At 52.1% G+C, this 57,671-nt stretch carries 52 protein-coding genes (1 of these 52 cut by a window edge); 31 read left to right on the top strand and 21 right to left on the bottom strand.

The annotated features are described in order from the left end of the window. Positions 1-1,896, bottom strand: partial view of a macrolide ABC transporter ATP-binding protein/permease MacB gene (gene macB / locus AC07NP_RS02525; RefSeq protein ID WP_494659474.1) — the 5' portion only. 51 nt of this gene lie to the left of the window's left edge; the window shows 1,896 of its 1,947 coding nt (coding positions 1-1,896); it begins with the start codon at positions 1,894-1,896; its stop codon lies beyond the left edge, outside the window. Beyond that, complete coding sequence (gene macA, locus AC07NP_RS02520) at positions 1,893-3,008, bottom strand: macrolide transporter subunit MacA (RefSeq protein WP_203358312.1); 1,116 nt, start codon at positions 3,006-3,008, stop codon at positions 1,893-1,895. The genes macB and macA overlap by 4 nt, the downstream gene beginning before the upstream one ends. Before the next feature lie 162 nt (positions 3,009-3,170). Between macA and AC07NP_RS02515 the strand changes: the two genes are divergently transcribed. Then, complete coding sequence (locus AC07NP_RS02515; protein WP_494659557.1) at positions 3,171-4,121, top strand: VirK/YbjX family protein; 951 nt, start codon at positions 3,171-3,173, stop codon at positions 4,119-4,121. Here AC07NP_RS02515 and AC07NP_RS02510 read toward each other — a convergent pair. Continuing rightward, positions 4,118-5,776, bottom strand: a complete 1,659-nt coding sequence (locus AC07NP_RS02510; protein WP_203358313.1) for an ATP-dependent endonuclease — start codon at positions 5,774-5,776, stop codon at positions 4,118-4,120. The two genes, AC07NP_RS02515 and AC07NP_RS02510, sit on opposite strands and share 4 nt — an antisense overlap. 425 nt (positions 5,777-6,201) lie before the next feature. On the opposite strand from AC07NP_RS02510, the gene aqpZ reads away from it, so the two are divergent. The 8 genes from aqpZ to AC07NP_RS02470 all read left to right on the top strand — a co-directional run bounded on the left by aqpZ (position 6,202) and on the right by AC07NP_RS02470 (position 16,259). Beyond that, a complete protein-coding gene (gene aqpZ, locus AC07NP_RS02505) occupies positions 6,202-6,909 on the top strand; it encodes an aquaporin Z (protein ID WP_494659473.1) in 708 nt (235 codons plus the stop codon). Between the two features lie 184 nt (positions 6,910-7,093). Further along, a complete protein-coding gene (locus AC07NP_RS02500; RefSeq protein WP_494659472.1) occupies positions 7,094-7,993 on the top strand; it encodes a LysO family transporter in 900 nt (299 codons plus the stop codon). 143 nt (positions 7,994-8,136) lie between these two features. Then, entirely contained in the window at positions 8,137-9,789 is a 1,653-nt protein-coding gene (gene hcp, locus AC07NP_RS02495) for a hydroxylamine reductase (protein WP_494659471.1), read from the top strand. Between the two features lie 11 nt (positions 9,790-9,800). After that, positions 9,801-10,769 carry an NADH oxidoreductase gene (gene hcr / locus AC07NP_RS02490; protein ID WP_192611734.1) on the top strand — a complete coding sequence of 323 codons (969 nt, stop codon included), beginning with the start codon at positions 9,801-9,803 and terminating at the stop codon, positions 10,767-10,769. 178 nt (positions 10,770-10,947) lie between these two features. Further along, on the top strand, positions 10,948-12,666 hold the full coding sequence (gene poxB, locus AC07NP_RS02485; protein ID WP_494659470.1) for a ubiquinone-dependent pyruvate dehydrogenase: 1,719 nt from the start codon (positions 10,948-10,950) through the stop codon (positions 12,664-12,666). Between the two features lie 38 nt (positions 12,667-12,704). Beyond that, a complete protein-coding gene (ltaE, locus tag AC07NP_RS02480; protein ID WP_203358319.1) occupies positions 12,705-13,706 on the top strand; it encodes a low-specificity L-threonine aldolase in 1,002 nt (333 codons plus the stop codon). A gap of 10 nt (positions 13,707-13,716) precedes the next feature. Then, the gene (locus tag AC07NP_RS02475; protein ID WP_494659469.1) at positions 13,717-15,147 is read left to right on the top strand and encodes an SDR family oxidoreductase; all 1,431 of its coding nucleotides are present in this window, start codon (positions 13,717-13,719) and stop codon (positions 15,145-15,147) included. Between the two features lie 98 nt (positions 15,148-15,245). Continuing rightward, positions 15,246-16,259, top strand: a complete 1,014-nt coding sequence (locus AC07NP_RS02470) for a 3-beta-hydroxysteroid dehydrogenase (RefSeq protein ID WP_494659468.1) — start codon at positions 15,246-15,248, stop codon at positions 16,257-16,259. Here AC07NP_RS02470 and AC07NP_RS02465 read toward each other — a convergent pair. Together AC07NP_RS02465 and AC07NP_RS02460 are read right to left on the bottom strand one after the other, a co-directional pair. Then, on the bottom strand, positions 16,256-17,086 hold the full coding sequence (locus AC07NP_RS02465; protein ID WP_494659467.1) for an N-acetylmuramoyl-L-alanine amidase: 831 nt from the start codon (positions 17,084-17,086) through the stop codon (positions 16,256-16,258). The two genes, AC07NP_RS02470 and AC07NP_RS02465, sit on opposite strands and share 4 nt — an antisense overlap. Then, positions 17,083-17,406 carry a heavy metal-binding domain-containing protein gene (locus AC07NP_RS02460; protein WP_001160726.1) on the bottom strand — a complete coding sequence of 108 codons (324 nt, stop codon included), beginning with the start codon at positions 17,404-17,406 and terminating at the stop codon, positions 17,083-17,085. The genes AC07NP_RS02465 and AC07NP_RS02460 overlap by 4 nt, the downstream gene beginning before the upstream one ends. Positions 17,407-17,533: 127 nt before the next feature. Between AC07NP_RS02460 and AC07NP_RS02455 the strand changes: the two genes are divergently transcribed. The 6 genes from AC07NP_RS02455 (at position 17,534) to artJ (ending at position 22,138) form a co-directional block, all read left to right on the top strand. Further along, positions 17,534-18,052 carry a lipoprotein gene (locus AC07NP_RS02455; RefSeq protein ID WP_494659466.1) on the top strand — a complete coding sequence of 173 codons (519 nt, stop codon included), beginning with the start codon at positions 17,534-17,536 and terminating at the stop codon, positions 18,050-18,052. Between the two features lie 306 nt (positions 18,053-18,358). Next, positions 18,359-19,087 carry an arginine ABC transporter ATP-binding protein ArtP gene (gene artP / locus AC07NP_RS02450; RefSeq protein WP_203358324.1) on the top strand — a complete coding sequence of 243 codons (729 nt, stop codon included), beginning with the start codon at positions 18,359-18,361 and terminating at the stop codon, positions 19,085-19,087. Between the two features lie 17 nt (positions 19,088-19,104). Continuing rightward, positions 19,105-19,836: an arginine ABC transporter substrate-binding protein ArtI gene (gene artI, locus AC07NP_RS02445; protein ID WP_192611726.1), complete on the top strand. Its 732-nt coding sequence runs from the start codon at positions 19,105-19,107 to the stop codon at positions 19,834-19,836. Between the two features lie 6 nt (positions 19,837-19,842). Continuing rightward, positions 19,843-20,559 (top strand): arginine ABC transporter permease ArtQ, encoded by a 717-nt coding sequence (gene artQ / locus AC07NP_RS02440; RefSeq protein WP_203358325.1) that lies wholly within the window; start codon positions 19,843-19,845, stop codon positions 20,557-20,559. Further along, positions 20,559-21,227 (top strand): arginine ABC transporter permease ArtM, encoded by a 669-nt coding sequence (gene artM / locus AC07NP_RS02435; protein WP_494659465.1) that lies wholly within the window; start codon positions 20,559-20,561, stop codon positions 21,225-21,227. The genes artQ and artM overlap by 1 nt, the downstream gene beginning before the upstream one ends. 179 nt (positions 21,228-21,406) lie before the next feature. Next, positions 21,407-22,138: an arginine ABC transporter substrate-binding protein ArtJ gene (gene artJ / locus AC07NP_RS02430; protein ID WP_203358326.1), complete on the top strand. Its 732-nt coding sequence runs from the start codon at positions 21,407-21,409 to the stop codon at positions 22,136-22,138. A 153-nt stretch (positions 22,139-22,291) separates the two neighbouring features. Here the strand turns inward: artJ and rlmC are convergent, their stop codons facing one another. The 10 genes from rlmC to AC07NP_RS02380 form a co-directional block, all read right to left on the bottom strand. Then, positions 22,292-23,422, bottom strand: a complete 1,131-nt coding sequence (gene rlmC / locus AC07NP_RS02425; protein ID WP_494659464.1) for a 23S rRNA (uracil(747)-C(5))-methyltransferase RlmC — start codon at positions 23,420-23,422, stop codon at positions 22,292-22,294. A 39-nt stretch (positions 23,423-23,461) separates the two neighbouring features. Further along, entirely contained in the window at positions 23,462-23,959 is a 498-nt protein-coding gene (locus AC07NP_RS02420; RefSeq protein WP_494659556.1) for a YbjO family protein, read from the bottom strand. Positions 23,960-24,009: 50 nt separating this feature from the next. Continuing rightward, positions 24,010-24,855 carry a putrescine ABC transporter permease PotI gene (gene potI / locus AC07NP_RS02415; protein WP_494659463.1) on the bottom strand — a complete coding sequence of 282 codons (846 nt, stop codon included), beginning with the start codon at positions 24,853-24,855 and terminating at the stop codon, positions 24,010-24,012. Then, the gene (gene potH / locus AC07NP_RS02410; RefSeq protein WP_494659462.1) at positions 24,852-25,805 is read right to left on the bottom strand and encodes a putrescine ABC transporter permease PotH; all 954 of its coding nucleotides are present in this window, start codon (positions 25,803-25,805) and stop codon (positions 24,852-24,854) included. Before potH ends, potI begins: the two co-directional genes overlap by 4 nt. Before the next feature lie 9 nt (positions 25,806-25,814). Continuing rightward, positions 25,815-26,948 (bottom strand): putrescine ABC transporter ATP-binding subunit PotG, encoded by a 1,134-nt coding sequence (potG, locus tag AC07NP_RS02405; RefSeq protein WP_494659461.1) that lies wholly within the window; start codon positions 26,946-26,948, stop codon positions 25,815-25,817. 152 nt (positions 26,949-27,100) lie between these two features. Beyond that, positions 27,101-28,213 carry a spermidine/putrescine ABC transporter substrate-binding protein PotF gene (gene potF / locus AC07NP_RS02400; RefSeq protein WP_203358331.1) on the bottom strand — a complete coding sequence of 371 codons (1,113 nt, stop codon included), beginning with the start codon at positions 28,211-28,213 and terminating at the stop codon, positions 27,101-27,103. A 352-nt stretch (positions 28,214-28,565) separates the two neighbouring features. Next, positions 28,566-29,042 (bottom strand): type III secretion system chaperone family protein, encoded by a 477-nt coding sequence (locus tag AC07NP_RS02395; RefSeq protein WP_203358332.1) that lies wholly within the window; start codon positions 29,040-29,042, stop codon positions 28,566-28,568. A gap of 90 nt (positions 29,043-29,132) precedes the next feature. Next, positions 29,133-30,035, bottom strand: a complete 903-nt coding sequence (gene rimK, locus AC07NP_RS02390) for a 30S ribosomal protein S6--L-glutamate ligase (protein ID WP_203358333.1) — start codon at positions 30,033-30,035, stop codon at positions 29,133-29,135. Positions 30,036-30,094: 59 nt separating this feature from the next. Next, positions 30,095-30,817, bottom strand: a complete 723-nt coding sequence (nfsA, locus tag AC07NP_RS02385; protein ID WP_494659460.1) for an oxygen-insensitive NADPH nitroreductase — start codon at positions 30,815-30,817, stop codon at positions 30,095-30,097. Then, complete coding sequence (locus AC07NP_RS02380) at positions 30,801-31,091, bottom strand: YbjC family protein (RefSeq protein WP_494659459.1); 291 nt, start codon at positions 31,089-31,091, stop codon at positions 30,801-30,803. Before AC07NP_RS02380 ends, nfsA begins: the two co-directional genes overlap by 17 nt. A 173-nt stretch (positions 31,092-31,264) precedes the next feature. Here AC07NP_RS02380 and AC07NP_RS02375 point away from each other — a divergent pair, with 173 nt between their 5' ends. Beyond that, positions 31,265-31,528, top strand: coding sequence for a GrxA family glutaredoxin (locus AC07NP_RS02375; protein WP_203358336.1), 264 nt, complete (start codon positions 31,265-31,267; stop codon positions 31,526-31,528). A 29-nt stretch (positions 31,529-31,557) separates the two neighbouring features. Here AC07NP_RS02375 and AC07NP_RS02370 read toward each other — a convergent pair whose 3' ends face one another. Further along, positions 31,558-31,935 (bottom strand): inner membrane protein YbjM, encoded by a 378-nt coding sequence (locus AC07NP_RS02370; protein WP_203358337.1) that lies wholly within the window; start codon positions 31,933-31,935, stop codon positions 31,558-31,560. Positions 31,936-32,206: 271 nt separating this feature from the next. Here AC07NP_RS02370 and AC07NP_RS02365 point away from each other — a divergent pair, with 271 nt between their 5' ends. From AC07NP_RS02365 to AC07NP_RS02355, 3 genes are all read left to right on the top strand, one after another. Then, on the top strand, positions 32,207-33,892 hold the full coding sequence (locus AC07NP_RS02365; protein WP_271444992.1) for an aspartate:alanine antiporter: 1,686 nt from the start codon (positions 32,207-32,209) through the stop codon (positions 33,890-33,892). 460 nt (positions 33,893-34,352) lie between these two features. After that, a complete protein-coding gene (locus AC07NP_RS02360; RefSeq protein WP_494659458.1) occupies positions 34,353-34,577 on the top strand; it encodes a hypothetical protein in 225 nt (74 codons plus the stop codon). Between the two features lie 103 nt (positions 34,578-34,680). Then, on the top strand, positions 34,681-35,481 hold the full coding sequence (locus AC07NP_RS02355; protein ID WP_494659457.1) for an SDR family NAD(P)-dependent oxidoreductase: 801 nt from the start codon (positions 34,681-34,683) through the stop codon (positions 35,479-35,481). A gap of 16 nt (positions 35,482-35,497) precedes the next feature. On the opposite strand, the gene AC07NP_RS02350 is transcribed toward AC07NP_RS02355, so the two are convergent. Beyond that, positions 35,498-36,040 (bottom strand): TetR/AcrR family transcriptional regulator, encoded by a 543-nt coding sequence (locus AC07NP_RS02350; RefSeq protein ID WP_494659456.1) that lies wholly within the window; start codon positions 36,038-36,040, stop codon positions 35,498-35,500. Between the two features lie 86 nt (positions 36,041-36,126). On the opposite strand from AC07NP_RS02350, the gene AC07NP_RS02345 reads away from it, so the two are divergent. Next, positions 36,127-37,335, top strand: a complete 1,209-nt coding sequence (locus AC07NP_RS02345) for an MFS transporter (protein ID WP_494659455.1) — start codon at positions 36,127-36,129, stop codon at positions 37,333-37,335. After that, a complete protein-coding gene (locus tag AC07NP_RS02340) occupies positions 37,335-38,150 on the top strand; it encodes a Cof-type HAD-IIB family hydrolase (protein ID WP_494659454.1) in 816 nt (271 codons plus the stop codon). The genes AC07NP_RS02345 and AC07NP_RS02340 overlap by 1 nt, the downstream gene beginning before the upstream one ends. Positions 38,151-38,224: 74 nt before the next feature. Here AC07NP_RS02340 and AC07NP_RS02335 read toward each other — a convergent pair whose 3' ends face one another. Continuing rightward, entirely contained in the window at positions 38,225-39,457 is a 1,233-nt protein-coding gene (locus AC07NP_RS02335; protein WP_494659453.1) for an MFS transporter, read from the bottom strand. Between the two features lie 306 nt (positions 39,458-39,763). Here AC07NP_RS02335 and ybjG point away from each other — a divergent pair, with 306 nt between their 5' ends. Next, positions 39,764-40,372: an undecaprenyl-diphosphate phosphatase gene (gene ybjG / locus AC07NP_RS02330; RefSeq protein ID WP_494659452.1), complete on the top strand. Its 609-nt coding sequence runs from the start codon at positions 39,764-39,766 to the stop codon at positions 40,370-40,372. Between the two features lie 71 nt (positions 40,373-40,443). Continuing rightward, positions 40,444-41,202 (top strand): DNA-binding transcriptional repressor DeoR, encoded by a 759-nt coding sequence (gene deoR, locus AC07NP_RS02325; RefSeq protein WP_494659451.1) that lies wholly within the window; start codon positions 40,444-40,446, stop codon positions 41,200-41,202. 50 nt (positions 41,203-41,252) lie between these two features. On the opposite strand, the gene dacC is transcribed toward deoR, so the two are convergent. After that, the gene (dacC, locus tag AC07NP_RS02320) at positions 41,253-42,455 is read right to left on the bottom strand and encodes a serine-type D-Ala-D-Ala carboxypeptidase (protein WP_203358355.1); all 1,203 of its coding nucleotides are present in this window, start codon (positions 42,453-42,455) and stop codon (positions 41,253-41,255) included. A 259-nt stretch (positions 42,456-42,714) separates the two neighbouring features. On the opposite strand from dacC, the gene AC07NP_RS02315 reads away from it, so the two are divergent. Further along, positions 42,715-43,341: a glutathione S-transferase family protein gene (locus AC07NP_RS02315; RefSeq protein ID WP_494659450.1), complete on the top strand. Its 627-nt coding sequence runs from the start codon at positions 42,715-42,717 to the stop codon at positions 43,339-43,341. 68 nt (positions 43,342-43,409) lie between these two features. Here AC07NP_RS02315 and AC07NP_RS02310 read toward each other — a convergent pair whose 3' ends face one another. Both AC07NP_RS02310 and bssR read right to left on the bottom strand, forming a co-directional pair. Further along, a complete protein-coding gene (locus AC07NP_RS02310; protein WP_494659449.1) occupies positions 43,410-44,522 on the bottom strand; it encodes a PQQ-dependent sugar dehydrogenase in 1,113 nt (370 codons plus the stop codon). A 102-nt stretch (positions 44,523-44,624) separates the two neighbouring features. After that, positions 44,625-45,008: a biofilm formation regulator BssR gene (gene bssR, locus AC07NP_RS02305; RefSeq protein ID WP_494659448.1), complete on the bottom strand. Its 384-nt coding sequence runs from the start codon at positions 45,006-45,008 to the stop codon at positions 44,625-44,627. A gap of 230 nt (positions 45,009-45,238) precedes the next feature. Between bssR and rimO the strand changes: the two genes are divergently transcribed. From rimO to AC07NP_RS02270, 7 genes are all read left to right on the top strand, one after another. Further along, complete coding sequence (gene rimO / locus AC07NP_RS02300) at positions 45,239-46,564, top strand: 30S ribosomal protein S12 methylthiotransferase RimO (RefSeq protein WP_494659447.1); 1,326 nt, start codon at positions 45,239-45,241, stop codon at positions 46,562-46,564. 357 nt (positions 46,565-46,921) lie between these two features. Further along, complete coding sequence (locus tag AC07NP_RS02295) at positions 46,922-47,590, top strand: hypothetical protein (protein WP_494659446.1); 669 nt, start codon at positions 46,922-46,924, stop codon at positions 47,588-47,590. A 204-nt stretch (positions 47,591-47,794) separates the two neighbouring features. Beyond that, entirely contained in the window at positions 47,795-49,108 is a 1,314-nt protein-coding gene (locus AC07NP_RS02290; RefSeq protein WP_494659445.1) for a murein L,D-transpeptidase catalytic domain-containing protein, read from the top strand. Positions 49,109-49,654: 546 nt separating this feature from the next. Continuing rightward, on the top strand, positions 49,655-51,346 hold the full coding sequence (locus AC07NP_RS02285; RefSeq protein WP_494659444.1) for a dynamin family protein: 1,692 nt from the start codon (positions 49,655-49,657) through the stop codon (positions 51,344-51,346). 21 nt (positions 51,347-51,367) lie between these two features. Continuing rightward, positions 51,368-53,533 (top strand): dynamin family protein, encoded by a 2,166-nt coding sequence (locus tag AC07NP_RS02280; RefSeq protein ID WP_494659443.1) that lies wholly within the window; start codon positions 51,368-51,370, stop codon positions 53,531-53,533. A 1-nt stretch (position 53,534) separates the two neighbouring features. Beyond that, a complete protein-coding gene (locus AC07NP_RS02275; protein WP_494659442.1) occupies positions 53,535-54,752 on the top strand; it encodes a dynamin family protein in 1,218 nt (405 codons plus the stop codon). A gap of 4 nt (positions 54,753-54,756) precedes the next feature. Beyond that, positions 54,757-57,234, top strand: a complete 2,478-nt coding sequence (locus tag AC07NP_RS02270) for a CFI-box-CTERM domain-containing protein (protein WP_494659441.1) — start codon at positions 54,757-54,759, stop codon at positions 57,232-57,234. Positions 57,235-57,671 lie beyond the last annotated feature (437 nt).

The following is a 57,671-nucleotide window of genomic DNA, read 5'->3' as shown; positions in this document are numbered from 1 at the left end:
CGGTAACCAACCGAATAAAATCCCGGTAAATGTTGAACACAAAAAAGCGGTAATCAGGGCTATCGGCGAGAAGCCGATTTCCCAACCAGGTAAAAACAGCTGCAGCGTAAAGGCGATCAACATCGACAGGCCAATGCCTAAGGCTCCGCCCACCAGACACACCAACACCGCTTCAATTAAGAACTGCTGCAGCACGTCGCTGGCGCGCGCCCCCACCGCCATCCGGATACCGATCTCCCGCGTACGTTCCGTCACCGAAACCAGCATAATGTTCATAACGCCTATCCCGCCAACAACCAGCGAGATCACCGCCACCAGGGTCAGAAACAGTTGCAGGGTACGGGTGGTCTTTTCAGCCGTTTTCAGGACGCCGTCCATGTTCCAGGCGAAGAAGTCCTTTTTACCGTGGCGTAACGTCAACAAACGGGTGAGCTGTTGTTCTGCCTGCTCACTGTCAAAACCTTCTTTCACGCGAACCGTAATCGAATTCAGCCACGATTGCCCCATCACCCGCCCTGACATTGTGCTGTACGGCAGCCAGACTCTGAGGATTTTACTGCTGCCAAACATCGACTGTTTCTCTTCCGCCACGCCAATCACCGTGGCAGGCATATTGCCGACCAGGATAACTTCGCCCACCACGGTAGTTTTGTTCGGAAAGAGCTGGCGCCGGGTGTTTTTGTCCAGCACCACCACCTGCGCCCGCCCGTTTAACTGTTCACGATTAAAGGTATTCCCTTCGCTAAAACTCATCCCGTAAACGTTAAAATAATCCCCGCTGACGCCATTGGCGCTGGCCGCCACATCGATATTTGCATAACGTAAGCGCAGATTCTGCGAAACCGCAGGCGTCGCGGAACTGACCCAGGGTTGTTTTTGAATCGCCGTCAAATCGTCGTATTTCAACGCCTGCTGATACTGCGGGTCGTCATCGCCAAAATCTTTGCCGGGATAGATATCGATAGTATTGGTTCCGATGGAACGGATATCCGCCAGCACCAGTTGCTTTGCCGCATCGCCCACCACCACAATCGACACCACCGATGCGATACCGATGATGATCCCCAGCATCGTGAGCAACGTGCGCATTTTGTTGGCCGCCATTGCCAGCCACGCCATGGTCAGCGCCTCGCGAAAACCGCTGACAAACTGATTCCAGCCGGAGGCGGTCTTAACGGCAGACTCGGCGATACTCTCACCGCTGACCGTTTTTTTCGACGGCGGGTTACGCACAATCTCGCCATCGTGGATTTCAATCACCCGTTCAGCCTGTGCCGCGACCTGCGGATCGTGAGTAACGATAATGACCGTATGACCGCGATCGCGCAGTTGATGCAAAATGGCCATCACCTCTTCGCCAGAACGGCTGTCCAGCGCCCCCGTAGGCTCATCCGCCAGGATAACCTGTCCGCCGTTCATCAGTGCACGGGCGATACTGACACGCTGCTGCTGCCCGCCAGAAAGCTGGGAGGGTTGGTAGTCGATGCGATCGCCCAGCCCCAGCCGTTGCAGGAGATCCTGGGCGCGCGCCAGACGCTGTTTACGTTCGGTTCCGGCATACACCGCAGGCACCTCGACGTTTTGCGTCGCCGTCAAATGTGAGAGCAAATGATAACGCTGGAAAATAAAGCCAAAGTGTTCACGCCGTAACTGCGCCAGCGCGTCTCTGTCGAGGGTTGAAACATCCCGCCCCGCCACCCGATAGGTGCCGCTGGTGGGTTTATCCAGGCACCCCAGAATATTCATCAGCGTGGATTTACCCGAGCCTGAAGCACCGACAATCGCCACCATTTCACCCGCCTGAATGTGCAGCGAGATGCCTTTAAGCACCTCCACCTGCTCCTCTCCCGACGGATAGCTACGGCGAATATCGTTCAGTTCAAGCAATGCCGTCATTGCGCGGCTCCCGGTTTGCCCTCACCGGTAACGACCTCATCACCCTCTTCCAGGCCTTTGACGATCTCCACATCGGTATCATTACGCGAGCCAATCGATACTTCCCGTTCACGGGTTTCGCCGTTGCGCAGCAGGGTGACTTTGTAGCGATTATTTCCAATCGGGTCGCCCAGCGCTGAGAGTGGAATAGTCAGCACATTTTTAATGTCGGTGAGCTGAATATGAACCTGAGCCGTCATGTCGAGACGCAAAACGCCATTCGGATTGGGCACTTCAAAACGGGCGTAGTAAAAAATAGCATCGTTGACTTTTTCAGGCGTCGGCAGAACGTCTTTCAACGCCCCTTCGTAACGCGTCTGAGGGTCGCCAAGCACGGTAAACCAGGCCTTTTGCCCCGGTTTCAAATGAATGACATCCGCTTCCGACACCTGCGCTTTCACCAGCATGGTGCTCATGTCCGCCAGCGTCAGAATGTTCGGCGCCTGTTGGGCGGCGATAACCGTTTGCCCTTGCAGGGTGGTGATTTGCGTTACTTCCCCCGCCATCGGCGCCACAATACGGGTGTAATCCAGGTTGGTTTTCGCGGTATCAAGAGAGGCCTGATTGCGCTTAATTTGCGCGTCAATGGTGCCGATTTGCGCCTGCTTAACGGCCATCTCTGTGGCGGCAGTGTCCAGATCCTGCTGCGAGACGGCCTGCGTTTTTGCCAGTTGCTGTTGGCGAGAGTACGTCACGCGCGCCAGTTTCCATTCGGCTTGCGCCTGAAGTCGCTGAGCGTGCAGTTCCATCAGCGTGGCTTCGACTTCTTTAATCTGGTTTTGCGCCTGTTCCGGATCGATAACGCCGAGTAACTGGTCTTTTTTGACTTTATCGCCAATGGCCACCGACAGCGTCTTCAGCTGCCCGCTGACCTGTGCCCCGACATCCACTTTACGTAACGCATCCAGTTTCCCGGTGGCGAGTACGCTTTGCTGAAGGTCACCGGGGCGAACAATCAGCGTCTGATAATTAGGCAGCGGCGCATTCAGTGTTCTCCAGGCAGCAATCAGCCCCACGATAATGACCCCTATCGCCAGCAGATACCGCTTTTTTAGTTTTCCCTTGATGTTCATAAAAATCCTGAATTCCCCGTCTATTGCGCCAGAGTGATTGAGCCAACATCAACCAATAATAAACAAGTATTGAAAGGCAATGAGAGTAACAGAGTTATTGATATTTGGTTAAGTATGCTGATGGTGAAATCCATGCGACACCTTTTTATTGGATGGTTGAATATGTCGCAGCTCACCGAAAATGCTTTCTCTCCTTCTCGCCCCATAACGAGTCTGGGGTTATTTTTCAGTCTGACCCGCGGCCTGTGGCGCCCGGGCAAATTCTGGCATCAACGCAGTTTCCGGCGGAAATTTATGTTGCGCTCCCTGCTGATGCCCCGCTTGAGTCGTGAATGGATGGCCGAGCTTTCACAGTGGCCGGATCTTAACGTCTTACTCACGCGACAACCGCGACTCCCGGTTCGCCTTCATCGCCCCTACCTTGCGGCAAATCTTGGCCGCAAACAATTACTGGAAGCATTGCGTTATCATTACGCCCTGCTGCATAGGTTTATGACGCCCGAAGAATTAAGAACATATATGAATACATCCGGGCTACAGCTGGCGCAACTGGAAGGTAAAAATGGGGAAATCTTCACCCTTGAGTTGACCATGATGATCTCTCTCGATAAAGAGGGTGACAGCACCCTGCTCGTGCGTAACGGTGACGGCGATACGCTGGCCGAAATCACTTTCACGCTGTGTGAATATCAGGGGAAACGAACCCTGTTTATTGGCGGGCTACAGGGCGGCAAGCGCGAGCTCCCCCATGAAGCCATTCAAAGCGCGACCAAATCCTGTCACGGTCTATTTCCCAAACGTCTGGCCATGGAGGCGGTATGCCAATTCGCCGAACGTTTACAGGTCAAACAAATTCTGGCTGTCAGCAACGAAACGCACATTTACCGTAGCCTGCGCTATCGCGATAAAGAGGACAATATTCACGCCGACTACAATGCCTTTTGGGCTTCCTGCGGAGGGGAGTGCGATGAGAAAGGGTATTACCACCTTCCCTGCACGCTCACGCGCAAGGACATGTCGGAAATTGCCAGCAAGAAGCGCGCTGAATACCGTCGTCGCTATCAGATGCTGGACGCTATTCAGGCGCAAATGTCAGATTTGTTCCGCCGTTAATCGGCCCGACCGCGCGCCAGCCAGAGCACACGTGAGAACATCTTTCTGAACAGGGTCGGTACTGCATCAACGCCGCGCCGCCCTGCTTCCATAGTGACTTCAATGGCGAGATCTGGTTTCGATGAGCGATGGATCGCTTTCGAAATAATCTTGCGCATGTTCATCGGAATATTTTCCGGGATCTGCGCCACCCGGTGAAAGACGTCTGAAAATCCCTGCCGGTACATAAAATGTTCCATATCTAGCGCGGGTAATATGGTGAGATGCTCACGCTCCGCTTCCCGGTCGTTCTCAAGCAAACTGCGCACCGTAGCGGCATATTTTTTCCCTGCTTCATCGCCGTCGACCAGCACATGCCACTCAATCCCCATACGTCGGGCGAATTTCACCAGTGGCTTTAAACCAGACTGGGCAAACTCAATCACTTTGATCCCTTCAGCGTCAAAGTGATGCCCGCATTGACGCGCCAGTTCGTTGATAACCCAGGTTTCAGTTTCACCCTCGACCAGCAACCAACAGCGCGCAAATAAAGAAGAGGCGCGGTTGAAACGAATATGAAAAGCAATGCGCCGTCCATCTTCCGCACTCAACCCGCCGGGTCCCAACCGCCACGCCGCCACGCGCGAGGATTCACGCACCAGGCGAACAACATGCTCCACCGGCGTGAGCGACAGCAGCTCACCAGAATTGGTGGTGGCCACACGTTGCAGCGGCAGAAGATTCAACAACTGCCAGGCGACCGACAACATAATGGGATGCAACCTCGTTTCCGGGTCTTCCACCAGCAACAGCGGCCGCGCATCTTTATCCAGCCGCAGGGTGCCTTTTGCCTGTAATAACGTTGAAAACAGTCCCAGCAGAATAACCCGATGGGTACGCCCGCCGGGTTTGTCGATCATCCGGTTGATGATGTCCAGATACCGCCAGCTTCGTTGTTCGTTGTTCGAACGCCGACGCATCAGGCGATAGCGTGATTGCCCGGCACCTTGTTCAGAGAAGTAATGTTCCAGCAATTGCACCATCGCCGACAGCCCCTGGCGTATCTGACCATCGGTCAGATTCTGGGGACGCATCGCCAGTTCCCGGGCCAGAAAATCCAGTTGTCTGGCGGTCACTTCCACATCGGGCATATCGGGCACCGTACCGTTACGGATCCGGCGCATAAAACGCGCATCGCGCAGGCGCAGTACCGGCATCAGGCGAATGAGATGCCGGGCCTGGTCGTTAATATCGTCAACGGGTAATGGATGTCCGTCGCCATCAAGGAAACTGCGCAACGTCATGACGCTGTCGTCTTCACCGCATTCGCCTTCCAGACGATAAAAAATGCGGTGATAGTCGTCGCGACACGGTGTCCAGCAGTCAGCAAGCGGGCGGTAACGACGCACCCGGTGGCGACCAGGTTGCGATTCGCGAAACGTAAGAATGATATGCAGATGGTGTTCCCGCTCCTGGATATCGCCGGGAGGAAACCAGAAATCTTCGCGGACGAAATGATAAAGATCGGATTCCGGCGACAGCAACAGGGTCAGCGCATCCAGCAAACTGGATTTACCCCAGGCGTTCTCCCCAATCAGTACGTTATTTTGCTCCAGCATCAACGACAGTCGATTGATCCCGCGAAAACCCACAATCTCAACACGTTCGAGAATCATGTTTCCTCCAGAAAAGAGTCACTAATCCATTAAGCTATCCGCAGTATAACGGTAAAATCTCACGACTGATGTGATGTCCGCACGTTCACAACAGGCAACTGATTGAATTATGTACGAGTCACACAAAATACTTCGCTCTGTCACATTTCAACAATATCATAACAATATAATAGTTAAGTCAGTGAATTATATTAAATTTAACGAAACTACCTTCGGGTGAAAATGCACTACACTGTGTCTATGGAAAATTGGCACAAGGAATAGCTGCACATTGCCCTAAATCAAATTTCGTAGATTTATTTAACTGGTGATTGGGTGGCGTTAGTTTTTAAAATACCGGTTCATGCATTCTATCGTCACCCTTTTATGGCGATAAATACGGTTGGTATGAGAAATCATGACCAATTTTTTAAATTGAGGTGGATATGTTCAGAAAATTAGCGGCCGAATGTTTTGGTACATTCTGGCTTGTTTTTGGTGGTTGCGGGAGTGCCGTTCTGGCAGCAGCATTTCCTGAATTAGGTATTGGATTTGCCGGTGTTGCGCTGGCGTTTGGTCTGACCGTTTTAACCATGGCATTTGCTGTCGGTCATATTTCGGGTGGTCATTTTAACCCGGCAGTCACGTTAGGTTTATGGGCTGGCGGTCGTTTCCCGACAAAAGACGTTATTGGTTATATCATCGCTCAGGTCGTCGGCGGCATTATTGCAGCGGCAGTGCTTTACCTTATTGCCAGCGGTAAAGCAGGCTTTGATGCAACCGCCAGTGGTTTTGCATCAAACGGTTACGGTGAACATTCGCCAGGCGGCTATTCAATGCTTTCCGCGATTGTTATTGAAATTGTCCTGACTGCCGGCTTCTTATTAGTGATTCACGGCGCAACCGATAAAAACGCACCGGCAGGCTTTGCGCCTATTGCGATTGGTCTTGCGCTGACCCTGATTCACTTAATCAGTATTCCAGTGACCAATACGTCCGTTAACCCGGCACGTAGTACCGCTGTTGCCCTCTTCCAGGGCGGTTGGGCGCTGGAACAGCTGTGGTTGTTCTGGGTGATGCCAATCATCGGCGGCATCCTCGGTGGTCTTATCTACCGCACGCTGCTGGAAAAACGCGACACGGATACTGATTAATGCACGCGCTGCAGTGTCAGATAGCAATTAGCGTATCTGACCTACAGGTCCGTAAATTGCAATAAGAATGTAAGCCGGGTAAGGCGTAAGCTACCCGGCTTTTATTTTGCTCTTTGACTGCACAGCCGGAATTGGGTAGTGTCACTGGCGCTAAACAGATTCTCATTAAAGGACCCGGCTGTTCATGTTTTCAGGACTCTTAATCATTCTGCTCCCGCTGATGGTGGGCTACCTCGTTCCTCTTCGACAGAAAGCCGCATTAATCCTGATTAATCGGATGCTGAGCTGGATGGTTTATCTCATCCTTTTCTTTATGGGTATTAGTCTGGCGTTTCTGGATAACCTCGCCAGTAATCTATTCTCTATTTTTTATTACTCAGCCATCAGTATTACCGTTATTTTGCTGTGTAATATTGCTGCATTACTGTGGCTGGAACGCTCAATACCCTGGCGGCACAACCACCAGCAGGAAAAACTGCCGTCACGTATTGCCATGGCGCTGGAGTCACTTAAATTATGCGGCGTCGTGGTGCTGGGTTTTGCGCTTGGACTCAGCGGGCTGGCTTTTTTACAACACGCGACCGAAGCCAGCGAATATACGCTGATCTTTTTATTGTTCCTGGTAGGGATTCAATTACGCAACAGCGGCATGACCCTGAAACAAATTGTGCTGAATCGCCGGGGAATGATTGTCGCGGTCGTGGTGGTTGCCAGCTCCCTGGTGGGCGGTCTGATCAATGCGTTTATTCTCGACCTGCCTCTCAACACCGCGCTGGCAATGGCGTCCGGTTTCGGCTGGTATTCCCTTTCGGGTATCCTGCTCACCGAATCCTTCGGCCCGGTCATTGGCAGTTCCGCCTTCTTTAACGATCTGGCGCGAGAGCTGGTCGCCATTATGTTGATCCCCGGTTTAGTCCGTCGTAGCCGTTCTACCGCCTTAGGGTTGTGCGGCGCCACGTCAATGGATTTTACCCTGCCCGTATTGCAGCGCACTGGCGGTCTGGAGATGGTCCCCGCCGCGATTGTTCACGGCTTTATACTGAGTCTGCTGGTGCCCATCCTGATGGCGTTTTTCTCCGCCTGATACCTCCCTGGCGGTAGAGCGCTACCGCCAAAATTGCGCTAAATCAATCTCCCTGCAAGTTGTATCAGAAATCCCTTTTATCCCTTCGCGCACAGGCATAATCTTAAAGGTGTATATTAAATATAACTTTAAAAGGTGTGACCATGTTTTGTGTGCAATGTGAACAAACCATCCGTACTCCGGCAGGAAACGGCTGCTCTTACGCGCAGGGTATGTGCGGTAAAACGGCTGAAACCTCCGATCTGCAGGATCTGCTGATTGCCTCCCTACAAGGTCTGTCTGCATGGGCTGCTAAAGCCCGTGAATACGGCATCATTGACCACGAGATTGATAACTTTGCGCCGCGTGCGTTTTTCTCCACGCTGACCAACGTTAACTTCGATTCACCCCGCATTGTCGGCTACGCCCGCGAAGCCATCGCGATGCGTGAAGCGCTGAAAGCGCAGTGTCTGAACATCGACGCCAACGCCGCCGTCAACAACCCGATGGCTGACCTGCAACTGGCGAGCGACGATCTGGGCGCACTGCAACGTCAGGCCGCTGAATTTACCCCAAATAAAGACAAAGCCACCATTGGCGAAAACATTCTCGGCCTGCGTCTGCTTTGCCTGTACGGCCTGAAAGGTGCTGCGGCTTACATGGAGCACGCGCACGTACTCGGTCAGTACGACAACGATATCTACGCGCAGTACCACAAAATTATGGCGTGGCTGGGCACCTGGCCTTCCGATATGAACGCTCTGCTGGAGTGCTCAATGGAAATCGGTCAGATGAACTTCAAAGTGATGAGCATTCTGGATACCGGTGAAACCACCAAATACGGTCACCCAACACCGACTCAGGTCAACGTTAAAGCCACCGAAGGCAAATGTATTCTGATCTCCGGTCACGACCTGAAAGATCTCTACAACCTGCTGGAACAAACCGAAGGCACCGGCGTTAACGTCTACACCCACGGCGAAATGCTGCCCGCGCACGGTTACCCGGAACTGCGTAAATTCAAACACCTGATCGGTAACTACGGCAGCGGCTGGCAGAACCAGCAGGTAGAGTTCGCCCGCTTCCCAGGCCCTATCGTGATGACCTCTAACTGCATCATCGACCCGACCGTTGGCGCGTATGACGACCGTATCTGGACCCGCAGCATCGTCGGTTGGCCGGGCGTTAGCCACCTCGAAGGTGACAACTTCGGTCCGGTTATCGCTCAGGCGCAGCAGATGGCAGGCTTCCCGTACAGTGAGATCCCGCACCTGATCACCGTCGGTTTCGGTCGTCAGACGCTGCTGGGCGCTGCGGATACGCTTATCGATCTGGTGAGCCGTGAAAAACTGCGTCACATCTTCCTGGTCGGCGGCTGCGACGGCGCGCGCGGTGAACGTAACTACTTCACCGATTTCGCCACCAGCGTACCGGACGACTGTCTGATCCTGACCCTGGCCTGTGGCAAATACCGCTTCAACAAACTGGACTTCGGCGATATCGAAGGTCTGCCGCGTCTGGTTGATGCAGGTCAGTGTAATGACGCTTACTCAGCCATTATTCTGGCGGTCACACTGGCAGAAAAACTGGGCTGTGGCGTGAACGATCTGCCGCTGTCTCTGGTGCTTTCCTGGTTCGAACAGAAAGCGATTGTGATCCTGCTGACCCTGCTGTCTTTGGGTGTGAAAAACATCGTCACCGGCCCTACAGCGCCAGGCTTCTTCACCCCGGACCTGCTGGCCGTACTCAACGAGAAATTTGGTCTGCGTTCCGTCACCACCGTTGAAGAAGATATGAAGCAACTGCTGAGCGCGTAAGGAGTTACATCATGACAATGCCAACCCATCAGTGCCCATGGCGGATGCAGGTTCATCACATTCATCAGGAAACCCCGGATGTCTGGACGATTTCGTTGCTGTGCCACGACTATTATCCGTACCGCGCCGGGCAGTATGCGCTGGTCAGCGTACGCAACTCGGCAGAGACGCTGCGTGCTTACACCCTCTCTTCCACGCCGGGCGTCAGTGAGTACATTACGCTGACCGTTCGCCGTATTGATGACGGTGCGGGCTCACAGTGGTTAACCCGTGATGTCAAACGCGGCGACTACCTCTGGCTCTCCGATGCGATGGGCGACTTTACCTGCGAAGATAAAGCCGAAGAGAAATTCCTGATGCTGGCGGCAGGCTGCGGCGTGACGCCGATCATGTCAATGCGCCGTTGGTTGGCAAAATATCGCCCGCAGGCCGATGTGCAGGTTATCTATAACGTGCGCTCGCCGCAGGATGTCATTTTCGCGCAGGAGTGGCGTCAGTATCCGGTAACGCTGGTCGCTGAAAATGATGCCACCGACGGTTTTGTGTCAGGCCGCCTGACCACTGAACTGCTGCAACGTGTTCCTGATCTGACGTCTCGTACCGTTATGACTTGTGGTCCGGCGCCGTATATGGATCTGGTCGAGCAGGAAGTAAAGGCGCTCGGCGTCACCCGCTTCTTTAAAGAGAAGTTCTTCACGCCTGTCGCTGAAGCCGCAACCGACGGTCTGAAGTTCACGAAGCTACAGCCCGCAAAAGCGTTTTATGCGCCGGTCGGCACCACGCTGCTGGAAGCGATGGAAAGCAATAACATACCGCTCACCGTCGCCTGCCGTGCCGGTGTATGCGGTTGCTGCAAAACCAAAGTGGTGGATGGTAACTACACGGTCACCAGCACCATGACGCTGACCGATGCAGAGATCGCCGAAGGCTATGTACTGGCCTGTTCCTGCCATCCACAGGGTGATTTAGTGCTCGCGTAAACCGCCTTATTCGGCCCACAACGGAAACGGTCATCGGAAACGGTGGCCGTTTTTTTTATGCTTCGCGCACAGCAGCACAACACGTTAACCCCATACAAAACAAAGGGAAAATAAAAAGCACAACCGCCATCTTCGACTAAACTTGTAACCGGTATCACATTTAAGGAGATGGAAAACCATGAAACAAACCGTTGCTACTTTTATTGCCAAAACCCTTGAACAGGCTGGCGTGAAACGTATCTGGGGTGTGACGGGCGACTCACTGAACGGTCTGAGTGACAGCCTTAATCGCATGGGAACGATTGAATGGATGTCGACCCGCCATGAGGAGGTAGCGGCTTTTGCCGCTGGCGCGGAAGCGCAGCTTACTGGCGAACTGGCGGTGTGTGCGGGCTCCTGTGGTCCGGGTAACCTGCACCTGATTAACGGTCTTTTCGATTGTCATCGCAATCACGTTCCCGTGCTGGCCATTGCCGCTCATATCCCCTCCAGCGAAATAGGGAGCGGTTATTTCCAGGAGACCCACCCGCAAGAGTTGTTCCGTGAATGTAGCCACTATTGCGAGCTGGTTTCCAGCCCAGAACAGATCCCACAGGTTCTGGCGATTGCAATGCGTAAGGCGGTGCTGAATCGCGGCGTTTCAGTTGTCGTGCTGCCGGGCGATGTCGCGCTGAAACCTGCGCCAGAGGGCGCCAGTACGCACTGGTACCACGCGCCGCAACCCGTTGTCACACCTAATGGCGAAGAGCTCAAAAAACTGGCGCAGCTGTTACGCTATTCCAGCAATATTGCGCTGATGTGCGGCAGCGGTTGCGCAGGCGCCCATAAAGAGCTGGTCGAGTTTGCCGCCAAAATCAAAGCCCCGATTGTTCACGCCCTGCGCGGCAAAGAGCATGTCGAATACGACAACCCCTACGATGTAGGCATGACGGGGCTTATCGGCTTTTCCTCCGGGTTTCATACCATGATGAATGCCGACACGCTGATCCTGCTCGGCACCCAGTTCCCCTATCGCGCCTTCTATCCCGCTGACGCCAAAATTATTCAGGTAGATATCAACCCCGCCAGCATCGGCGCCCACAGCAAGGTCGATATGGCGCTGGTTGGCGATATCAAATCAACGCTCAGCGCGCTGCTGCCGCTGGTGGAAGAAAAAACCGACCGCAGATTCCTCGATAAGGCGCTGGAGCACTATCGCAACGCGCGTAAAGGGCTGGACGACCTGGCAAAACCGAGCGACAAAGCCATTCACCCGCAGTATCTGGCGCAGCAAATCAGCCATTTCGCCGCCGATGACGCCATCTTCACCTGCGATGTCGGCACACCCACCGTCTGGGCGGCGCGCTACCTGAAAATGAACGGCAAACGCCGCCTGCTCGGATCGTTTAACCACGGTTCAATGGCCAATGCGATGCCGCAGGCGCTGGGCGCACAGGCGACCGCGCCGGGGCGTCAGGTGGTGGCGATGTGCGGCGACGGCGGATTCAGTATGCTGATGGGCGATTTTCTCTCTGTCGTGCAGATGAAACTGCCGGTGAAAATTGTCGTCTTCAACAACAGCGTGCTGGGATTTGTGGCGATGGAAATGAAAGCAGGCGGCTATCTCACTGACGGCACCGAACTGCACGACACCAACTTTGCCCGCATCGCCGAAGCCTGCGGCATTCCCGGCATTCGCGTGGAAAAAGCCTCAGACGTTGATGAAGCCCTGCAAAGAGCGATGTCCATCGACGGTCCGGTGCTGGTCGACGTGGTTGTCGCGAAAGAAGAGCTGGCTATTCCTCCGCAAATCAAACTGGAGCAGGCCAAAGGTTTTAGTCTGTACATGCTGCGCGCGATCATCAGCGGACGCGGCGACGAAGTGATCGAACTGGCAAAAACCAACTGGCTCAGGTAAAACAATGCACATCGCCTTTTAAACACCAGGAATGTGCCATGATCGATTTACGCAGTGATACCGTTACCCGTCCGAGTCGCGCCATGCTTGAAGAAATGATGGCCGCCCCGGTCGGGGACGACGTGTATGGAGATGACCCCACCGTTAACGCGTTGCAACAGTACGCGGCCGAGCTTTCCGGCAAAGAAGCAGCGCTCTTTTTACCTACCGGCACCCAGGCCAATCTGGTGGCGCTGCTGAGCCACTGCGAGCGCGGCGAAGAGTATATCGCCGGTCAGGGAGCGCACAATTATCTATATGAAGCCGGTGGTGCCGCGGTGCTGGGCAGCATTCAGCCTCAGCCTATCGATGCCGCCTCCGACGGTACGCTACCGCTGGATAAAGTAGCGGCAAAGATCAAAGCGGACGATATCCATTTTGCCCGTACCCGCCTGCTCAGCCTTGAAAACACCCACAACGGGAAAGTGCTGCCGCGCGAATATTTAAAAGAGGCGTGGACGTTCACCCGTGAGCGCGGTCTGGCGCTGCACGTTGACGGCGCGCGTATTTTCAACGCGGTGGTCGCTTATGGCTGCGAGCTTAAAGAGATCACGCAGTATTGCGATTCATTCACCATCTGTCTGTCGAAAGGTCTGGGGACGCCAGTAGGCTCTTTATTGGTCGGCAGCCATGACTATATTAAACGCGCAACCCGCTGGCGTAAGATGACCGGCGGCGGCATGCGCCAGGCCGGAATTCTGGCAGCCGCTGGGCTGTATGCTCTGAAAAATAACGTCGCACGTTTACAGGACGATCACGACAATGCCGCCTGGATGGCAGAGCAGCTGCGTGAAGCCGGGGCTGACGTGATGCGCCACGACACTAACATGCTGTTTGTCCGCGTTGGCGAAGAGAATGCCGCCGCATTAGGCGAGCATATGCGCGCGCACGACGTGCTGATCAACGCTTCGCCGATTGTTCGTCTGGTCACGCATCTGGACGTATCGCGCGAGCAGCTTGCCGACGTTGTCGCCCACTGGCGCGCTTTTTTACATCGCTAAGGAGACAGACGTGCCGCAACGAATTTTGGTGCTTGGCGCCAGTGGTTATATTGGTCAACATCTGGTGCAGGTACTCAGCCAACAGGGGCATCAGGTACTGGCGGCGGCACGTCGTATTGAACGACTGGAAAAACAGCAACTGACGAATGTCAGTTGCCATAAAGTTGATCTGAACTGGCCGGATAATCTCGCGCCTCTGCTGGCTGAGGTCGATACGGTTTACTATCTGGTTCACGGCATGGGCGAAAAAGGCGACTTTATCGCCCATGAACGTCAGGTGGCGCTGAACGTCCGCGATGCGCTGCGAAACACCCCGGTCAAACAGCTGATTTTTCTTAGTTCGTTGCAGGCTCCCGTGCATGAGCAATCTGAACATTTGCGCGCGCGGCAGCTCACGGCGGAAACCCTGCGTGATTCCGGCGTACCGGTCACCGAGTTGCGCGCCGGTATTATTGTCGGAGCCGGTTCCGCCGCCTTCGAAGTGATGCGCGACATGGTCTATAACCTGCCGGTGCTGACGCCGCCGCGCTGGGTACGCTCACGCACCACGCCCATTGCGCTGGAAAACTTACTCCACTATCTGGTGGCACTGCTGGACCATCCTGCCCGCGAACATCGCATTCTCGAAGCTGCCGGACCGCAGGTACTGAGCTATCAGGAACAGTTTGAGCACTTTATGGCCGTCAGCGGCAAACACCGACTGCTGATTCCCATCCCTTTCCCGACCCGCTGGATTTCAGTCTGGTTCTTAAACGTCATTACTTCGGTGCCGCCCACCACAGCAAAAGCATTGATACAGGGGCTGAAACACGATCTGCTGGCCGACGACACCGCACTGCGCGCGCTGATACCGCAAACGCTCATCACCTTTGACGATGCCGTTCGCAGTACGCTGAAAGAAGAGGAAAAGCTGGTGAACTCCAGCGACTGGGGATACGACGCCCTGGCGTTTGCCCGCTGGCGTCCGGAATACGGTTATTTTGCCAAACAGGCTGGCTTTACCGTCAAGACCCCCGCCAGTCTGAAAGCGTTATGGCAGGTGGTGAACCGTCTCGGCGGGAAAGAGCGTTACTTCTTCGGCAATATTTTGTGGCAGACCCGGGCGCTGATGGACAGGCTGATCGGCCATAAACTGGCAAAAGGTCGACCCGCGCGTGAGCTTTTGCAGGTGGGCGATACGGTAGACAGCTGGAAAGTGATCATCGTCGAGCCAGAAAAACAACTCACGTTGCTGTTTGGCATGAAAGCCCCGGGGTTGGGTCGTCTGAGTTTTACACTCGAAGACAAAGGCGACCACCGACAGATAGATGTGCGTGCCTGGTGGCATCCGCACGGAATGCCCGGACTCTTCTACTGGTTGCTGATGATCCCCGCGCATCTGTTTATTTTTCGCGGTATGGCGAAACGAATTGCCAGACTTGCGGAACAAATCACAGATTAGTAATAAAAACATACTGTATTGTTTCATGTTTCCCATTGCATACAGACGTAATTCACGGAAGAATGCGCACGACGTTTTATTAAACACAGTGGATTGATATGAAGGTACTGGTTACCGGCGCCACCAGCGGCTTAGGTCGAAACGCGGTTGAGTTTTTGCGCAATAAAGGCATCAGCGTCAGAGCCACCGGTCGCAATGAAGCGATGGGGAAGCTGCTGGAGAAGATGGGGGCAGAATTCGTGCATGCGGATTTGACCGAACTGGTCTCTTCGCAAGCCAAGGTGATGCTCGCAGGTATTGACACACTGTGGCATTGCTCCAGTTTTACCTCACCGTGGGGAACGCAGGAAGCCTTCGATCTGGCCAATGTTCGCGCTACCCGTCGCTTGGGTGAATGGGCCGTTGCCTGGGGCGTACGTAACTTTATTCATATCTCTTCCCCCTCACTGTATTTCGATTACCACCACCATCGCGACATCAAAGAGGACTTCCGCCCTCACCGATTCGCGAATGAGTTCGCACGCAGTAAAGCCGCTGGCGAAGAGGTGATCAGCCTGTTAGCGCAAGCCAACCCGCAAACGCGGTTTACCGTGTTCCGCCCGCAAAGTCTGTTCGGTCCCCACGATAAGGTGTTTATCCCGCGTCTGGCGCACATGATGTACCATTACGGTAGCATCCTGTTGCCGCACGGGGGCAGCGCGCTGGTGGACATGACCTATTACGAAAATGCCATCCATGCCATGTGGCTGGCCAGTCAGGACGCCTGTGATTCATTACCGTCGGGTCGCGTCTATAACATAACCAACGGTGAACACCGCACATTGCGCAGCATCGTGCAGAAACTCATTACTGAGTTAAATATTGATTGCCGTATTCGCTCCGTGCCCTACCCGATGCTGGATATGATCGCCCGCAGTATGGAACGCTTTGGCAATAAATCAGCGAAAGAGCCCAAATTAACGCACTACGGCGTGTCGAAGCTGAACTTCGACTTTACGCTGGATACCTCTCGTGCGCAGGAAGAGCTGGGTTACCAGCCCGTCATTACCCTGGACGAAGGGATTGAACGCACCGCCGCCTGGCTTCGCGACCACGGTAAGCTGCCGCGTTAATCTTGCCCGTACTTCTCCAGTAGCGCTTCAGCAATCGCCTGCGTTTCTGCATCCGCCACGCCGTTCCATAACGCCGGGCGGAAGTGCATCTGGAACGCCATAATCACCCGTTGCTGTTCGCGCTGCGTCATCGTTGGTTTCACCTCATAGCCGTAGCGCGCCAGTAAATCCAGCAATACGGCGGGATCCACGGGGGCGTGCGGCGCTCGCCCGGCCAGATAAAACGTCACTCGAGCGGTGTCTGGCCACGCGCCAATGCCCTGTGCCGCCAGCTCACGCCACGGAAAGAGCGGTCCCGGATCGTCTTTGCGCTGTGGGGCAATATCCGCATGCGCCACCACATTCTGCGGTTTGATGTCATAGCGGGTGACGATCTCTTTCGCGAGCGGGATCAACGCCTGGATCTGCGCGGGCTCAAAGGGAGCGAAATACTTTGTTCCCGCTGACGTTTGCCACCCGCGATTCTCAAGTTCAATGCCGATTGAGGTGTCGTTGATACGCGTGGCGCCTCGCCAGTAGCTGATCCCCGCATGCCAGGCCAGATCGTGCTCAGGCACAAGCTGCCAGATCCGCGGCTTGCCGCCATAAAGCGGAGGGACGGCAGGGATCAGGTAGTGCGAACTGACGTTTTTATCGGTCAGCGTCGCCAGGGAAGAATCAAAATCATCCGCGGTGTAATGGATAACCAGCACTTTGATACGCGGATACGCCGCCTGCGCCTGGCGACGGGTATCCAGTTGATACCCGGCTTTATCGACGATGCCTTTCTCACCCGCACATCCCGCTAAGAGCAGCGTGAGCGCGATGAGCCACAACCCACGTCTCATCGGCGTGTTTTCACTGCCGTACCGCTGACGCTCACCATCAGCATACTGCTGTCTTTGCCGACGGTTTCGTAATCGATGTCGATGCCAACCACCGCGTCTGCGCCCAGCGCTTTCGCCTGTTCGCCCAGTTCCTGGAAGGCGATTTCACGCGCTTTACGCAACTCTTTCTCATAGGCACCGGAACGGCCACCGACGATATCGCGAATGCCGGCAAAGAAATCGCGGAAAATGTTAGCGCCGAGAATCGCCTCTCCGGTCACTACACCGCAATATTCCACGATGCTCTGTCCTTCCAGCGTTGGGGTAGTCGAAAACTGCATGTTGGTCTCCTTATTTGCCTAAGCACTCGATCTCAAAAGCATTATCGGACCGATACGCTATCATTGAAAAGATATTATTCATTATCGTAGACAGCTTTTATGCAGAAAGCTTAATAAGGAAATCACTATGCGCTACCGCACACTCTCCCTGCTTGTTCCCTGCGCGCTGCTTCTCAGCGCCTGTACAACGACCGTAACCCCCGCATACAAGGACAATGGTTCGCGTAGCGGCTCCTGCGTAGAAGGCGGCCCGGACAGCGTGGCTCAACAGTTCTATGATTACCGCATCCAGCACCGTAACAATGACATTACCGCTCTTCGCCCTTACCTGAGCGATAATCTGGCGAAATTACTGACCGATGCCAGTCGCGATCAGAATCACAGTCAGTTGATGGGCAGCGATCCGTTCTCAAGCCGCTCTGCGCTGCCGGATAGCGCCAGCGTTGCCAGCGCGTCGACTATTCCGAATAGTGATGCACGTAATATTCCGCTGCGCGTAGAGCAAAAACAGGGGACGCAAAGCTGGCGTGATGAAGTGTTGATGATTCATGAAGGCCAGTGCTGGGTGATTGACGATGTACGCTATGTGGGCGGCAGCGTTGATGCGCCAGCCGGTACGTTACGCCAGTCGATCGAGAACCGCTAACCCCCGGCTTGCCGGATAAGGCGTTGTAAACTGTAGCGCCATCCGGCAGCCTCGCGGCATGATAGCCAGAAGGTCTTCTGCTTATCCCCTCAGATGCCTAAATCATAACCCCCATAAATTGTCTGGCATTCTGCATAGAATGCCGACAATTATTCTTGCCGCCCACCGACTCCGCTATTTTGTGCTATGTTTAGTGAAGAATGCGGTTTGCATTTAACTTTTAACGCATAAATATTGCATAACTATTCTGTCAAAGGTAGTATCTGCGGCTTCAATAGCTATCAGACTGCCAGTATACGAGTGTCAATGAGTATTCAATTAAACGGCATTAACTGCTTCTACGGCGCGCATCAGGCGCTGTTCGATATCACGCTGGATTGCCCTCAGGGCGAAACACTGGTGTTACTTGGCCCAAGCGGGGCGGGTAAAAGCTCGCTACTGCGCGTACTCAATCTGCTTGAGATGCCGCGTTCCGGCACACTCACTATCGCAGGTAACCATTTCGACTTCATGAAATCGCCTTCCGATAAGGCGATTCGCGAGCTGCGTCAGAACGTGGGCATGGTCTTTCAGCAATACAATCTGTGGCCCCATCTCACGGTACAACAAAATCTGATTGAAGCGCCCTGCCGCGTACTGGGTCTGAGCAAAGACCAGGCGCTGGCGCGCGCGGAAAAACTGCTGGAACGTCTGCGTCTGAAGCCGTACAGCGATCGTTACCCGTTGCACCTTTCCGGCGGTCAACAACAGCGTGTGGCCATTGCGCGCGCGCTGATGATGGAACCCCAGATTCTGTTGTTTGATGAACCGACAGCCGCGCTGGACCCGGAAATCACTGCCCAAATCGTCAGTATCATTCGTGAACTGGCTGAAACCAACATTACTCAGGTGATCGTCACTCACGAAGTGGAAGTGGCGCGTAAAACCGCCAGCCGCGTGGTGTATATGGAAAACGGTCATATCGTCGAGCAAGGGGATGCGAGCTGCTTTGCGGATCCGCAGACCGATGCATTTAAAAACTATCTCTCTCACTAAGTTTCGGGACAATGACAATGAAAAAAGTTCTGATTGCCGCGCTAATTGCCAGTTTTAGCCTTTCTGCTACAGCAGCCCAGACCATTCGTTTCGCTACTGAAGCGTCGTATCCTCCGTTTGAATCCATGGACGCTAACAACAAGATCGTCGGTTTTGACGTTGATCTGGCGAATGCGCTGTGTAAAGAGATTGATGCGACCTGTACGTTCACTAACCAGGCGTTTGACAGCCTGATCCCAAGCCTCAAATTCCGTCGTTTCGATGCGGTCATGGCGGGGATGGATATCACGCCGGAGCGTGAAAAACAGGTGCTGTTCACCACCCCGTACTACGACAACTCTGCGTTGTTCATTGGTCAGCAGGGTAAATTTACCGGCGTTGATCAGCTGAAAGGCAAAAAAGTCGGTGTACAAAACGGCACCACGCACCAGAAATTCATCATGGATAAGCATCCGGAAATCACGACCGTTCCGTACGACAGCTACCAGAATGCCAAACTGGATCTGCAAAACGGCCGTATTGATGGCGTCTTTGGTGACACCGCTGTGGTGACTGAATGGCTGAAGGACAATCCGAAGCTGGCACCGGTGGGCGACAAAGTCACCGATAAAGATTACTTCGGCACAGGTCTGGGCATTGCGGTCCGTCAGGGCAACAGCGAGCTGCAGCAGAAATTCAACACTGCGCTGGAAAAAGTGAAGAAAGATGGGACGTACGAAACCATCTATAACAAATGGTTCCAGAAGTAATCCTTGATGAATGAATTTTTTCCTTTAGCAAGCGCCGCCGGGATGACCGTCGGCCTTGCCGTTTGCGCACTGATCATTGGCCTGGCGCTCGCCATGTTCTTTGCAGTCTGGGAGTCAGCAAAATGGCGTCCGGTTGCATGGGCAGGTTCGGCGCTGGTCACGATTCTGCGCGGACTGCCAGAAATTCTGGTCGTGCTGTTTATCTATTTCGGCTCCTCTCAGCTGCTGTTAATGCTGTCGGACGGATTCACTATTAACCTCGGCGTTGTGCAGATTCCGCTGCAAATGCAGATCGAAAACTTCGACGTTAGTCCGTTTCTCTGCGGTGTGATTGCCTTGTCGCTGCTGTATGCGGCCTATGCCTCGCAGACTCTGCGTGGGGCGTTGAAAGCTGTTCCGCTCGGGCAATGGGAATCGGGTCAGGCGTTGGGTCTGTCAAAAGCGGCGATTTTCTTTCGCCTGGTGATGCCGCAAATGTGGCGTCATGCTCTGCCGGGACTGGGTAACCAGTGGCTGGTGTTGCTGAAAGATACCGCGTTAGTCAGTCTTATCAGCGTCAACGACCTGATGCTGCAAACAAAAAGTATTGCCACCCGAACCCAGGAACCATTCACATGGTACATCGTGGCGGCGGCTATCTATCTGGTCATCACCCTGGTTAGTCAGTACATTCTCAAACGCATTGACCTGCGCGCGACACGTTTTGAACGGAGACCGGGCTGATGCTTGAGTATTTACCTGAATTAATGAAAGGGCTGCATACCAGCCTGACGCTGACCGTGGCGTCGATTGTGGTTGCCCTGATCCTGGCACTGATTTTCACCATCATCCTGACGCTGAAAACACCCGTGCTGGTCTGGGTGGTTCGCATCTATATCACGCTGTTTACCGGAACACCGCTGCTGGTGCAGATCTTCCTGATCTACTACGGACCAGGACAGTTCCCGTCACTGCAGGAGTATCCGGTTCTGTGGCATCTGCTCTCGGAGCCGTGGCTGTGCGCGTTAATTGCGTTATCTCTGAACAGCGCAGCGTATACCACGCAACTGTTCTATGGCGCTATCCGCGCCATTCCAGAGGGCCAATGGCAGTCCTGCGGCGCGCTGGGGATGAGCAAAAAAGACACGCTGGCGATTCTGTTGCCGTACGCCTTTAAACGCGCCCTCTCCTCTTACTCTAACGAAGTGGTACTGGTCTTCAAAAGTACCTCGCTGGCGTACACCATTACGCTGATGGAAGTGATGGGACATGGTCAGTTGCTGTACGGTCGCACCTATGATGTGATGGTCTTCGGCGCGGCAGGCGTCATTTACCTGATCGTTAACGGCCTGCTGACGCTGCTGATGCGTTTGGTCGAGCGTAAAGCCCTGGCGTTTGAGCGCAGAAATTAAGCCTTAAACTGCATAACTGCGAAGCAACAAGACGGACAAGTCTCACAACTGTCCGTCTTTTTTTATTTCTCAAAAAAATAATTAATCGTTTTTATTGCATATAAATTCATTAAATGGCATTGTGAATTCGTACCGCAGACACGGTAAAAATCATAAGATTGACAGACGGGAGTTTCACAATGAAAAAGTTAGTTCTGGCTGCATTACTCGCAACGTTTGCAACTGGCGCCGCAGCGGCTGAAAAGATCAATTTTGGCGTTTCCGCCACTTACCCCCCTTTTGAATCGATGGATGCGAACAACAAAATTGTCGGTTTTGATATCGATCTGGCGACAGCATTATGCAAACAAATGCAGGCTGAATGTACTTTTACCAATCATGCTTTTGACAGCCTGATCCCCGCCTTAAAATTCAAAAAATATGACGCGGTGATTTCGGGTATGGATATCACGCCGGAACGCAGCAAGCAGGTCTCATTTACCACGCCTTACTACGCCAACTCTGCGCTGGTGATTGCGAAAAAAGAGACCTACAAAACCTTCGCGGATCTGAAGGGCAAGCGTATCGGTATGGAAAACGGCACCACCCACCAGAAGTACCTGCAGGACAAACACCCTGAGGTAAAAACCGTGGCCTATGACAGCTATCAAAATGCGATTATCGACCTGAAGAATGGCCGTATTGATGGCGTATTTGGCGATACCGCGGTGGTGAATGAGTGGCTGAAAACTAACCCACAGCTGGGCACTGCCACGGAAAAAGTGACCGATCCGCAATACTTCGGCACCGGTCTTGGCATCGCCGTCCGCCCGGATAATAAAGCCCTGCTGGAAAAACTGAACGGTGCGCTGGCCGCCATTAAAGCCGACGGCACGTATAAGAAAATCAGCGATCAATGGTTCCCGCAGTAAGACCGGAAATGAATAAAGCCGCGATAAGCTAACACCGTTAGTTTAAGACCGAGATATCCGGGGCGACCACCGGGTTTGGCGTCCCTCCGGGAACCAAACCCGGTGTTTCCCCTAATCCATTGGCTTAAGTGAACGGTGTAGTGATAAGCGGCTTTATGATTGCCTGACCAGCAGCGTCAGCACTTCATAATGGGCAGTATGCGGGAACATATCGAAAAGCTGGACGCGTTCAATGCGATAACCCGGTAATTCACCGATATCTTTCGCCATTGTCTGTGCATTACAGCTGGAATAGATAATATATTCCGGCGCCATCTGGCTTAAATAGTCACACAGCGCCTTCCCAATACCGCGACGCGGTGGATTGACCAGCACCAGTTCAGGCACGCCTCCCTGAGCGGTGGCAAATTGGGTTGAGTCCAGCGCCTGAAAATGCAGATTCTGTAACCCTAATTCACGGGCGGATTGCTTTGCGCAGGCGATCGCCTCCGGAGCGATTTCAATTCCGGTCAATGTCATCTCCGGCGTCGCGCAGTGCAGGCCAAACCCGCCAACGCCACAGAATAGATCCCACATATGATTGACCGGAAGCTGTCGCACCCAGTCACGCGCCGTCGCATACAATTGACTTGCCACTACGGGGTTAGTCTGGAAAAAGCTCTGTGGGCGGATCCACAGCGGTACGCCGTTAAAACGTTCCGCCAGCGCCTGTTGCTCAGTCAGGAAGATTTCCGTCTCCCCTTCCATGATAGCCATATGCACAGGCTGGATATTCGCGGTAATGACCTTCAGTTGGGGTAACTGCGCCAGTAACCACGGCAACGCCGCACGTAATTGCCCGAGTTTAGCCTCTGAACGCAACACAAAGCGCAACATCATGCCGCCATCCTGCTGGCTTTGTGTCAGCAGGATGTATTTCAGTTCGCCACGCTTGCGCACCACATTGTAGGGCGTCAGTCCAGCCCGTGCGATAAACGGTTTCAGCGTCGCAAAAATGGGGGCGAAAGAGGCAGGGTACAGCGGGCAATCGCAGAGATCTTCCGGCGTGCCATCACGATGAAGCATTCCCAGCAGTGGTTTCTCCACGCTGCCGCTGACCACCATTTTCGCCTTATTGCGAAATCCCTGTTCAGGGCCGCAGACAGGCGCACACCACTCGGTGACCGGGCGTTCGGTCAACAAGTTTTGCAGTTCGGCTGTTTTGGCGGCGAGTTGCTCGCTTATCGGCGCTGTGATCCACTGACAAGAGCGGCAGCGACCTGCGTCATAGAGTGCGCAGTGCATAAGAAAACCTTCAAATTACCAGGGCGGTGATTATACACATTATTGCAGGCGGAAAAACCGGCGGCTGGCGGGAGGAATAAACAGCAGCAGCAAAACCAGCATATCGGGCAGTTTTTGCATCACAAGGGTACGCAGGATCTCACGTTTTGACTCGCCTGCGATGCTGAACAGTTCAGGATAGCCGTACCCCAGCGAAGCCGCCCACAGATAACCGGTCGCAATGACCTGGGTCAGCAGATAGATCCAGCGGGCCCAGTTGCGCCCTTTGACTAACGAAAACGCGCAGAAAATTTCGACAAATACCAGTACCAGACTCCCCAAAAAGACCAGGGTCAGGTTCCATGTCTGCACGCTGCGATGAATAAATTCAGCGATTCCCGGCACGCCAAGCGTGTTAAAAATCATCAGCAAGTCAAGGCCGCGGATCATAATAATGGCGAGCGCCGCCACCTGCACCAAAGCAGGGACATTCAAACGAGCATGTGATGAGGCTGATTTTTTAAAAAATCCCAACGTGTTCTCTTCCGTGAAAGCAATGCCGCGACAAGCGCGGCAGAGTGTAGCCAGGTGGGCAGATTTTAGTTTCTTCAGCCGCGTCTTGCACGCTGGATATCGCGGATCCGTTGTTTTTCCATACGTGCCATCAGATACCAGGCGATAAATCCGACAATTCCGACCACCCCAAGGATCAGGGTCGCTAAGGCGTTTATTTCCGGGTTAACCCCCATTCGTACGCTGGAGAAAACCAGCATCGGTAAGGTCGTCGCACCAGGACCAGACACAAAGCTGGCGATAACCAGATCGTCAAGCGAGAGCGTGAAGGCCAACAGCCAGCCGGAGATCACCGCCGGCATAATCATCGGCAAGGTGATCACAAAGAACACTTTCAACGGTGTGGCGCCAAGATCCATCGCCGCCTCTTCAATCGATTGATCCAGTTCGCGCAACCTTGATGAAATCACCACCGCCACATACGCGGTACAGAAGGTGACGTGCGCCAGCCAGATGGTCAACATGCCACGATCCGCCGGCCAGCCGATAGCGTGTCCCAATGCCACAAACAGCAGCAGCAACGACAGTCCGGTAATGACGTCTGGCATCACCAGCGGCGCCGTTATCATAAACGCAAACCCGGTGGAGCCGCGAAAACGCCCAAAGCGAACCATCACCACGGCAGCAATGGTGCCGAGAATCACCGCCATGGTGGCCGCACAGGCGGCAATGGTCAGGCTCAGGGCGACTGCGCTCATCATCGCTTCATCGTGAAAAAGCTCGCCGTACCAACGCGTGGACCAGCCCGCCCAGACCGTCACCAGTTTGGAGCTGTTAAAGGAGTAAATCACCAGCATCAGCATCGGCGCATAGAGGAAGGTAAAACCAAGCACCAGAATGAAGATTCGCCAGGACGAACGGACTACCGGTAAGTTATTCATCCGTGTTCCCCCGCACTTTTTTGCTGATGTTTGTGGAACCACATGATCGGTACGATCAGCAGTAACAGCATGATAATGGCCACCGCAGAAGCGACCGGCCAGTCACGGTTGTTGAAGAATTCCTGCCAGAGCACGCGACCTATCATGATGCTGTCCGGACCACCGAGCAATTCCGGGATCACAAACTCCCCGACCGCCGGGATAAAGACCAGCATCGACCCGGCAATAATGCCGCCCTTCGTCAGCGGCACGATGACACTGAAGAAGGTTTTCAACGGTTTTGCCCCTAAATCCAGCGAGGCCTCCACCAGCGAATAATCAATGCGCGTTAACGCGGTATAAATCGGCAGTACCATAAACGGCAGATAGGCATACACAATTCCAATGTACACAGCCAGATTGGTGTGCAGAATCGTCAACGGCTGATCGATGACCCCCAGCCACATCAGGAAGTTATTCAGCACCCCGTTGTTTTTCAGGATCCCCATCCAGGCATAAACACGGATCAAAAACGAGGTCCATGACGGTAAAATCACCAGCAACAGCAGGATGTTGCGCGTCGAAGATTTGCTGTGCGCCACCGCCCACGCCAACGGATACCCCAGCAGTAAACAGCAGAGTGTCGAAATCCCCGCCACCTGAAGTGATTGCAGATACGCGTCAAAATAGAGCGGATCGTCCGTCAGTTGCAGGAAATTCCCCAGATTGAGCGTGACAGACAACTGCCCGTCAGCCCACTCCATCAGATTGGTATACGGCGGAATCGCCCGCGCCATCTCCGACAGACTGATTTTAAAGACAATCAGAAACGGCAGCAGAAAGAGCAGGATCAGCCAGATATAGGGCAGCGCAATGACCATCTTGCGCCCGTGCTTCATTTGCATACGCGACATAAACAGCGTGAAATTGCTGTGTTTGTTCACGCGTGCCGGAGGTTCAAGTGTACTCATCTTCGCTCCTTAAACCGTCAACACCACACAGCTGTCCGCATCCCAACACAGACGCACTTCATCGCCCCAGGTGGGTAAACCTTTGCGATAGCGGTGTTCATTCTGTAACTGGGCGCTGATCATCTGGCCGCTTTTCACACGCACATGATAAATGGAGAGATCGCCGAGATAGGCAATATGCACCACTTCACCCACGGCAAAATTGTAACCATCGGCCGGTGGCGCCTCACACAACATGATCTTCTCTGGACGAAGCGCGACATACACCGGCACGTTATCGACAATCGACGCATCGGCATCCACCTTCAACGGATGCACTAGCCCCGGAGAGTCGATCACCAGTCCATTTTCCTGACGGTCTTTCAACAAGCCCTCAAAGACATTCACAGAACCGATAAACTCCGCGCTATACCGAGTGGTCGGATGTTCATAGATCTCTTCCGGCTCGCCAATTTGTACGAACTTCCCGCGATTCATGATCGCAATACGCCCGGCCATGGTCATCGCTTCTTCCTGGTCATGCGTTACCATGACGCAGGTCGCGCCCACGCGTTCGAGGATATCGACCACTTCCAGTTGCATCCGGTCACGCAGTTTTTTATCCAGTGCGCCCATGGGTTCGTCCAGCAGCAGTAACTTCGGACGCTTAGCCAGACTGCGCGCCAGTGCCACGCGCTGACGTTGCCCACCTGAAAGCTGGTGCGGCTTACGTTTGGCAAACTCCTGCATGTGCACCAGCCCCAGCATTTCAGTCACTCGTGCGTCGATTTCGCCCTTTGGCAGCTTGTCTTGCTTGAGGCCGAACGCAATGTTCTGCTCCACCGTCATGTGTGGAAACAGCGCATAAGACTGAAACATCATATTGATCGGGCGTAGATAAGGCGGTACATGCGCCAAATCAACGCCATCCAGGATGATTTGTCCGGTGGTCGGTTGTTCAAAACCCGCCAGCATACGCAGCAGCGTGGATTTCCCGCAGCCCGATGCGCCAAGTAATGCAAATATTTCGCCTTTATAAATAGTGAGATTGACGTCATCCACGGCACTCTGACCGTCATATGACTTAGTCAGATTGCGGATTTCAAGAAGCGGCGTTAGCGCTTTACGGATTTTCGCCTGCGGGCGGAGGATTGGCTCATTCACGGGGTGCTCTCCGGCATAAAACAAAAAACAGGGCAAATTACGCACCATCACGGTGCGCATTGCCGGGTAGCGTGTTAGTTACCCGCCCCACAAAACGTAATGTCCTGCAGGGCGGGTAAGCGTGCGCGTTACCGGGCAATAACCTCAAACGCTTATTTACCGCTCTTCACTTTGGTCCAGGCACGTGTACGAACACGGTCGATCTTCGGATCCTGAACTTTCAGCGTGAACATTTTGGCGCGTACATCCGCTGGCGGATAAATACCCGGGTTGTCACGGACTTCCGGACTGACCAACGTTGTCGCTTCTTTGTTAGCGTTAGCGTAGAACACATGGTCGGAAATGTGAGCAATCACATCCGGGCGCAACAGATAGTTAAGGAACTGATAAGCCTCCTCTTTATTCTTCGCGTCAGCAGGCATCGCAAAGACGTCAAAGAACGCCATCGCCCCCTCTTTCGGGATTGAATAGGAAATATTTACGCCATTTTTAGCTTCTTTTGCACGGTTAGCGGCCTGCCAGACGTCCCCTGCCCAACCAATCGCCACGCAAATGTCGCCATTGGCCAGATCGTTGATGTATTGCGAGGAATGGAAGTAGCGAATATTGGGACGCAGCTTCAGCAACAGCTCGGTTGCCGGGCCGGTATAATCATCTGCCTTAGTACTGTTCGGATCTTTGCCCAGATAGTTCAGCACCGTAGAAAACACCTCTTCAGGCGCGTCCAGGAAAGAGACACCACAGCTTTTCAGCTTCTCGAGATTTTCAGGTTTAAAGATCAGATCCCAGCTGTTCACCGGAGCATCTTCCCCCAGCACCGCTTTCACTTTATCGACGTTGTAGCCAATACCGGTCGTCGCCCACATATACGGCATCGCAAATTTATTGCCCGGATCGTGCTTGGCAACCAGCTTCAATAATTCAGGATCGAGGTTTTTCCAGTCAGGAAGTTTGCTTTTATCCAGAGGTTGAAACACACCCGCCGTTAACTGACGTTCCATAAAGCTCGCGGATGGCACCACCAGATCAAAACCGGTACTCCCGGCCATGAGCTTACCTTCGAGGACTTCATTGGAGTCAAACACGTCATAGATAACTTTAATACCTGTCTCTTTTTCAAAATTAGCCACCGTATCCGGGGCGATATAATCAGACCAGTTATAGATATGAAGGGTTTTTTGTTCAGCAGCGAGCGTGCCGGCAGAGACGGCCATCAAAGCGCCCGCAACCAGACCCGATAGCCATTTTTTATTTAAGGCGGTCATAATCTCTTTCCTTATGAAAATCCGTTAACAAACGAATCAATATTGTCACATTCTAAGATATGCAAAAAATATGCATATTTTTTCATCCGACACAGGTAAAGAAGAGTCGACTCTCCCCCTGCCGTCATTGCTCGCGATATAAAAGCCTCGCAAGAATAACTTTAGCCAGGGTTTGAGACTATAGCTCAGATTAAAAAACGCCTTTTATCAATTTTTTATGCAGGATTTGTCTATGACGTAAAGCGAAACAGCCAGAAAGGAAGTGAATAATTCTTTAAGAAAAGGTTAAATGCAGCATAACGCAATGAAAACAGTAGCCGCTTTGGCAGCGGCTGCTTTTTTTTGAAAGAGATCAGTGAAGAAAATGGTTTTCAGCGCCGTCTTTTTGCGCGTCTTCGTCAGCGCTGAACAAAAGTTGGTGCGCCCCTGCTTCCAGGATAACCATTGAGATCTGCTCTTCGCTCTGACGAACAAACCACTCAAACTGTTCGTACGTCACCCCAGGCATCACGGATAACGACTGGCAGACCACCAGCTTCGGCAGATTGTCATCCTGCATATCGAGAAACGCCTTCACGGTTAACGAACTGGCGTTAATCGCGGATAAATCGGCCGCCAGCGGCAACAGCGCGGAAGGTCTGACTTCCGCCATGGCAGAAAACAGCAGCGTGTTATCCACCAAATCAATTTTTGCGTCGTAGATGCCATCGAAGTTCTGCATATGCGGTAAATGCAGCGCCTGGCAAGTATCACATTCAAAAAAACTCATGCCCAGGTCGTCGAGCCATTGACGCAACGTATCCAGAGTGGGAACGACCAGTGATGTCATAATAATGTGCTACCTCTTACGATGAAAAAATACCGGGCACAGCTTACGCAAAAAGACCGCGTCATACCACGATTAGGGACAATATTGAGATTAGCCACCCGTTTTAAGGCAAAATTCGGCTGTCGCGTGACGTTCAATCCACTGGATCATTCGCCCGGCAATATCAACCCCTGTGGTTTTCTCGACACCTTCCAGGCCTGGCGATGCGTTCACTTCCATCACTAACGGACCCCGCTCGGCACGCAAAATATCGACTCCCGCGACATCCAGCCCCAGCGTTTGCGCAGCCTTGATGGCAATCTCTCGTTCACGTGCCGTAATTTGGGCAATGCTGGCAACACCGCCGCGATGCAGGTTAGAGCGAAAATCGCCCTCTTTTGCCCGCCGTTCGATTGCCGCCACAACCTCGTCGCCCACCACCAGACAGCGAATATCGCGACCTTTGGCTTCCGCAATATACTCCTGCACCAGAATATGCGCGTTAAGCCCGCGAAAGGCGTCAACCACGCTCTCCGCCGCCTGGCGCGTTTCGGCCAGCACGACGCCAATCCCCTGCGTTCCCTCGACCAGTTTAACCACCAGCGGCGCGCCGCCAACCATCTCGATCAGATCACTCGTGTCATCTGGCGAATGGGCGATCCCGGTAATGGGCAAATCAATCCCTTGCCGGGCGAGTAACTGTAACGAACGCAGCTTGTCGCGCGCGCGGGTGATCGCAACAGATTCATTAAGCGGGTAGCTGCCGAGCAGCTCAAACTGACGCAGGGACGCCGTGCCGTAAAACGTTATCGCGGAGCCAATACGCGGGATGACCGCATCATACTGAGGAAGCTGGCGGCCTTTGTAATGAATGGACGACCCTGCCGGACTCACGTTCATATAGCAGGAAAGGGGATCGAGAATATCAACCAGATGGCCGCGTTTCATCGCCGCCTCTCGCAGGCGTTTACAAGAATAGAGCGTTCCGTCCCGGGACAAAATGGCAATTTTCACCCTGCACCTCTCTGAAAGACCTGGTAAAAGCCTGCGTATCATACACTGGGTTATTGCCTTTAGCGCGTCGCCCAGCCTTGTTTATGTAAATATTCCAGAATGAAAGGTCGGTTTTCTTTAATGATGGTACGCCGAATATGATCGCTCCAGGTATCGCGGCGCGTGTTGCTGTCTCGCGTCTGGTAATAGTGCGCGATCTGCTCGTCATAGTGTGCTAACAAAGCAGCATCCATCGGCTGATACTGGTTCTCGTGAACAATCAATCCGGCTGGCAAACGCGGTTTAACCCCAGGATTATCGGCGGGCCAACCGAGACACAAGCCAAACAGCGGCAGCACGTGTTTTGGCAATTTCAGCATTTCCGTTACTGCCTCGATATTATTACGCAGCCCCCCGATGAACACCCCGCCCAACCCCAGGGATTCTGCGGCGGTCAGCGCATTTTGCGCCATCATCGCAGTGTCGACCACCCCCAGCAACAGCTGCTCCGCGAGGCCTAACTGGGCATCGGGGCAAATCTGTAAATGGCGATTAAAATCCGCGCAAAACACCCAAAACTCGGCGGCCTGAGCCACGTGTTTTTGCCCACCAGTTAAGCTTACCAGCGCTTCACGCCGTGTTTTATCGGTAATACGGATGATAGAACTGCACTGCAGAAAGCTGGAGCTCGACGTTCCCTGCGCGGCGGCGATAATCGCCTCGCGCTGCGCATCGGAAAGCGCTTCATCAGTAAAATGGCGAATAGAACGGTGGCCACGCAGTAAATCAATGGTTGGAGTCATGAGGTTTATCTCTGTCAGAACGGGATGAGGTGTCGGGGGTACGCATCATCAGTTGCGGAGCGAGTCGTTGCGCGATTCGCCACATCAGCACGACTGCGGCAGGCAGCATCAGCAGGACGCCAATAAAGATCATCGCTATTTCCGCCAGCGAGGTGTTAAAAGGTGCAGGCAGTGTGAGAGTGTGATTGAGCGATAACAGGGCCAGCGCCAGTATCACCATACCGAAAAACTCGAGTATCAACACACTTTTGGGTAGCGCGCCAATCGTCCGCATATGATGTCTCCCGATGAACGGATGCTCATTGTAAAGCGTTCGGATATACCTTGCTTAACAGATATAGCCTAAAGATATCAAAGCAACAGGTGCAACCTGCTTTTCATCCACGCCATTTAGCGGCATCATTACGGGATTCGCCGTCAGGCTCAGTAAGTTCGAGGAGAGAAACAATGTTTACCGTGATTTTCGGTCGTCCAGGATGCCCCTATTGCGTACGTGCCAAAGAGCTGGCAGAGAAATTAAGCAACGAGCACGACGATTTCAACTATCGCTATATCGATATTCACGCTGAAGGGATTTCGAAAGCGGATCTGGAAAAGACTGTTGGCAAACCGGTTGAGACCGTACCGCAGATTTTTGTCGATCAAAAACACATCGGCGGCTGCACCGATTTTGAAGCATGGGCAAAAGAGAACGTCAATCTGTTTGCCTGATGCGACGTAACGCCCTCGTCATGAGGGCGTTATTCGCTTTTCTTGCGCCGTGGGTCAAACAAATTGCTGATAAATAAAAAGCAGAGTGCCCCAAGCGCACACCAGAACACCGCGCTAAACAACCACGCAAGCTCCTGCCACAAAGAGCGGGTTGGTGTGAAAAAAAACCGCATTAGCAACAGACAACAGGGCGCCGCCAGCATCGCTCCAAACAGGGGTTTAATCACTTCCCTGCGATGGGACCAGAAACTGGCCACGGCACCGGGTAGCGTAAAAAACAGTAACCCAATCTCAGGATGACCTGCAGCCCGAAACGCCCCTTTCACGTTCATCACTAATGAAAGACACACCACAATAAAGAGTACAAAGCAGCAGACAGCGCCTGCCCAACCTTGTTTATGTTTCAATCGTTCCTCCTGACACTATCTCTATCGAACACTCTTTTCGCCCGAAGGCGTCCAGTCAGATAAAGTCATCCGGCATTCCATGCCAAAACACGCCCACACGATTCTTATAGCCGTTGATACGTAATGAGATTAAACTAACCGCATAAATTGCTTTGTTGCTTTTATTTTGGAGGCTGTGCACGATGTCGTCGCCCCTTAATTCATGGCAAAAACATTAGCGTAAATTGTCATTTCTTTCAACAGCTTACTAGTAAACAAGAAGTTAGTCTCCGTGAATATAAACGTCGCAGATTTGTTAAATGGGAATTACATCCTGTTATTATTTGTGGTCCTTGCGCTTGGCCTGTGTCTGGGCAAATTGCGCCTGGGATCGGTCCAACTTGGTAATTCCATTGGCGTTTTAGTCGTCTCATTATTATTAGGGCAGCAGCACTTCAGTATTAACACTGACGCCCTGAATCTCGGCTTTATGCTGTTTATTTTCTGTGTCGGCGTGGAAGCTGGGCCTAACTTTTTTTCCATTTTTTTTCGCGATGGGAAAAATTATCTGATGTTAGCCCTGGTGATGGTGGGTAGCGCCATGCTGATCGCCCTGGGGTTAGGTAAGCTGTTTGGCTGGGACATCGGCCTGACGGCCGGTATGCTCGCCGGTTCGATGACCTCCACGCCGGTGCTTGTCGGTGCGGGCGACACGCTGCGCCATTCCGGAATGGCGAGTTCTCAGCTTTCCGCCGCGCTGGATAATCTGAGCCTGGGCTACGCGCTGACCTATCTGATAGGCCTGGTCAGTTTAATTGTCGGCGCCCGCTACCTGCCTAAACTCCAGCACCAGGATCTGCAAACCAGCGCCCAGCAGATCGCGCGTGAACGCGGTCTGGACACTGACGCTAACCGTAAAGTCTATCTGCCGGTGATTCGCGCCTACCGTGTGGGGCCGGAACTCGTTGCATGGGCCGACGGTAAAAATCTGCGCGAGCTGGGTATTTATCGTCAGACCGGCTGCTACATCGAGCGGATCCGCCGTAACGGTATTCTGGCGAATCCCGATGGTGATGCGGTGTTGCAAATGGGCGATGAAATCGCGTTAGTGGGTTACCCTGATGCCCACGCCCGCCTCGATCACAGCTTCCGTAACGGGAAAGAGGTCTTCGATCGCGATTTGCTCGACATGCGCATCGTCACCGAAGAGATCGTGGTGAAAAACCACAATGCCGTGGGACGCCGTCTTGCGCAGTTGAAACTCACTGACCACGGTTGTTTTCTTAACCGCGTGATCCGCAGCCAGATTGAGATGCCCATCGACGACAACGTGGTGCTGAACAAAGGTGATGTCCTGCAGGTGAGCGGCGATGCCCGTCGCGTCAAAACCATTGCGGATCGCATTGGATTTATCTCCATCCACAGCCAGGTCACTGACCTGCTGGCCTTCTGCGCTTTCTTTATCATTGGCCTGATGATCGGGATGATCACCTTCCAGTTCAGCAACTTCAGCTTTGGGATCGGTAATGCTGCCGGGCTGCTGTTTGCCGGAATCATGCTGGGCTTTCTGCGCGCCAACCACCCCACCTTTGGCTACATCCCTCAGGGGGCGCTGAACATGGTGAAAGAGTTTGGCCTGATGGTATTCATGGCAGGCGTCGGTTTGAGTGCAGGTAGTGGTATCGGCAACGGACTTGGTGCTGTCGGCGGACAAATGCTGATTGCGGGTCTGGTGGTCAGCCTGGTGCCCGTTGTCATCTGTTTCCTGTTCGGCGCCTATGTATTACGCATGAACCGCGCCTTATTGTTTGGCGCCATGATGGGGGCTCGTACCTGCGCCCCGGCGATGGAAATCATCAGCGATACCGCGCGCAGCAACATCCCTGCGTTAGGGTATGCAGGCACCTATGCGATAGCCAACGTCTTGCTGACGCTGGCGGGGACACTCATCGTCATCATCTGGCCTGGCTTAGGATAAAACTGGCGTTTGCCAGTAAGTGAAAATTTTTTGCTAGTTAGTAGAACTTTTCTTAAAGACGTCAGTCATAACTAGTGCCACTGCTTTTCTTTGATGTCCCCAATTTGTGGAGCCCATCAACCCCGCCGTTTTGGTTCAAGGTTGATGGGTTTTTTGTTGCCCGAATTTCAGCCCCCTTCAAATCAGCTAGTTAGAGCACGCTTTTAACGAGTGTGGCGGCAAAATGAGGGCAACGCCAAAATCGGTCGCAGAAATCTGAGTTCCGTCCCTCTGACGTTTTCGTCCTCTTCACTTCTGAACACCCTCGATTCCTGGTCGCCATCGCGACAAGACTGCCAACAGCTATAATTAAAATTCCAACGACAGAAAATAATTTCGAATGGGCTTTTTCGGATATCGAAGTGATTGCATGTATAAGACGTACAACTGTTTCATATTGATAGCGTAAAAGGATTTAGACATGATTTTATTTCTCGTTTTTGTACCCTTGTTAGCCTTACTTGCTCCTGTCCTGGCGGTCATTCTGGTCCAAAAAAACAAAAAACATAAGGCAGAGATTGATTCCCTGACGGTCAGCAATAGAGCCCTTTCGAATCAATTAAGTGAGAGCCAGGAAAAGTTAGCGCAGGCCATACGTGAACTCTCTGAACGGGAAGAAAAAGCAGCCCCCGTGACCTTGCCCTAAAATCAGCAACTGTAATCTAACCTGTTACCCACCTGAGCCCGCTTGCAAGATGCGGGTTATTGCCCATAATTTTGAATGGGCAGACGGGGGATGGGATAACGCAATGTTACTTGAAGGCAAAATCGCTGTCGTTTTCGGGGGTAGCGGCGCAATTGGCAGCGCGGTTGCACATGTAATGGCGCGTGAAGGGGCGCAGGTGTACCTTGGCGCACGCAATCTGGCTCGCCTGGATCGGGTGGCTGGCGAAATCCGCGCCGCAGGAGGAATGGCCGGGACATTTACCCTCGACGTACTCGACGAACAGTCCACCCTAGCGCACACTACGCAACTGGCCCAACAGGCCGGCGGCATTGACATCGTGGTAAACACAACCGGCTTTATTCACGATCAGGGCAAAGGCATCGCAGAATTATATCTGGCCGAGTTCATGCAGGGTATAAGCCCGTTTCTGTCTGCATACTTCAATATATCCAAAGCGGTCATTCCACATATGGGGGGTGAGCGTACAGGAACAATCCTCACGGTCGTTGCTCCCGCTGGTCCGATGGCGGTGTCGGGCCACTCCGGTCACATCGTCGGCTGCGCAGGGATGGAAGCGTTCACCAGAGCGCTGGCCAGTGAGGTGAGCCCGAGAAATATTCGTGCTATCTGCGTGCGTTGTCATGCGATTACCGACGCGGTGCAGGCAGGTTCTTATACCCGCGACGTGTTTATGCCAAAGGCGCAAGCGATGGGATTATCCGTAGAAGAATGGGTAGCGGGCGCGGCGCAAAGCACGATGCTCAAGCGGCTGCCAACACTTTCGCAAGTGGCTGAGGTGATGGCATTTCTCGCGTCGGATCACGCAAGTGCGATGACCGCAACGGTGGTCAATATGACGGCGGGTGCAACGCTCGACGGATGAGGCAGCAGAAGTCGCCTCACTTCTCCCCTGCGATTCGCTTTACCATCACCAGAATGTCTTCTCGCGCCAGCGGCGTGGTGTCTGTCACGAAATGTAGAGTCATACCTTCTAAAAATGCGTCCAGCGCACGGGCGGTAACAGGATCAAACCACTGCTCCAGAGTGCGCTGACTGCGCTGCATCCAGTTCTGCATCACCTGTTTTAAGGCTGGCTTACGGCTGGCAAATGCATACAGCTGGTACATCAGTTCCATGTTGTCCGGCGTTGTGACCCGTGAGCCGTAAATCATGTCGGTAATGGCATTGCAGGCACCCTGCGCATCATTAACATCATCAAAAAAGGTCTGGTATTGCTGCGACATGCTTTCGGTAAAACCGCTAAACGCCTCCATCAGAAGATCATCGATGCCTGAAAAATAGTAGGTCATTGACCCCAGCGGCACCTGGGCGATAGTGGCGATTTTGCGATGCGTCACGGTATGAAGACCATACGTCACTATCGCCTCCAGCGTGGCCTGAACGATTTTTTCTCGCCGGTTTGGATCGTTTGCACGTCGCACACTGTGTCCTCTCATTCCATTTGTGTACAAATGTACACAAAAATTGCTAGTGTTGTCTCCTCTCTTCTCTTTTTTGGCTTGAATTCATGACCGCCAGTTCATCACGCAGGGCATTAAGACGCCGAACCTGGGCGCTGTTTATGTTCTTCTTCATACCGGGATTGCTGATGGCATCCTGGGCGACACGCACCCCCGCCATCCGGGACATCCTTTCTGTCTCAACGGCGGAAATGGGGGCGGTACTGTTTGGTCTTTCGATTGGATCGATGAGCGGTATCCTGTGTTCGGCCTGGCTGGTGAAGCGATTTGGTACACGCAACGTTATTCAGATAACGATGTCATGCGCGGTTGTGGGAATGGCCATCCTCAGCATTGCGTTAGGGCTTACCTCCCCGCTGCTCTTTGCGCTGGGTTTAGGTGTTTTTGGCGCCAGTTTCGGTTCTGCAGAGGTCGCGATCAACGTCGAGGGCGCGGCGGTTGAACGCGAATTAAACAAGACCGTCCTGCCGATGATGCATGGCTTTTATAGCCTGGGCACACTGGCAGGCGCCGGTGTGGGCATGACGTTGACCGCATTTGGTGTACCGGCCACAACGCATATTTTGCTGGCTGGCATGATAGCCATTGCGCCTATTTTTATCGCCATTCGGGAAATCCCCGATGGCACCGGTAGAAACGCCGCGGATGGCACACACTCGGCTGAAAAAGGGCTGCCCTTTTACCGGGATATCCAGCTGTTGCTTATTGGCGTAGTGGTACTGGCGATGGCATTTGCGGAAGGGTCCGCCAATGACTGGTTACCGTTGCTGATGGTAGACGGGCACGGATTTAGCCCAACGTCCGGCTCTCTGATATACGCCGGTTTCACGCTAGGGATGACCGTTGGGCGTTTCACCGGCGGCTGGTTTATTGACAGATATAGCCGCGTGGCGGTGGTGCGCGCCAGCGCGCTAATGGGGGCGATCGGTATTGGTCTCATCGTCTTTGTCGATAGCGCCTGGGTGGCTGGGGTCTCCGTGGTTCTTTGGGGGCTTGGCGCCTCGCTCGGCTTCCCATTGACGATCTCTGCCGCCAGCGATACCGGCCCCGACGCCCCGACGCGCGTCAGCGTGGTCGCCACCACAGGTTATCTCGCCTTCCTCGTCGGGCCGCCCCTGTTGGGATATCTCGGCGAACATTATGGGTTGCGTAGCGCCATGCTGGTCGTTCTGGCATTGGTGCTGCTGGCGGCGCTGGTTGCTAAAGCGGTCGCTAAACCAGAAACAAAAACGCACACTGCGACGGAGAATGGTTAATGGGTATCAAGTTAATTGCGGTAGATATGGATGGTACTTTTCTGAGCGACCAAAAAACCTATAACCGTGACCGGTTTATGGCGCAGTATCAGCAGATGAAAGAGAAAGGGATCCGTTTTGTGGTCGCCAGCGGCAACCAGTATTATCAGCTTATCTCTTTTTTCCCTGACATTGCCCACGAAATCGCCTTCGTCGCTGAAAACGGCGGTTGGGTGGTGAGCGAGGGAAACGACGTGTTCAACGGTAAGTTGCCCAGCGCCCATTTTCATGCGGTGGTTGACCATTTGCTGACGCGCCCGGAGGTGGAAATAATCGCCTGCGGTAAAAACAGTGCGTACACCCTGAAGCAGTACGATGATGCCTTAAAAGAGATGGCGGCGATGTACTACCATCGTCTTGAATTCGTCGATAACTTCAGCAATATCAACGACATTTTCTTTAAACTCGGTCTTAACATTTCCGAAGATCGCATTCCTGAACTGCAGGCCGAACTGCACGAGGCCATCGGCGACATCATGGTGCCGGTGCATACCGGTTACGGCAGTATCGATTTGATAATCCCGGGCGTACATAAGGCCAATGGCCTGCGTCTGCTCCAACAACGTTGGGGTATCAACGATGATGAGGTCGCTGTCTTCGGCGATGGCGGTAACGATATAGAAATGCTGCGCCAGGCCGGTTTTAGCTATGCGATGGAGAATGCCAAAGAAGTCGTTGTTTCCGCCGCAAAGTACCGTGCTGGCTCGAACAACAAAGAGGGCGTGCTGGACGTGATTGACAGGATTCTTCGCAACGAGGCACCGTTCTCACACTGATCGGCGAGCGCCCTGCTTTGCATGATCGGCGTTTCAAACGGCCAGCCTGCCGGATCGCTCCGGCAGGCTGGTGATTATCCTTCCCGTGAAGCGCCTACCTGTTTATCTTTCAGGAAGATAAACATCAGGAGCAGCCAGATAATCCCGTTTGCCAGATTAAACAGGCTAAACAGACCGTTTCCACCGCCCAGATAAGCATATTTGCTCACCTCGATACCGACGGTAAAAATCAGCATCTGCAACATGCCCATCGCGGCAGACACCGTGCCTTTGCTCATGTCGCTGGCAAACAGAGTCAAACGCACCAGCCCCGCGTTTGCCACGCCAATACCAAATGCATAGATGCTGAGGCCTGCCGTCATCCACAGATAGGCATGAGAGGAGACGACCGTCGCCGCAGCCGCGAGAATCAGCCCCAGCATAATCGGCCAGCCGCCCATGATAATTAACGAACGGACCGTCCGCCTGGCCGTCAGACGCGCCAGCACCAGATTCCCTGCGATAAGTGCGCCAAAAATAGGAACCTGTAGCAGACCATATTCATAACTGCTGAGCTGTTCGCCGCTAATGATGATAATGGGAGACTGCGCGATCCATGCCAGCAGAGGCAAACTGACAAACCCCAGCGCCAGTGCGCCTGCCACAAAGCGCACGTTCTTTAACACCAGCTTGTAATCCCGCCACAACTCTTTCAGCGAGAGCTTTTCGCCTATCCGGGTTGCCGTTTCCGGCATGGCGTGCTGTAAGCCGAAAAAGGCGAATGCCGCCAGTACGGCAAACAGAACGAACATGCCTTCCCACGGCAGCACATGGACCCACGCGGCCCCGACGAGAGGCCCCAGCAAGGGCGCAATCAGCGCCACATTGGCCATCAGCGCGGTAATTTTAATGCACACCGCCTCTTCAAAAGATTCCTGAATCGCGGCATAACCCACGGCGCCGATAAAACACAGGCTGATCCCCTGCAGGAAGCGCAGAAAGGTAAATTGCTCAATGTTTTGCGCAAGCAGCGTGGCAAGACAGGTGACGATGAACCACACCACGCCCGCCAGCATCACCGGGCGACGACCAATGCGATCCGACAGCGGCCCTAACAGCCACTGCAAAAACATGCCGCCAGCAAGGTAGGCGGTCATTGATGTCGGCACCCAGTCAATTCCGGCCTGGTATTGTTCCACTACCGCCAGCATTCCGGGCTGGATCATATCGTTAGCGATATAGGTGGAGAATTCGTAGAGCACCAGACAGAGAGGGAAAAGCAATGCCTGACGACCGAGTCGGGCGCCAGAAGATAAACGGTTTTGCATGCAATCTCTTCACAAATGAAAAATCGCGCAAAGTGTAATGAAAGCGCGTCTGCGGATATAGCAAATTATGCGCGTTGACCGCAAATAGCGCACATTTTTACAGAATGTCGATTAGCACCTGTTTCCTTTAAGGTTAATTTAAGTTGCTACCGCTATGATGTTGTCGGAACTCTGTTAATTACCCTGAGATGACACCTTTAAGACAATACCGCTTTACGGTATTTAGCAGGGCTTTTATTCTCAGCCAGGCACGGGTCATTTACATGGCTGTCCTTTATTCACCTCATTGCGCTAAGTCTGAATGTTATGCTGGAAAATATTAATACTTCACTGTTCTCTTTGATCAACGCCACCCCCGATTCCGCGCAGTGGATAATTGATCTCGCCATTTTCATTGCCAAAGATTTGATCAGTATTGTGCCGCTGCTGGCGGTGGTACTCTGGCTTTGGGGACCGCGAGAGCAGGTCAGTACCCAGCGCCAGTTAATCATAAAGATGGCGATCGCCCTGGTAGTCAGTCTGGCCGTCTCCTGGGTCATGGGGCATCTGTTCCCACACGATCGTCCGTTTGTCGACCATATTGGCTATAACTTCCTGCATCATGCCGCAGATGACTCGTTTCCCAGCGATCACGGTACGGTGATTTTCACCGTTGCGCTGGCATTTTTGTTCTGGCACCGGATCTGGTCAGGAGCCGTTTTAATGGCGCTGGCGGTGACTATCGCCTGGTCGCGCGTTTACCTCGGCGTACACTGGCCGCTGGACATGGTCGGCGGTTTACTGGTGGCAATGATCGGATGTCTGAGCGCGCAGATGATTTGGCAAAAATATGGCGCGTCGCTCTATCGCAGCCTGCAAACGTGCTATCGCATATGTTTTGCGCTTCCCATTCGAAAAGGCTGGGTACGTGACTAATCTGATGAAAAAAGAGTAGTATTAATCGCCCTGTACTGTGCAGGGTGATGACTTAACTCTCCAGGGGAACTATGGAAACACGACGCGACGAGCGTATTGGTCAATTACTGCAAGCGTTAAAGCGCAGCGATAAATTACACCTAAAAGAAGCCGCGACCCTTCTGGGCGTATCTGAGATGACCATCCGTCGCGACCTGAACAATCAAAGCGCGCCCGTTGTATTGTTGGGTGGCTATATCGTTCTGGAACCCCGTAGCGCCAGTCACTATTTACTCAGCGATCAGAAATCCCGTCTGGTCGAAGAAAAACGGCGCGCGGCGCAGCTGGCAGCAAGCCTGGTACAACCGCACCAGACGCTTTTTTTCGACTGTGGCACCACCACGCCGTGGATTATTGAAGCCATTGATAATGACCTCCCCTTCACCGCCGTTTGCTATTCGCTGAATACCTTTCTGGCGTTGCAGGAAAAACCATTGTGTCGCGCCATCCTGTGCGGCGGTGAATTTCACGCCAGCAATGCCATTTTTAAGCCGCTCAATTTTCAGGAAACCCTGAATAACCTGTGCCCGGATATCGCCTTCTATTCAGCCGCTGGCGTGCATGTCAGCAAAGGCGCGACCTGTTTTAATCTGGAAGAGTTACCGGTGAAACAGTGGGCGATGTCGATGGCGCAGTACCACGTTCTGGTCGTGGATCACAGCAAATTTGGCAAAGTGCGACCGGCGCGAATGGGGGAGTTAACCTGCTTTGATACCATCATTAGCGACTGCCGCCCGGATGATGAACTGGTCGATTACGCGAAAGCGCAGCGCATTAAACTCATGTATTGAGACAGTATTTACCGGATGGCAGCAAATGCCGCCATCCGACATCACGGGGATTACGCGAACCAGCTGCCAAACCATTGATGGAATTTCATCATCACAAAATCCCACATCCGGCTAAAGAATCCGCCCTCTTCCACCGCTTCCATCACCATTAACGGACGCTGCTCAATGGATTTCCCGTTAAGCTGGAAGTCGATGGTGCCCACCACCTGGCCTTTCTTCAGCGGCGCGGTTAACTGCGGTTCCGTCAGGGTAAAGCTCGCTTTCAGGTTCTTAAGCTGTCCACGCGGGATCGTCACCGAACCGCCTTCACCCGCACCCAGGTTCACTTCGCTCTTATCGCCAAACCAGACGCGCTGCGTGACAAACGTGGCATCCGGTTTAATGGGCGTCACCGTTTCAAAAAAGCGGAAGCCCCAGGTCAGTAATTTCTCCGATTCATTAAAGCGAACACGGTCAGTTTTCGTCCCCAACACCACCGAGATCAGGCGCATATCGCCCTGCGTTGCAGAGGCAACCAGATTGTAGCCAGCGCCTGCCGTTGTCCCGGTTTTCATTCCGTCGACATTCAGATTGGTACTCCACAACAGACGGTTACGGTTTGGCTGGCGGATCTTGTTAAACGTAAACTCTTTTTCTTTATGAATGGCGTACTCTTCAGGCACGTCGTGGATCAAAGCTTTTCCCAGCAGGGCCATATCCCGGGCGGTACTGAACTGCCCTGGCGCATCCAGACCGTGTACCGTCTGGAAGGTCGTATTAGTCAGGCCAAGCTTTTGCGCATACCCATTCATTAATCCGATAAACGATTCCTGGCTGCCGGCAACATAATCGGCGAGGGCAATACAGGCATCGTTACCTGACTGAATGATAATGCCTTTGTTAAGGTCGGAAACCGCCACCTGATCGCCAGGCTTAAGGAACATCACCGATGAGCCGCGCAATGCCGGATTTCCCGTCGCCCATGCATCTTTCCCCACCGTCACCATGTCCGTCAGCTTGATTTTTCCGGCCTTCAGCGCCTGTCCGACCACGTAGCTGGTCATAATTTTAGTCAGACTGGCAGGGTCGAGTTTCTCATCCGCATTACCTTCAGCCAGCACTTTCCCGCTGGCGTAATCCATCAGGACCCATGCCCGCGCATCAACGCTCGGCGGCGCGGTCGTCTGCTCGGCCGCCTGCAAGGTCGGCGCAAAAAGGAATAATAGTGCTGAGCCCGCAGCAAGGCTGCGAAGAGAAAAGGAGTATTGCTTCATAAATGCCACCCGAGTATCCATTCCAAAAAAAACACGTTACATCACCGTGTTACAAGTTTGGTGAGTAATAACGCACTTGCGAGCTTAAAGAAACCGTAACCAGGTAAAGTTTTTAAAGTTTATGCAATAACGCCCCGCTACGCTGCATTCCACACGATTTTTTTACAGGCTGTTGCGTAAATATTAGCTTTATTTCACCATGTACCCGGTCAGACGCCGACGCAGCCCTAAGGCTGCCCAATCAAATTAAGGGGTTACTATGATTACGCTGTGGGGAAGGAACAACTCGACTAACGTAAAAAAAGTGTTATGGACGCTTGAAGAGCTGGAATTACCCTTTCAACACATTCTCGCCGGAGGTCAATTTGGCCTCAATCATGACGCTGAATATCTGGCCATGAATCCCAACGGTCTGGTGCCGCTACTGCGTGATGATGAAGCCAACCTTGTGCTGTGGGAATCCAATAGCATTGTGCGTTATCTGGCGGCACAGTACGGGCAAAACCGGTTGTGGGTAGACTCCCCGGCCCGACGCGCGGAAGGTGAAAAATGGATGGATTGGGCAAACCAGACATTGAGTCCGGCGCACCGCGTAATCCTGTTTGGGTTGGTCAGAACCCCGGTGGAACAGCGCGATCCTGCGGCCATCGACGCCAGCGCGAAAGTGTGCGATGGCCTGTTTGGTATGCTTGACGACGCGCTGGCTACTCAACGCTGGTTCTCCGGTAACGAATTTGGCGTGGCCGATATTGCCATCGCGCCTTTCGTCTATAACCTGTTCAATGTCGGCCTGACCTGGACACCGCGCCCGAACCTTGAGCGCTGGTATCAGCAACTCAGCGAACGTCCGGCGTTCCGTAAAATCGTGATGATCCCGGTCAGCTAAGCTGCATCTGTCAGCGGGTTAGTCTGCGAGCCACAGGCTAACCCGGCATCTGAGGGCATCACACACTACTAGCGGGGACTCACTCTGAGTAATTCCCCGTCGGACTCATCGGTTAACACATATAAAAAACCGTCTGGCCCGATGCGAACATCACGAATGCGTTGTCTTCGCTCCCCCAGGATACGTCCATCTTCCGTCACCGTATTTCCGTCGACCGTCATAACAATCACATTCCGCTCTTTTAACGCCCCAATGAAGAGTTTTTGCTGCCACTGCGGGAATCGGTCGCTGTGATAAAAAGCCATACCACTGACGGCGGGCGAGTGCTTCCAGTAAAAGATCGGCTGCTCTGTCCCCGCCACAATCTCCCCTTTCGCTTCCGGGATTTTAAAACCACTGTAGTTAATTCCCCAGGTTGCCAGCGGCCAGCCGTAGTTTTTGCCTTTTTCCGGAATATTGATTTCGTCCCCGCCACGGGGACCATGTTCATTCAGCCAGAGCGTATTGCTCCACGGGTTCATTGCCATCCCCTGCGGATTACGAATGCCATACGCCCAGATTTCAGGTCGGGCCCCATCTTTGCTGACAAACGGGTTATCGGGCGGGATTTTTCCCTGATCGGTCAGACGTACCACTTTGCCCTGCAATTTATCCAGTTCCTGTGCGGTAGGACGCTGATTATTTTCCCCTAAGCCAATAAACAGATGCCCTTTGCCATCAAATACTAATCGTCCGCCAAAATGGTTTCCGGTGGACAGTTTCGGCATTTGCCGAAACACGGTCTGGAAGTTCTCAAGACGTTTCAGGTCTTCGCTGAGTCGCCCATACCCCACCGCCGTGCCCGCATTATCGTTTAGATCGCTTTCCGAAAAACTGAGCCAGACGCGGCGTGACTGCGCAAAGTCTGGTGCCAGCGCCACGTCCAGCAATCCCCCCTGCCCATGCGCCCACACTTTTGGCACTCCCGTCAGCGGATCGGAAAGCCCTTTGCCGGCTTGCCAGTGCCGCAGTTGGCCGCCTTTAAGCGTAATCAACATGCCGCGATTGTCGGGTAAAAAAGCCAGCGACCATGGGTGATCAAGTTTGGTTTGCAGCACGTCGACCCTGACTGCGGATGGCGCGGCATTGCCAAGCATTGAGAACAGCAATAATGGGAGTAACCAGCGATGAGATCGACGCATAACGCCTCCTGTAGGGCTATGCGTTAAAGCGTAGTCAGCAAGAAGGCGTGCAGAATTATTTTTACAAAAACGGATGATAAGGGGGAGTTGCCTCCCCCCTGCTTAGACCTGTGCCAGCATGGAATGCGTTTTCAGGCACTGGATGCTGAGCGTCAAATTCGTCAGACAGTTTTCAAGTTTCTCTGCGTTGACGGAAATGAAAGTCGGACAATCATGATGCCCGCTCATAAGGCAGACGGCAGCGGCAGCTAATGCACCTTCAGCAAGATGCAATGCCTCCCATTCTTCTATATCCAGATGAAGTTTCTGCAGTCGTGGTTTATCGTGAAGTTCGCGATTCAATTCAAAAAAGTTATCACGCAGACGATCACTTTCGCTGACTGACATGTAGCCTTTCGCTTTCCTCAACTGCAGATACGCGGCGAGATCGATTCGCGCGTTGATCAGCTTGTTAAGCAGAGCGGTTCTCAGTCTGCCAACGACCATACCTTGTTCCTCCTCTATCTACTCATGGTGCAACTTAATAGTATGGTCATTTTTTGAACACAATGATGCCTGAGATCAATAATTCACCATAAATTAACAAAATTTACATTGTATCTATAACCTTCATCTTGCCTGTGCTGAACGCCCGGTGAGATTGCGATACAATTTTTGCCCAGATCTCTGTAGAATCCCTGCCCTGACCACTCCAATAACTGAACAATTTTTAAGCTATGAGCAAAGTAACCCACCAGCCGAAAATCGGCTTCGTTTCCCTTGGCTGCCCGAAAAACCTCGTCGATTCGGAGCGAATCCTGACTGAACTGCGTACCGAAGGCTATGACGTGGTGCCAAGCTACGACGACGCCGATATGGTTATCGTCAATACCTGCGGCTTTATCGACAGCGCCGTACAAGAATCACTGGAAGCGATCGGTGAAGCGCTGAACGAAAACGGCAAGGTGATTGTCACCGGCTGTCTGGGTGCGAAAGTCGATCAGATCCGCGAAGTTCACCCGAAAGTGCTGGAGATCACCGGACCTCATAGCTACGAGCAAGTGCTGGAACATGTTCACCACTATGTGCCCAAACCGAAACACAATCCGTTCCTGAGCCTTGTGCCGGAACAGGGCGTCAAACTGACCCCGCGTCATTATGCTTACCTGAAAATTTCTGAAGGCTGCAACCATCGCTGCACGTTCTGCATCATCCCGTCTATGCGTGGCGATCTGGTAAGCCGCCCGATTGGCGAAGTGCTGAGCGAGGCGAAGCGTCTGGTCGATGCGGGCGTCAAAGAGATCCTCGTTATCTCCCAGGACACCTCAGCCTACGGCGTAGACGTGAAACACCGTACCGGTTTCCACAACGGTGCGCCGGTCAAAACCAGCATGGTTGATCTGTGTGAAGAACTTTCAAAACTGGGTATCTGGACGCGTCTGCACTATGTCTACCCGTACCCACACGTGGATGACGTTATCCCACTGATGGCGGAAGGCAAAATCCTGCCTTACCTCGATATCCCGCTGCAACACGCCAGCCCGCGCATTCTCAAGCTGATGAAGCGCCCTGGGTCTGTGGACCGCCAGTTGGCGCGCATCAAACAGTGGCGCGAAATCTGCCCGGAGCTGACCCTGCGTTCTACCTTCATCGTTGGCTTCCCTGGCGAAACAGAAGAAGACTTCCAGATGCTGCTCGACTTCCTGAAAGAAGCGCGTCTGGACAGGGTTGGTTGCTTTAAGTACAGCCCGGTTGAAGGTGCAGGTGCCAATGAACTGCCGGATCAGGTGCCGGAAGAGTTAAAAGAAGAGCGCTGGAACCGCTTTATGCAGGTGCAACAGCAAATTTCTGCTGAACGCCTGCAGGAAAAAGTGGGCCGCGAAATTATGGTCATCGTGGATGAAGTCGACGAAGAAGGCGCAATTGGCCGCAGCATGGCCGATGCTCCGGAAATCGACGGCGCGGTCTATCTGAACGGTGAAACAAACGTAAAACCAGGCGATATCGTGCGCGTGAAAGTAGAGAACGCCGACGAATACGATCTGTGGGGTAGCCGCGTTTAACCCTTTGCGCCGCCTTCAGAGCAGCGTGTACTGAGGATAAGCGGGCTCACCACTCCCGAAGAAAGCCAGGTTTTTATACCTGGCTTTTTTCAACGTCAGCAATAACGTTTTTTCCGTCAAAAAATCAAAAAAGAGGATAATTTTATCCTGCCATTCCAATTTCTTATAACACAATATCATTGAACAATAATAAATTAATAACATGAAATTTTTTTCCTCTCAGTTTAATGATGATGCGAATGGCAACAATTGGCGTGGTCTGGGTGGTCAATCTATACTGCTATTGAACAGATAATTAATAACGTTGATTATTTGAATTCAATACACATGTCATCTCCACCTACAACAGGAGGGAGTATGTTTTATTTTAGAATAAACAGAATCAGGATTTTAGATAATCATAAAAAAGGTTTTCTCTTTTTTGGCGATGATGTTGTACAAGTTAAATTAATTAGTTTTATTACCTCAGATGCAGACATTCCGATACTTGATGCCTGGTATTCGGAAAATGATGAGGAGGTAAAAAAACAGCTACTCACACAGGCAGTTCAACAAGTTGTGTCAGCACGATATTTTAGTGAAGTCTCTGAGGTCAGAGATAATTCTGTACTCACTTTTGGTGATACTGGATATGCTCTCTACTCATCCCCCAATATCCCAGATAATTTCAACTGGTGTCTGACGGTGATTAAGGATGACAATAATACCAATGAAATAGGAAGGCAGCTGGAATCGGCAGTTATGCAACCTGAGTTTGATGTTTTTGCTGCAAGTTTAGGAACACTGATTCTTGGCGCAGCAAATCCCGCGTTTGCTGCGGGTGTGATGATTGCAAAATTCTTAACTAATATCGTCTCCACCACACTGAAGAATAATCCCGATGATCAACTCGGCTTGCTTTATATGTCACTCAACAAGCAAGAGCATTATCGATATGGTGAAAGGAAACGAGATGGCATCCCCGATCTAACAGGAAACATCCGTGTGGATTATTCTCTCTTTGCCGTCAAACAAGAGTTGCAATAAAACTTTAGTGGGGAGGAGAACAGTTATTTTTCTAAAAAGGTACACAGCAATACAACGTTGGTCTGACTGGTGTAGTGCTTGAGCATGATGTTATTTGCACCTCATTTTGCGAATGAATTCTCTTCCCCATTCCTGGAGCTAATATCAAATAAATAAGTACAGGATAGCACTGCTATCTGTACTCCCCTCATAAAGGAGAATACGATGTTTACTCATAACAAAATTGAGTCACTCCAGTTAGCATTAAAATCATTAGATCTTTATAGTGGGAAAATAGATGGCCTCATCGGACCTTTGACGTTGTCTGCAATTAAAAAACTCGAAGCCTTCATGGCCGAAAAATCTTTTACGGATAAACCGCTTCCAGACGACCCTATACCGGATATCACGACAATTGATAACGTAATTGATCAACCGGGGTCAAATATTGATGAAGCGCTGATATTTACCTTAAAAAATGAGGGTGGCTATACAAACCATCCGGCGGACAGAGGCGGGCCAACAAATAAAGGCATCACGCTTAAGAGATTAGAGGAGTATCTGGGGAGAGATGACGTTACAGAAGAAGAAGTAAAAAACATGAGTTTTGAAACCATTAATATTATCTACAAAAAAAATTATTGGGATGTATTAAATCTTGATCAAGTGTTAGACCAGAGCATTGCTACCGCGCTATTTGATATGGGCGTATTGTGTGGTCCTGGAACAGCATTAAAACTTTGTCAATCGGTGCTGGGTATTAATCAAACCGCCAGAATGAACAGTGAGACGCTGGAAGCCATCAATAATACTACCGATGACAAATTCATCCCGCTGTTTGCCGATAAAATTATTGAACGATTTAACCAGATTGCCGCCAATAATCCATCCCAGAAGGTTTTCCTTAAAGGCTGGACAAACAGGGCCAATAGACTTCATTCACTGATTGATAATGACAGCGTAGACGTTAGTGTACCTCCACTGGTGCCGGGAACATCTATCGGAGAGGAATTATATGCACTGGCGGAAAATGCTGGTGTTCCGCACGATGACATTAAAAGAATGATTGACTGGCAGACACATAATAATGCCGGGTCTAATCCCCGATATTGGGCTGTTTTCAAAATTAAAGAGCATTCCAAAACAAAAAGAATGCATATATTTGATCGGGTCAATAAGACGGTTCAGAGTGTTCATGCGGTACATGGGACGGGCAGCGACCCAAATCATGACGGACTGGCGACAACTTTTTCAAATACACCAGAGTCATACCAAAGTTCGTTAGGACTCTATAAAACGCTGAGCACCTATACGATGGCACAACATGGCAGAGCACTAAGACTGGAAGGTCTGGAAGAAAGCAACAGTAATGCTTTTAAGCGCGGGATTGTCTTTCATGGCGTCCCTTACGCGGGGGAGCAGTATGTTAAGCAATATGGCCGTTGTGGACGATCCCATGGCTGCCCTGCCGTAGAGTATGCCCTTGTGCAGGCGCTTATTGATCAGCTCAAAGGGGGCTCACTGCTGTTGATATCCTGAACAGAAACTACCGACGACAATATTTCCGCCGGTTACGGCTCACGTGTAGCACACGATAACATCCGTGAAAAGGCCAGCAGTATCTGCTCGTCATCCTTGATGAGTCGGTACTGCTGCTCTGGTAATTCATGATAGTGTTTCAATTTGGCATAAAGCGTGTCATTTATTTAGACATGACCACAAAACCGTTTCCCATAAACACCAAACCGGGCTTTAACCCTCTCAGGCAGATCACTACCTTTATAACCTACACAATCCCCTTTGCAGAGAAAGACGGTTCCTTCTGGCAAGCCGTCGTCTCTCCAGATTACGGCCATAAGAAACTTGAAGCAGCGCTGAATACAAAATGTATCGCGCTCAACAACCCGTTTGACTACTTCAATATTTATTTCTCTGATGCATCAGGCAATTTTGGGAAATTTAATATCCTTTACGTGACCTTATTCACAATCACGATACAGATCCTGGAACACATTCTTTATAGAAGACAAAGCATGATTCTCGCTTTAATATGCCTATAGCTCATTGAAAACTGAAAGGTTGAACATGTCTGATGCACTGACAGGACCGTTAACACGCCTTATCGGCATAAGTAAAGAATTTGAAACTACCGCTCCCCATATTTTTAATGATTTCACATCGCAATTATTTCAGATAAATAATTTTACCGCTTGCGTGCCGCTGATTGGCATATTTAGCGCCGGCAAATCGTCTCTCCTCAATCTATGGCTGGGGCAGAATATATTACCGGTTGACCAGGCCCCAACCACCGCGCTGGCAACAGAATTGCACTACGGCGATCAACAGACTCTGGTTATTGCCCTGGCTGATGGCACCGTCAGAGAGGTGCACTATGCTCCGCAAAACGCCCTTGATGTTAATAACGATGCAACGCCGGAGGATCAATATGCCTGCTTAACCGTACCCTCTGCCCGGCTCCGCGATCTGCATGGTCTCATTCCGGTGGATATGCCGGGCGTAGATTCAGGAATAAAGCGGCATGTTGATGCATTTTACCGCTACGCGGAACGCGGCGCGGCATTTATTGTCGTGGTTTCGGCTGAAAGCGGAACCCTGCATGCCAGCCTGGCGGCCGTGCTGCATGAAATTGCGTTCCAGCCCGTCCCCTTACTCCTGGTTCTGACCAAGTGCGATAAATTGACGCCGGAATCGCTGGATAATGTTGAAGAGGAAATATCCGGTAGGCTAAGCGATCTGGGATGCCAGCCGCGGATCGTCGTGCGGGCAAGTCGTAATGATCGTGAAACCGCCGATCGCCTGCAGGATGCCCTGCTTCAGTTGAATATCCAGGATCTCAAAGTTATCCATTTTGCCGGGCAAATTCAGTCATCGGCTTCCCGTCTTCTGGATCATATTACAATGCTGCGCAAAAGCAGCACACTGGATCCCGGCGCCCTTGATGCGCAAATTTACCAGTACGACCGCGCCTGTCAGGAGCTGAATGACACGCTGGCACGCCAGAAATGCCGTCTTTCCGGGACACTTCGCCAAAATACGATGGATAAGGTGAGCGGCGACGTGCATAACGCGCTGGTGAAAAATCTTGACGTGTTATACAACTGCCTTATGCAGGGCGAAGATATTTTCCAAACCCGTACGGCAGCAATCATTAGCGATGTTTATCGCACCTCTCTGAACCAGGCCCTACGAGTTAATCTCTCGGATATCGTTGTGAATATGCAGAATGAGGCTGTCGGTGAAAATATCGATATTGGCAGCATTCTGCAAAACGGTTCACAAACCGCCGTGCTGGTTCTGGAAACGCTGGCAACGGTGAGTAAAGGCAGTCGTTGGTATAAACTCATCTCCACTGCCCTCGCCGTGACGACCTCAGTCATTAACCCTATTGTCGAGTTATTGATCATTTTCTTACCCGACATTATTAAGCTTTTTTCAGACCCGCAAGAGCGTAAACGAGAACTGGTTAAGCAAAATCTGCAGGAGAAAGTATTCCCTGAAATCCGACAGCGAGCGCGTGAAGCGCTGGCAGAAATACTGCCGGAAATTGAGCTGGAGTTAATCGCCGGTCTGGAAGAAGAGTGGCGTACCCGGATAGAAGAGAGTCGCTCCGCACTTGAGCATTGCCGTGAAGAAAAGCGTCAACACGAAGCTGAATGGCTCGCCCAGCAAGATCTCTGGTCTGCGCAGATCGACGAAGTCCGTGACGCCATTCGAGAAATCGAACAACGACAAAAATCGCTAGCTGTACACCCATAACTTATTCAGGGACGATGAATCATGAGCGCCTCCACCCCACGCGATGGTATTCACGCATTTATGCAAACACTGGAAAACGTCTGCGCCAACCTTACTCCCCATAAGGATTTTCTGCGTGAAGAGCGACTGTTCCAGCTAAATCAAATCCTCGCAAACATGCGGCGCAGCCTCGCCGCTGAAGACGAAGCCAGCCGACTGTTACGCATCGGCATCGTCGGATCGGTAAAAGCGGGGAAATCCACCTTTCTGAATGCCCTTCTCTTCAACGGTCAGCATATTTTACCGAAAGCAGCGACACCGATGACCGCTTCGCTGACCCGTCTGCGCTATGCGCAGGAACAGTGTGCAAAGCTGGTGTTTTACTCGCCCCAGGACTGGCAAAACATAGAGAGTGACGCCGATGCCGCCGATAAGATTATTGCCACAAAGTTGAGCGAGGTGCGCTCCCGTCAAGCCAGCAGACCCGGCACCACCTTCAACGAAGAGAGAGCCCGAAAAAGTATTATCCACGAACTGCCACCCGAATTAGCTGCCTGCCGCGAACTCCGGGAAACAGCGGAAAGCGAAAGACTGGACATCTATAGCGAGCTGGAAAAAGGGGAACAACTTATCCCTTTTAGCGACCTGAGCGAAATCCAGGCAAAACTCAGCGAGTACATTGGATCCCGCGGGCGTTTAACGCCCCTTGTCCGTCATGTTGAGTTAAACCTTAACCATGAGATGCTCCGCGATATCGAAATTATCGATACCCCGGGGTTAAATGACCCTGTTGTTTCCCGCAGCCGGGAAACAATTAATTTCCTCTGCCAGTGTGATTGCGTCATGATCCTCTCCTCTGCAGGTGAATTTTTATCCAAACAGGATATGGATCTTATTAAACACAAACTGGTCAATGATGGCATTCTTCATCACATTATTATTGCCAGTAAAATGGATTTAGCTATTCAGGATCATCGCGGCCAGAAAACGTTTTTTAAGGATGCCTTTATGGCTACGCGGCAAAACGTCGTCGACGCCATGAAAGATCGTTTCGATACGCAGGAACCGGTCCTGATATCGGCCTTACTGGAAGGTATCGCGTGGAAAATGGAACAGCAGCACCCCTTAAGCGAGGAAGAGAAACTCACCCGGGATAACCTGGCAAGCTTTACTAACGCTCCGTGTGAAGCGAAGGATTTTCGGGTAATTGCCGGATTAAAAAAAGTGCGTCAGGAGCTGGAGCTGTGCCGGGAGAAAAAAGACCAGATTAAGTATGCGCATCAAATTGATTTAATCCGCGGCAAAAATAGTGAACTACGCGACTGCCTTAAACACCTCGAAACCGCCGCACAGGGCGACAAAGAGACGCTCGGTTCAGTTGATCTGGAAACCCTGCAGACGGGGATTAATGCGCTCACTCAGAGCGTCAAAAAAATCGACGCGGATATTAATGTCCATTTCAGTACGGCAGAGCTGCAGATGAATCAGGAATTTGAACGCCTGAAATTGCGTATTATTGGGCTTATTGATAATTACCGTGAACTGAGCGTCAGCAGTAAAAGCCGTGATGTGGATCGCAGCACCACCAGCGGCATGTGGTTCTGGAAGAAAACCCACACACATATTGTGTCGGTAACCGAACATATGGCGGAAACTTCAGATATTATCCACACGCTGCGCAGCTATACCAGAAGCGTACATTCGGAGATCCTCACGGCATATAGCCATTTTGCGCCGCTGGATACCTTAAGGTCGCAGCTGAAAAAACGCGTACTGGATGCTTTTCAGGAAGCTGATGTTACCTTTAGCAAAGAGACTATTCTTGTACCACTGCAAATAAGCCTCGATAAATTGCAGATCACCCCTCCCCTTTATGAGCCACAAGCCGAGATCGACGAAATTATTAATCAATTTGGTGCCAGCACGAAAAATGAGGATATTGCCAGATTAAAAGTGGCGCTGGAAAATGCACTGGACAGCATCAGCAAAAAGATCCGGCTTACGCTGGATGAACAACAGATCCGTTTTATCAGAATTCTGCATCAACAAAATGACGCATTTGTCGGCGATATTAGCCAGTCCGTACAGAGCAGCCTTGATAAACTCGCCGCACAATACACGGATAAACAAAGCAATATTGCCCGCTATGACGAGACAATAACGCTACTGCGGGGATTGCGTACAGAATTATCCCATCAGGAGGTTTAGCGTGGATTTCGAGGATTTATTCACGGATGAGATTCCCACAGAATTGGCCAGCGATAGCACGCAGGAAAAAGATGTCGCGCTAGCGTTACTGCTTCGCCTGTACGCTGGCAACACGCAGAATCAAAAATATTTTTCGCTTCTTCGTCGCAACCTGCAGGAGTATCTGCCCGAAATAATAAGCCGGGATGCGCTTAAAGATGAGCGAGAGCGTACGCTGGTAGAAGCCTTTCGCACCCTGAGTGCAAAATTCGTTGAGCAAGCGCAACTTCCGCAGCTTAAAAACAAATGTCTGGTCGGAGTGGGAGGCAGATTTAGCGCCGGTAAGTCGCACTTTCTCAATACCCTGACCGGACGTCCCCACCTTCCCACCGGGCAACGCCCAACAACTGCGGTCGCCACATACCTGGTAGGTCAGGAGCACCCGTCCATCGCAGCCTACACGGCGAATGAAACACGGGTTCCCCTGGAGCCGGAAGAATTACAAAGCATTGCCCACGTTTTTTATAAAAACTATGGTCTGGGTTTCTCCGACATTCTCAAGAAGATCGTGATAGGACTGCCAGACTTCCCGTGGCCTGGTATCGCGCTGCTTGACACGCCAGGCTATAACAATGACGACGAAGAAAACCGTGGCGATCGCCTGTTTGATGAAAAAATTGCCAGGGAGCATCTGAGCAACTGCGACTACATTATATGGCTGGCAACCGCCGATAACGGCTCATTAGGCCAGAGTGATATTGCCTTTCTTAACTCGCTGCATTTAGCCCACCCTTGCCTGGTAGTGTTAAACAAAGCGGATGGAAAAACCGAAGGCGATCTGCGCAGCATCATCACCACATTTAAGGACCAACTGGATAATGCCGGAATTGCTTATTGTGGCGTGACGGCCTTTTCATCAACGCTCAACACAGAGTATTTAGGCGCAACGCTACTGAGCGATTTTATTGCGCAGGCCTGCAATGACGAGCAGGCTCGTCAGGATATGAAACAAGAACTGTTGAATCTGCAGACCGAGTGGCAGCAAATGAATCAACAAAAGCGCGACGCGCTTAGCCAGACTAATGCTCCGATCCGGCGCGGTATCGTGAAAAGCGAATCACCACAGTATATCCGCTCATTGGTTGAAGCTTACAGTCTAAATCACACGCTAATCGCCGAGCTTACCCGTCAGAGTAAAGCCTTTAATCTTCAGATCGATAAGTTATTAAATCATGAATAAAGCGATGCCACACTTTCTTGATGACCTTGTCAGCCTGCTGCAGGATGAACCGCAACAGGATACCTGGTCCGCACCGTGGAAGATGCTGAAAGCATCCTGCGACACACTCATCGAACAACATTTATTACCCAGTAGCTACCCGGATAAAGCAGCACTTCAGTTGGCCCAACAGCAGGCCCTCGATCGTCTCCTTGTCATGCTGCGCTTTCCCCAACTCATTAATCATCATGTGGTCTGCTATATCGGTTTCCGGGGACATGAACGCGATACGTTGTTGCCTGCATTTATGCAATCGCGACGTTTTCATCGCGCGAATGACACTATCCCGACGCTGATGAACCGCCCATACTCGCTTGCCTGTCAGGGCGGCGTTACGCTGTATCACAAGCACTGCCCGATGATCGAATCTGCCATCCTCGATACCTTCGAAAAAATGCGGCAGCATAAGGGCGAATTGCAAAACTTTATCTCCGCCTTTGCGCTCGCAGTGCCCCACATCGGCCCAGCAGTTACGCTGGTTGACATTCCTTCCCGCGCTTCACCAGACTCGCTCTATTTCAACGGACTTCTGGACGTTGCCAACACCATCATCTTGCCAGCCAGGTCACAATACCTGATAAAACGTACGCTGAAAGTACTTGAACAGACCGGAAGTACGGCGCAAATCCATCTGGTATCAGTTCGTGAAGGACAAGCCGCCGAACTAAAAGGCATGTTTCGTAAATTATGTCTCCAGGAAACACCGCCCCCGGAACTGACGTCGCTGCGCCCAACAGTCAATAGCGGAATTTATCACGAGATTGAGGCCATTTTCGAAGAACCGCTGATTTGGTTGGAAGGGGAGATCAAACGCAGTAAGCACATTATCGCGAATGCGAACGCGGATCTGGTGCAAAACGATGCAGACACGCATGTCAGCAACGTTATCGAAACGATGATGCTGCAAACGAAAAAGCAGTGTGATGAGCTTGCAGAGTCCACCCTGCGCTACCGCCAGTGCCTGGACCTCCTGTTAAGCCAGTGCCGCGAAGTAGAGACGATTTTTGAAAAACAACGTGCGCCGGAGCTACCCGGAACAGATGCCCATTCCTCCCTGCGCGATCGGCAGTGGAAATATGCGCAACAGCGCTTCATTTCACTTAGCTACAAGAAACAGACAAGTAAAGCCATCCGTCTTGCCGGCGACCTGCGCCTTGCTGGTTACCCCCATGCGAATATCCTCAATCTCTTTATCAGCGAACTTAGCAATAAGCCACTCAGCAGCGCGTACCTGGCGGAATTACGCGCACTGAGCGGCAGTCAGGATGATTTCATTTATCGCGCCTGCCTGCATTTTCGCGCCGCGCTGGGCGTGAACGACGCCGAGGCTGGCCAGCGCTATGCGGCCAATATTGTGTGCCGGACAGGCGAAGAATTTTATACACTCGGCTGCTGGAAACTGACCTCACGCCCCAATGAAGGCGAGAAATATCTCCGCCGCGCTTACATGCTTGGCGACTCCCTTTCCGGTGACCTCTTATTACGCCGAGTGGATAAAAAATCCCCCAGAGAAGCCGAGGTAACTTTGCGTTATCTGGCCAACGCCCTGCATCCCGGCGCCAATTATCTCTATGGCTGCCATTTTATCGACAACCATCGTCCAGAGAACGCCCATCTTCATTTACGTATTGCGGCGGCATTAGGTCATCTGGATGCACTCAAAGCGATTGCCCGGATCGAGTACAGCAAATACGCCGCTCCGCAGGAAATGACGCCCTCCAGAAAGAACGCGCTGCAGATTTATCACTACCTATGGCACGATGCAGCCAGAACACAGCGCAAAAATGCGGCATTTTTTGATGACAATGATCGGTATATCTACGGCAGCCTGCTGCACTTACAAAAAAGATTTACCGAAGCACACGCGATCCTCGAGCAGTGCCAGCAGACCAGAGCCTGGACCTTACTGGGCAGAATGCATCACTATGGCGACGGCACACCGATTGACCTCAATTTGGCGCGAACCTATTACCAAAAAAGTATCAGCGCCGGCGATATCAGTGCGATCAAGATGCTGACACGTCTGGAAAAGACTATCCAGGAAAAAGTCAGCCGCGAGAACGCCTACAAAACCTCTTACCAACGCACAGAGCATACCTCGTACCCCAGCTCCTCCAGCGACAGCAGTTGCTTTCTGACCACTGCAACCTGCCGCGTAATGGGCTATGAAGATGATTGTGAGGTATTGCAATCCTTCCGTCATTTTCGTGACCATATCTTGCTTGAGCAGCCGGACGGCGAAAATTTGGTCGGAGAGTATTATCATATTGCGCCCAAAATCCTTGATAAAATTGACGCCAGCGAAAATCCCCAGGCAGTGTATCAGTGGATGTGGGATGACTATATCAAACAAGGTTATGAACTATTGCTGGCTGGAAATCATCAGGAAGCAAAAGACCTTTATATAAAACTTGTGACGACATTAATGAAAATCTATCTTTAATTGCAGATAGTCCAATCTATTTTAGGTCTGCAAAGCTCATTTTGTTTTGCTGAATTTTTACATGAACAAGCGTATTACGTTTGAAGATGGGTTTCCTATGGAAACCCATAATTCTGAGGAAACCACCGGTTCCCTATTGGTTAACATATTAGCGAATTTGTCATGTCAATTTACTGATAGCAGGTCCAGGCGATGCAAAAGGAATAATGAAGACTGGCGCAGTGATTCGATACAGTTTACGGTTACCGATTGAGGAATTTGACCAGCAGACAGGAACTCGCAATGGCACGAAGAACTGAGCTTAGAGGAATTGCTAATTCACTTAATGGAAGCTTTGTCAGCTGAAACAACGAGTTCGGTGGATACTGGTCTATTGGTCAGTTAAAGCTATCCGCTACTGAAAGGAGGCTCACCTCATTGAGGTTTTCATTTCCCGT

The organism is Citrobacter sp. GW821-FHT07H02 (assembly GCF_059418505.1).
This window is presented reverse-complemented; position numbering and strand designations above follow the sequence as displayed.

What these genes read in the sequence shown, in the direction of transcription:
- macA (WP_203358312.1), bottom strand. Translation starts at nt 3,008, where the DNA reads ATGAACATCAAGGGAAAACTAAAAAAGCGGTATCTGCTGGCGATAGGG.
- AC07NP_RS02515 (WP_494659557.1), top strand. Translation starts at nt 3,171, where the DNA reads ATGTCGCAGCTCACCGAAAATGCTTTCTCTCCTTCTCGCCCCATAACG.
- AC07NP_RS02510 (WP_203358313.1), bottom strand. Translation starts at nt 5,776, where the DNA reads ATGATTCTCGAACGTGTTGAGATTGTGGGTTTTCGCGGGATCAATCGA.
- aqpZ (WP_494659473.1), top strand. Translation starts at nt 6,202, where the DNA reads ATGTTCAGAAAATTAGCGGCCGAATGTTTTGGTACATTCTGGCTTGTT.
- AC07NP_RS02500 (WP_494659472.1), top strand. Translation starts at nt 7,094, where the DNA reads ATGTTTTCAGGACTCTTAATCATTCTGCTCCCGCTGATGGTGGGCTAC.
- hcp (WP_494659471.1), top strand. Translation starts at nt 8,137, where the DNA reads ATGTTTTGTGTGCAATGTGAACAAACCATCCGTACTCCGGCAGGAAAC.
- hcr (WP_192611734.1), top strand. Translation starts at nt 9,801, where the DNA reads ATGACAATGCCAACCCATCAGTGCCCATGGCGGATGCAGGTTCATCAC.
- poxB (WP_494659470.1), top strand. Translation starts at nt 10,948, where the DNA reads ATGAAACAAACCGTTGCTACTTTTATTGCCAAAACCCTTGAACAGGCT.
- ltaE (WP_203358319.1), top strand. Translation starts at nt 12,705, where the DNA reads ATGATCGATTTACGCAGTGATACCGTTACCCGTCCGAGTCGCGCCATG.
- AC07NP_RS02470 (WP_494659468.1), top strand. Translation starts at nt 15,246, where the DNA reads ATGAAGGTACTGGTTACCGGCGCCACCAGCGGCTTAGGTCGAAACGCG.
- AC07NP_RS02465 (WP_494659467.1), bottom strand. Translation starts at nt 17,086, where the DNA reads ATGAGACGTGGGTTGTGGCTCATCGCGCTCACGCTGCTCTTAGCGGGA.
- AC07NP_RS02460 (WP_001160726.1), bottom strand. Translation starts at nt 17,406, where the DNA reads ATGCAGTTTTCGACTACCCCAACGCTGGAAGGACAGAGCATCGTGGAA.
- AC07NP_RS02455 (WP_494659466.1), top strand. Translation starts at nt 17,534, where the DNA reads ATGCGCTACCGCACACTCTCCCTGCTTGTTCCCTGCGCGCTGCTTCTC.
- artP (WP_203358324.1), top strand. Translation starts at nt 18,359, where the DNA reads ATGAGTATTCAATTAAACGGCATTAACTGCTTCTACGGCGCGCATCAG.
- artI (WP_192611726.1), top strand. Translation starts at nt 19,105, where the DNA reads ATGAAAAAAGTTCTGATTGCCGCGCTAATTGCCAGTTTTAGCCTTTCT.
- artQ (WP_203358325.1), top strand. Translation starts at nt 19,843, where the DNA reads ATGAATGAATTTTTTCCTTTAGCAAGCGCCGCCGGGATGACCGTCGGC.
- artM (WP_494659465.1), top strand. Translation starts at nt 20,559, where the DNA reads ATGCTTGAGTATTTACCTGAATTAATGAAAGGGCTGCATACCAGCCTG.
- artJ (WP_203358326.1), top strand. Translation starts at nt 21,407, where the DNA reads ATGAAAAAGTTAGTTCTGGCTGCATTACTCGCAACGTTTGCAACTGGC.
- rlmC (WP_494659464.1), bottom strand. Translation starts at nt 23,422, where the DNA reads ATGCACTGCGCACTCTATGACGCAGGTCGCTGCCGCTCTTGTCAGTGG.
- potI (WP_494659463.1), bottom strand. Translation starts at nt 24,855, where the DNA reads ATGAATAACTTACCGGTAGTCCGTTCGTCCTGGCGAATCTTCATTCTG.
- potH (WP_494659462.1), bottom strand. Translation starts at nt 25,805, where the DNA reads ATGAGTACACTTGAACCTCCGGCACGCGTGAACAAACACAGCAATTTC.
- potF (WP_203358331.1), bottom strand. Translation starts at nt 28,213, where the DNA reads ATGACCGCCTTAAATAAAAAATGGCTATCGGGTCTGGTTGCGGGCGCT.
- AC07NP_RS02395 (WP_203358332.1), bottom strand. Translation starts at nt 29,042, where the DNA reads ATGACATCACTGGTCGTTCCCACTCTGGATACGTTGCGTCAATGGCTC.
- nfsA (WP_494659460.1), bottom strand. Translation starts at nt 30,817, where the DNA reads ATGACTCCAACCATTGATTTACTGCGTGGCCACCGTTCTATTCGCCAT.
- AC07NP_RS02380 (WP_494659459.1), bottom strand. Translation starts at nt 31,091, where the DNA reads ATGCGGACGATTGGCGCGCTACCCAAAAGTGTGTTGATACTCGAGTTT.
- AC07NP_RS02375 (WP_203358336.1), top strand. Translation starts at nt 31,265, where the DNA reads ATGTTTACCGTGATTTTCGGTCGTCCAGGATGCCCCTATTGCGTACGT.
- AC07NP_RS02360 (WP_494659458.1), top strand. Translation starts at nt 34,353, where the DNA reads ATGATTTTATTTCTCGTTTTTGTACCCTTGTTAGCCTTACTTGCTCCT.
- AC07NP_RS02355 (WP_494659457.1), top strand. Translation starts at nt 34,681, where the DNA reads ATGTTACTTGAAGGCAAAATCGCTGTCGTTTTCGGGGGTAGCGGCGCA.
- AC07NP_RS02345 (WP_494659455.1), top strand. Translation starts at nt 36,127, where the DNA reads ATGACCGCCAGTTCATCACGCAGGGCATTAAGACGCCGAACCTGGGCG.
- AC07NP_RS02340 (WP_494659454.1), top strand. Translation starts at nt 37,335, where the DNA reads ATGGGTATCAAGTTAATTGCGGTAGATATGGATGGTACTTTTCTGAGC.
- AC07NP_RS02335 (WP_494659453.1), bottom strand. Translation starts at nt 39,457, where the DNA reads ATGCAAAACCGTTTATCTTCTGGCGCCCGACTCGGTCGTCAGGCATTG.
- ybjG (WP_494659452.1), top strand. Translation starts at nt 39,764, where the DNA reads ATGCTGGAAAATATTAATACTTCACTGTTCTCTTTGATCAACGCCACC.
- deoR (WP_494659451.1), top strand. Translation starts at nt 40,444, where the DNA reads ATGGAAACACGACGCGACGAGCGTATTGGTCAATTACTGCAAGCGTTA.
- dacC (WP_203358355.1), bottom strand. Translation starts at nt 42,455, where the DNA reads ATGAAGCAATACTCCTTTTCTCTTCGCAGCCTTGCTGCGGGCTCAGCA.
- AC07NP_RS02315 (WP_494659450.1), top strand. Translation starts at nt 42,715, where the DNA reads ATGATTACGCTGTGGGGAAGGAACAACTCGACTAACGTAAAAAAAGTG.
- AC07NP_RS02310 (WP_494659449.1), bottom strand. Translation starts at nt 44,522, where the DNA reads ATGCGTCGATCTCATCGCTGGTTACTCCCATTATTGCTGTTCTCAATG.
- bssR (WP_494659448.1), bottom strand. Translation starts at nt 45,008, where the DNA reads ATGGTCGTTGGCAGACTGAGAACCGCTCTGCTTAACAAGCTGATCAAC.
- rimO (WP_494659447.1), top strand. Translation starts at nt 45,239, where the DNA reads ATGAGCAAAGTAACCCACCAGCCGAAAATCGGCTTCGTTTCCCTTGGC.
- AC07NP_RS02295 (WP_494659446.1), top strand. Translation starts at nt 46,922, where the DNA reads ATGTTTTATTTTAGAATAAACAGAATCAGGATTTTAGATAATCATAAA.
- AC07NP_RS02290 (WP_494659445.1), top strand. Translation starts at nt 47,795, where the DNA reads ATGTTTACTCATAACAAAATTGAGTCACTCCAGTTAGCATTAAAATCA.
- AC07NP_RS02285 (WP_494659444.1), top strand. Translation starts at nt 49,655, where the DNA reads ATGTCTGATGCACTGACAGGACCGTTAACACGCCTTATCGGCATAAGT.
- AC07NP_RS02280 (WP_494659443.1), top strand. Translation starts at nt 51,368, where the DNA reads ATGAGCGCCTCCACCCCACGCGATGGTATTCACGCATTTATGCAAACA.
- AC07NP_RS02270 (WP_494659441.1), top strand. Translation starts at nt 54,757, where the DNA reads ATGCCACACTTTCTTGATGACCTTGTCAGCCTGCTGCAGGATGAACCG.